We start from the raw sequence: 48,625 nt of genomic DNA, 5'->3' as shown, positions 1-48,625 counted from the left end.
GTGCATGACCGATAGCGAACAAGTACCGTGAGGGAAAGGTGAAAAGCACCCCGACGAGGGGAGTGAAATAGAACCTGAAACCGGATGCCTACAAACAGTCGGAGCCCGCAAGGGTGACGGCGTACCTTTTGTATAATGGGTCAACGACTTAGTGTAACTAGCAAGCTTAAGCCGGTAGGTGTAGGCGCAGCGAAAGCGAGTCTGAATAGGGCGATTGAGTTAGTTGCATTAGACCCGAAACCGAGTGATCTAGCCATGAGCAGGCTGAAGGTTGGGTAACACCAACTGGAGGGCCGAACCCGTATCTGTTGCAATAGATTGGGATGACTTGTGGCTAGGGGTGAAAGGCCAATCAAACTCGGAAATAGCTGGTTCTCCGCGAAATCTATTTAGGTAGAGCGTCGACCGAATACCCTCGGGGGTAGAGCACTGGATGGGCTATGGGGACTCACCGTCTTACTGATCCTAACCAAACTCCGAATACCGAGGAGTACTAGTCGGCAGACACACGGCGGGTGCTAACGTCCGTCGTGAAAAGGGCAACAACCCTGACCTCCAGCTAAGGTCCCCAAGTCATGGCTAAGTGGGAAAGGATGTGAGGATCCCAAAACAACCAGGATGTTGGCTTAGAAGCAGCCATCATTTAAAGAAAGCGTAACAGCTCACTGGTCTAAATAAGGGTCTTTGCGCCGAAAATGTAACGGGGCTAAAGCCATGCACCGAAGCTGAGGATATGCCGTAAGGCATGTGGTAGCGGAGCGTTCCGTAAGTCTGTGAAGGCGGACCCGTGAGGGCTGCTGGAGATATCGGAAGTGCGAATGTTGACATGAGTAACGATAAAGGGAGTGAGAGACTCCCTCGCCGAAAGACCAAGGGTTCCTGCTTAAAGTTAATCTGAGCAGGGTTAGCCGGCCCCTAAGACGAGGCGGACACGCGTAGTCGATGGGAACCACGTTAATATTCGTGGGCCTGGTGGTAGTGACGGATCTCGTGTGTTGTACATTCTTATTGGATTGAATGTGCGGCGAAGAGGTTCCAGGAAATAGCTCCACCGTATAGACCGTACCCGAAACCGACACAGGTGGTCAGGTAGAGTATACCAAGGCGCTTGAGAGAACTATGTTGAAGGAACTCGGCAAATTGCACGCGTAACTTCGGAAGAAGCGTGACCCCATTTTAGGCAACTATGATGGGGTGGCACAGACCAGGGGGTAGCGACTGTTTATCAAAAACACAGGGCTCTGCGAAGTAGCAATACGACGTATAGGGTCTGACGCCTGCCCGGTGCTGGAAGGTTAAAGGGAGGGGTGCAAGCTCTGAACTGAAGCCCCAGTAAACGGCGGCCGTAACTATAACGGTCCTAAGGTAGCGAAATTCCTTGTCGGGTAAGTTCCGACCTGCACGAATGGCGTAACGACTTCCCCGCTGTCTCCAACATAGACTCAGTGAAATTGAATTCCCCGTGAAGATGCGGGGTTCCTGCGGTCAGACGGAAAGACCCCGTGCACCTTTACTATAGCTTTACACTGGCATTCGCCAAGGCATGTGTAGGATAGGTGGTAGGCTTTGAAGCAGGGACGCCAGTTCTTGTGGAGCCATCCTTGAAATACCACCCTTATCTTCGTGGATGTCTAACCGCGGTCCGTTATCCGGATCCGGGACAGTGTATGGTGGGTAGTTTGACTGGGGCGGTCGCCTCCGAAAGAGTAACGGAGGCGCGCGATGGTGGGCTCAGACCGGTCGGAAATCGGTCGTCGAGTGCAATGGCATAAGCCCGCCTGACTGCGAGACTGACAAGTCGAGCAGAGACGAAAGTCGGTCATAGTGATCCGGTGGTCCCGTGTGGAAGGGCCATCGCTCAACGGATAAAAGGTACGCCGGGGATAACAGGCTGATGACCCCCAAGAGTCCATATCGACGGGGTTGTTTGGCACCTCGATGTCGACTCATCGCATCCTGGGGCTGGAGCAGGTCCCAAGGGTATGGCTGTTCGCCATTTAAAGCGGTACGTGAGTTGGGTTCAGAACGTCGTGAGACAGTTCGGTCCCTATCTGCCGTGGGTGTAGGAATATTGACAGGATCTGTCCCTAGTACGAGAGGACCGGGATGGACGTATCTCTGGTGGATCTGTTGTCCTGCCAAGGGCATAGCAGAGTAGCTATATACGGAATGGATAACCGCTGAAGGCATCTAAGCGGGAAACCAACCTGAAAACGAGTGTTCCCTATCAGAGCCGTGGAAGACGACCACGTTGATAGGACGGGTGTGGAAGCATGGCAACATGTGAAGCTTACCGTTACTAATAGCTCGATCGACTTCTTCGTTCCCATTGTTCATGTTCATCAAACAAAGTTCGATGACATCATTCTTCTGTCCTGACGCCCGAAGGGCTCCGGACGGGCCGCGCCAAAAGGCGCGACGGACTAGCGTCCTGTATGGCTGCCACGCTCGATCTCGAGCAAGGCAGGCAAACGGACCAGTCACGGAAAGACGTGTAATTAAGATAAAAAGTGGCAATGCCACCCAGCTTCTCGAAACAACACTCATGTGAAAACATGATCAATGTTGCGTTTTGCCGACCTGGTGGTTATCGCGGGGCGGCTGCACCCGTTCCCATTCCGAACACGGCCGTGAAACGCCCCAGCGCCAATGGTACTCCGTCTCAAGACGCGGGAGAGTAGGTCGCTGCCAGGTCTGCAAAACGCAACATCAAATCTTCTCAAATCAAACTTCGGCCCAGCCGATACAAGAGGGCCGCTAATAGCGGCCTTTTGTCGTTCCGGGACTTAAAACATAAGGCAAACGCCTCGTGCGTCCCTTACAGGAGACAAATCGCCTTCGGCAATTTGCTCCGGCAGTAGGCATCACAGCTTCCCTGTGATGCAGTCGCGATAAATCCCATAGGGATTTACACTGGTAACGCGGGGTGGAGCAGCCCGGTAGCTCGTCAGGCTCATAACCTGAAGGCCGCAGGTTCAAATCCTGCCCCCGCAACCAAAATCTTCAAGACTTATCAAACGAATAAGCCCTCCTCATCGGAGGGCTTTTGCGTTTGTGCAGAAATCATGCTGCCCTGTTCTTTTTATTCGAGCCTGCGGGATAGGAGATCATGCGCAGAAGGGTCGGATCTTTTCGGATGAAATGGTGCCATAGCGCCGCTGCCACATGAAGAAGTACAATTCCTGCTGCGAGATACGCCAGAGTAGCGTGAACATCAGTCCAAAAGGCTTCGGATTGGTCGGAGATTGCCATGGGTAACCCCGGCACGACGATGAGATCGAATACATAGCTGGGGATTTGCAGAGGAGATGTCGACGCGACCGCCCAGCCGGCGAGGGGAACAGCCAAGGTGAGGAACAGCAATGCAGCGTGAGCGGCCCGGGCGCCCAGCCGGGAAACTGGACCGTCGCTATCAGGTGGCCGTGGCTTTCTGCTGAAAACTGACCAAATGAAACGCGGCACGGCAAGGGCCAGCACCAGAAATCCAATCGACTTATGGTACTGAAAAAGGTCAAACTGAAGCACCGGGTCGATGTTGTCGCGGCTCATCAGATATCCCAGCGCAAGCTGCGCGAGGAATAGGATCGCGATCGTCCAATGGAAGGCGATCGCCACCAGCCCGAAGGACGTAGGCGAATTGCGCCACAGTGGTTTATCCGTCGGTGCGCTATCGCGATGATCCTCGAAATGTGTCATCGGCTAACTCAGCTGTTGATAGGTGTCTTTGGCAATGGCATCCATGCGGTCGGATGGCAGGTTGCCAACCAGGGCGCAGCGGATCGTCTCGTCGTCCCAGGATACGGTTTCCAGCGAGCCGACATTGGAGCGCCGCATGGCGGTGTCGCTCGAGTTGGCCGCAGCCACGATATAAAGAGTGACACGCTGTCCACTTTTGTCTTCGTACATAAGCTGGGCTGCGGCGCCTTCGGAACTCGGCAGCAACCGGCCGCCGACAAGGGACAGACCATGGCGCGTAAGGTCCGGGATATTCAGTTTGCGATCGAGCCGTTTCGACAGCCATTTTGGCAGATTGGCAGCGTCCTCGCCATCGGCGCGAACCTCCACGGGATGGAGAACGTCGCTCGCGAACAATTGATGTGCCTGCGCTGCATCCGCCACGATGGAACGGGCAGGCTCCGCGACCTGTGATACAAGCCCGCGCCCGAACCAGCCGCCTGTCAGTCCAACAGCCAGAACAAGGATGGATGCCGCCGCCATATTGCGCCAATCGGCGCGCTCTGAGCGCAATCGCCGCTCCATGCCATAAACATCAAGGCGTTCGGGTAGAACGCCTGTATCAAGAGGAGGATAGAGAGCCGCCAACGTGGCATTTTGCTGCTGCCATAGCTCAACCTTGCGTGCGTCAGCGGGATTGGCGGCGAGATGGGTACGAACGGCGTCACGCCGCTGGTCCTCAAGCTGCCCGTCGACATAAGAGATAAGATCGGCTTCTGTTATCTGCGGCTGGCTGCCAGTCATTTTATCACCTTGAGGTTTGGCTGGTCTTCCTGGGTCATTCGGGCCAAGGCTGTTCGGGCTCGCCCCAGACGGGACATCAGAGTGCCCAACGGAATTTCAAGAATCTTTGCCGCTTCCGCATAACTTAGACCTTCGACGACGACGAGGAGGAGCGCCTCCCGCTGTTCGCCGGAGAGTTTGTCAATAGCGCGGGCCATTTCGGTAAGTGCTATCCGGCTTGTCTGCGCCGCCGGCACGAACAGCTGTTCCGCAACGTCATCAATCGGGATTTGCGACGGTCGCCGATTTCGACCGCGCAGATTGTTGCGGTAGATGTTGATAAGCACCCGGTACAACCAGGGGCGCAACGGACCCTGCGGTCGCCACAATGCCTTTTTACGGATGGCCCTTTCCAGGCAGTCCTGAACCAGATCGTCAGCTGTGTCGCGGTCGTGCGTGAGCGCATTCGCGTAGCGTCGAAGCGCTGGTATGCAACCTGTAATCTCGTCCAGAAAATCCGGCATGGGTGCTATTCCTTGATAATGTGCCAGATATTGCCGACGCCATCATCTGTGACGTTGCCGGGCTTCTCGTTCATCTCCCAGCGATACGGCGGCTTTCCGCCATATAACCACTGCATCGTCCTATTCTTGCGGGCGATCGGTTTGTCGTCATCATCCGCCGCGTGGGTTTTAGAGGCGGCGCGTGGCAGCCATTTCTTCGCGCAATCATCATAGCCGGCCGACGATCCATCGACGAGATGATGTACATGCATAAGTCAGTCCTTTGAGAGGAACGGGTCGGACAACATGTCCGATATTAAACAGAACACCAGCCAGCTGCGCTTAATCCCACGCCACGTTTTTTTTGGCTTTTCGTTCTATCTGACGCCCTTCAAATCTATGTCGAACGTGACGGTATTCGAATAGAGCGGTACGCCGACACCCATGCCATAGGGCATCCGGGGGACATTTCCGGTGACGTGGAAGGTGACGGATCCCTTTTGCTGTTCAACGAATGTTGCATGAAACGTTTCGGGCCTGGATACACCTCTCGCCGTCAGGACGCCTTCGATCACCGCGCTACGCGGTCCGTCCTGGGTAATGCGGCTGGAGCGGAACATGATTTGCGGATAGGCGGCGATATTAAAAACCGCACTGGATCGCAGGAAATTTTCCACGCGTTCCTGCCCCGTCTGGACGCTGGAAGGGTTCAGTTTGATTTCCACGAAGGACCTGGAAGGCTGGTCCGGGTCGATGTCGAAGCGGCCGGATATGTCGGGAATGGTGCCCTTGATTCCCGGGCCGGCAACTTGCGCAATTGAAAACCCGATGTGAGACGCGGAATCAATTCGATAATGTCCGGCGGCGGAAGAGAACGGATTGGCAGACACGGGCGTGCAAGCCAATGTCACAAGCAAGAAGGTGGCGGAATAGGCGGATTTCACGGCGCAAGCTCCTTTGTACGCGCGTAGTCATACCCAAGAGAACACTGCAGGAAGCTGTTTAATCCACATCCGTTCCGTTGGAGCCATTGGGCCTTTTAAAGTTTCGGTCATGAAGTTGCTCAAGGCGGCTTACGTCTGACGTTTCGGGAGGCGGAAAAGAGCGGCAAATCATTGAGCTCGACCCGGTCTGAATGGTCGCGAAAGCCACCGGGATCGGCGGCTCGATGAGTGTGTCGCGCACCGTGCCTAGTGACTCGACGCCGATCCCTTGCTTATGGGCGTCTGCATCGGACATACTGGCACTCGAACCACAAGGGCCAAGGGCAAGACGAAGCCGGCAATGCATTGCTGGATCGCGGAGCCATGCGAGAAGATTTTACCTCATGAATACGCGATTTCTCGAAACCTTCCTCTGGGCTGCACGGTTGAACAGCTTTTCGGCAGCGGCGGAACGTCTGCACACCACTCAGGCGTCGGTGTCCAACCGGATTGCGGCTCTGGAAAGAGAGCTTGGCGTCGTGTTGTTCACCCGCGATGTGCGCTGCGTCAACCTGACGCCGGCCGGTCGTCTGGCGCTGCAGCATGCCGAAAAGATCGTCAACCTGACCGGGGAATTCCGACAGATCGTGAGCAGTCGCGAGGCGCTGAGAGGCACCGTGCGTATCGGCGCCGCGGATACCATTGTCTATGCCTGGTTGCCGCTTCTTATTCGTCGGATGAACGAACAATATCCCGGTGTCAGCCTGGATCTGACCATCGATACCAGCCTGAAATTATCCCAGCGCATTCAGAACGGTGAAGTGGATGTCGGTTTCATCATGGGACCGGTCATGGCTGCGAATATCTATAATTCGCCGCTCTGCACGTTCGAGTCCTGTTGGGTTGGCGCGGTTGATCTGCCATTGCCGGAAACAGGGGTCACGCTCGAAGATATCGCGCATTTTCCATTACTTACCTTCTCGACCGGCTCCCAGCCGCATCAGGCATTGCGTGCGCTGCTCGATGCCCACGGACTGTCTGACAGCCGTATTTATAATTCCAATTCCCTGTCGATCATGACCCGCCTCGTGGCAGCGGCCGTCGGTGTTGGCGCGTTGCCGCGCGTGCTGGTGGACGGCATCATCAAGTCCGGCGAAGCACGTATCCTCGATATCGTGCCTGCGGTACCGCCTCTGACATTCCACACTGTTTATCAGGAACGTGGCGACAACGCGCTCGCCCGGGCCATTGCCGACATGGCGACGGAAATCGTCAGTGAAACCACAACACAATGGATGACCGTTCCCGCCTAAATTTTGCGCTGCAACACGAAATGATTAATCTATAAGCTTACCTTATGGGTTCCGATAGAGTTTTTCCGTTTGTCATGAAAACCGTTCCCGTTCTTAATTCTCCTCGCAACATGAGAGGAGAGCAACGTGAAAGTCTCACTTGTTCAAATGAATACACAGAACGACAAGGCAGAAAATCTTAAGGTTGCTGCCGATCTTATCGAAAAGACAGTCAAGGCAGATAATCCTGACCTTGTTGTTCTTCCGGAATACTTTGCATTTCTTGGCGATAATCCTCAGGAGATGCATGAAAGCGGGGAAGAATTTCCCGATGGCGAAATCTATACGCTGCTTTCGGGCCTCGCCAAAAAGCACGCGATCACGCTGCATGCCGGTTCCATCGTCGAGAAGGAAGGCAACCGTTTCTACAATTCGACGCTCGTTTTTGGTCCTGACGGTAAGCAGATTGCCCGTTACCGCAAGATGCACCTGTTCGACGTCGATACGCCGAACGGTATCAGCTACCGTGAGTCCGACTCCGTCGCCCGCGGTGAAGACGTTGTGACCTATAAGGTTGGCGACAAGACGGTTGGTTGCGGCATCTGCTACGATATCCGCTTCCCGGAACTGTTCCGCGCCCTGCGGGACAGGGGGGCGGACGTGATCGTTCTGCCGGCCGCCTTCACCCTTATGACGGGCAAGGACCATTGGGAAGTGCTGGCCCGCGCCCGCGCCGTCGAAACCCAGACCTACTTTCTGGCTGTCGGCCAGATCGGCACCCATGCGGGTGGCAAAAAGGCCTGCTGGGGGCATTCCATGGTCATCGATCCCTGGGGCCACATCGTCGCGCAGTGCTCAGACACCGTCGGGACCGCCGGCGCTGCCCTCGATTTCGACTATTCGGCCAAGGTGCGCGCCAACGTGCCGGTGGCAAACCACCACGTGCTCTGATCGGAGAAAGACTTATGTTTATCGTCAATCCCATGCCGGAGCAGATCGACGCCGATATCGTCGAGCTTCTTGAAAAGGTCGAGGTCGCAACGATCGGCCATGTGCTTCATTCCGGTTTCGTCGATCCGGAAATCCGCGCGGTCCTTCCGGGCAAGCGGGTGGCCGGCACCGCCGTCACGCTGCGCATCCCGAACGCCGATTCGACCATGCTTCACTACCTGACGCAGATTGTGCGCCCGGGCGATATCGTGCTCATCGATCGCTGCGGTGACACTCGCCACGCCTGCTGGGGCGGCGTCATCACCAACACGATGAAAATGGCCGGCGTCAAGGCTGGTGTGGTCGATGGCCCGGCGACCGACTTTTCGGAGTTCGTCAAGGTCGACATGCCCATGTGGTGCCGCGGCCCTTCGCCGATCACCACCAAGATCCTTGGCCTTGAAGGCGCGATCAATGTTCCGATCAGCGTCGGTGGCCAGATGATCAATCCGGGCGATGCGATCCTTTGCGATGAAAGCGGCGTTGTCGCCCTTCATCCCAGCCAGGCCCGTGCCATGGCCGAGCGCGCCATCGGCATGCAGGAAGCTGAACTCGTGCTTCTGGAGCGTCTGCGCAACGGCGAGAAGTTGCCGGATATTTCCGGTGCCAACAAGCTCGTTCAGGCCAAGCTGAGCGCCTGACACCGCCTTACGGGTGGCGGACCAGTCCGCCACTCCCAATAATAATAGAGGAGAACAGGACAATGAAGAAATCTATACTTCTGAGCGGGATTCTCATGCTTGGCGCGGCTGCTCTGTCGGCGCACGCCCAGCAGACCGTAACGTTCCTCGGCTATAGCGGCCTTTTCCAGGAGCGTTATACCAAGGCCGTCATCGAGCCTTTCATGGCCGCCAACCCTGACATCAAGGTTGAATATTTCCCGCAGCAGGGTTCCGCCGCCATGCTTGGTTCGCTGCGCGCCCAGAAGGCTGCGCCGCAGGCCGACGTCGCGCTGATGGACGTCTCCGTTGCCAAAACCGGGACGGATGAAGGTCTGTTCGACAAGATCGATGAAAGCGTGACCAAGAACGCCGCCGACCTCTTTCCTAACGCCCGTTTCGAAGGTGTGGCCGGCGTTGGGGTGACGTTCGACAATCTTGTGCTCATCTATAATACCGATGCGATCAAGACTGCTCCGGACAGCTGGAACGCTCTGAAGGACAGTGCCCTCAAGGGGAAAGTCGCCATGTTGAGCGCGCCCGATATTGTCGGTATCGGCACGACCATCATCATGGACCACATGAATGGCGGCACTGACTTCATCAAGAATATCGACGCCGGCATCAATGCGATGGCTGAAGTTGCGCCAAACATTCAGACCTGGGAGCCGAAGCCGGAAGTCTATCCGAATGTCGTCAACGGCCAGGTTTCACTGGGCGTGGGCTGGAATGCCCGCAGCCAGGTGAATGCCGATGGCTCCAAGGGCAAGATGAAGGTTGCGCTTCCCAAGGAAGGCACGATCCTCCAGATCAATACGCTCAATCTCGTCAAGGGCGGCCCATCGTCCGAGGGGGCGCGTAAATTCGTCGATTATGCGCTGAGCCCTGAAGCCCAGGCTGCCTTCACCGCCGCCATGTATTATGCACCGACCAACACCAAGGCCACTGTTGCCGACGATGTCAGCGAGCGCACGGTCATCAAGGCGATGGACAAGGTCATTCCGGTCGATTGGATCGGCCTTTCAAAGGTCCGCGACCAGATCACGCAGGACTGGCGTCGCAAGGTCATCCCGCTCAGCCGCTAAGGCTCATGCAGAATGGCAGATCTTTCGCATCACCCATGCGGCTGCGGAAGGACAAAAACATTGCATCCCTCTGTCGACGCTCTGGTCGGCGGAGGGGGTGGGTAAGACGGACATGCATTTCCTTTGGCCTCTGACATGTCTGCGATACGGGAAACGCCGTGAAACAGCGCAGCGAAGTTCTGCTGCGACTGTATAGATCAAGGGACAGGCCTAACCGGCCGGACATGTCCTGGAGAAAGGCAAAAAGCCAGAATGGGAACTTCAGACACCATGCAGCCAGGATTCCTCTCGATTCGTTCACTGACCAAGCGCTACGAGACCATGGTCGCCGTAGATGATCTCAACCTCGAGATTCCCAAGGGCGAACTGGTTGCCTTCTTGGGTCCTTCCGGCTGCGGCAAGTCGACATCGCTGCGCATGATTGCGGGTCTCTCTCCCGTCTCCTCAGGTTCGATCTTGATTGGCGGCAAGGACGTGACGCAGCTTGCGCCTTACAAGCGCGACATCGGCCTCGTTTTCCAGAGCTACGCGCTTTTCCCTCACATGACGGTTCTCAAGAACGTCATGTTCGGTCTTGAGATGCGCAAGGTGCCGGCTGCCGAGGCCGAACGCCGCGCGCGTGAAGCCATTGCCATGGTGCATCTGGAAGGGCGCGAGGACCGCCGTCCCGCCCAGCTTTCCGGCGGCCAGCAGCAGCGGGTCGCACTGGCGCGCGCACTCGTCATCCAGCCCTCAATCCTTCTGTTTGACGAACCGCTCTCCAATCTCGACGCCAAGCTGCGCGATGAGATGCGGGCCGAAATCCGCCGTATCCAGAAACAGCTCGGCATCACCTCCATCTTCGTCACGCATGATCAGGTCGAAGCGCTCAGCATGTGCGACAAGGTCGCCGTGCTCAATGGCGGGCGCCTCGAACAGCTCGGCACACCGCATGATCTCTATGAGCGCCCGGCGACGGCTTTCGTCGCTTCCTTCGTCGGCCGCACCAACAGGCTGGTCGGCAACGCGGCCGGCGATCGCATCACGGTCGGCGATGCGGTTTTGCGTGCGCCCGGCTCACATGCCGGCAAGATCGACCTGATGGTGCGGCCGCATCGCATGGCCATGACAGTTGCCGGTGACGCTTTGCCTGATTTCGATGGCGCGCCGGTCAACCGCATCGCCGGCGAGGTGCGCGATGTCTATTATGCGGGTGACATCCTGCACTACGAGATCGCCGCGGGCGGGCAGACATTGTCCGTGGAGCGCGCGACGTCCGGCGGCGAAACGCCGGTGGCGGCGGGCAGCGCAGTCAGCCTCGTCTGGCGCGTCGAAGATACGCTGGTTTTCGGAGCGAATCCATGACAGCGTCAGTCATGATCACGGCTCCCGGCAGCCGCACCTCGTCCATCGTATTTCTTGCAACCCTCCTGCTTGGACCGATCATCGCAGTCAACGGTCTGGCTTTCGTGATGCCCGTCTTCAACCTGTTGCTGCTTTCCTTCCGTGAAAGCCTTGGTGGCGGCGGTCTCGGGGAGGCCCACACACTTGAAAACTGGTCATCCACGCTTACCGACGGTTTTTATATCGAGCTGATCGGCCAGAGCATCCTGACCAGCCTTATGATCACTGTTCTGACGCTCATCGCCTCCTATCCGATCGCGCTTTACCTCCACCGGGCGCAGGGCCGCTGGAAGACGCTGCTACTGGTGCTGGTCATTTCGCCGCTGCTCACCTCGGCCGTGGTGCGCACCTATGGCTGGATCGCGATCCTTGCGGATGACGGGCTCATCAACAACATCCTCTTTGCACTGGGTGCTGAAAGCGGCGTGCGCCTGTTGTTTAACAAGATCGGCGTGGTCATCGGCCTCACCGAAATCCTGATGCCCTACATGATCCTGGCATTGCTTGCCGGTTTCGGCAGGCTTGATCCACGGGTCGAGGAGGCTGCCGAAACGCTCGGCGCATCGCCCTGGAAAGTCTTCTGGCGGATTATCGTGCCGCTCACCATGCCCGGCGTGGCGCTCGGTTGCCTGCTCTCCTTCGTTCTCGCCGTCAGCTCGTTCATCACCCCCAAGCTGCTCGGCGGCGGGCGCGTCTTCCTGCTGGCGACGGAAATCTACGATCAGGCCATTGTGACGCTCAACTGGCCTCTCGCCGCGACGCTTTCGATGATCATCCTTGTGATTTTCGGTGCCGCCCTCGTGCTCTATTCCCGGCTTCTGCGGGCTGTTCTTTAAAGGAGATCGACGATGGAAGAACGTCCCGTTCCGCTGGCGCTGAAAATTGTCGCCTTTGTCATGTTCCTCTTTCTGCTTGCGCCCGTGGTGCTCGTCGTGCCGATCTCTTTTTCAGCCGACAGCTACATGACCTTTCCGCCTTCCGGCTGGAGCCTGCGCTGGTATATTGACCTCATGCACAATTCCAAGATGATTGGCGCGCTGGGCACCAGTACGCTCCTCGCCGTCATCGTCACGGTGCTGTCGATGCTGATTGCGCTGCCCGCCTCCTACGCCATCGTCCGCATGCGGGTGATCGGTGCTGACGCATTGCTTGCCTTCTTCACTGCGCCCCTGCTTCTGCCGACCATCGTTCTCGGTCTTGCGATCCTGATCGTTTTCGCCGGTGCAGGTCTGCTCGGCACGTTCACCGGCCTGGTGATCGCGCATCTCATCATCGTGCTGCCCTATGCCCTGCGTGTGCTCACCACGTCGCTCGCCGGCCTGCCGCTGATCTTCGAAGAGGCCGCCTCGACGCTCGGGGCATCGCCGTTCACCGTCTTTAGCCGCATCACCATGCCGATGATCGCGCCGGGCGTTGTCGCAACGGCGGCGCTTTCCTTTCTCGTCTCGTTCGATGAGGCCGTGATTTCGCTGTTTCTCACCGGTCCGCGTATCACAACGCTCCCGGTCGCCATGTACCAGCATGTCGAGACCCAGGCCGATCCGCTCGTTGCGGCCATTTCCGTTCTTCTGATCGTGCTGACGCTTACCGTCGTCCTGATCGTCGACCGAACGGCGGGCCTGACGAAGACTTTCGTAAAATAAGGGCGGCAGAAATATCGAGAAATATTCCTCGTAAGGCCGATTAAATTCGAAGGGTCGGCGTCAGCTCTGTCTGACTCGAACCAGCATTAATTTCATTCCCGTTGATGAACGCCTGCTGCATCGGCGCGACGCGTCACGTCTGTTGATTTCGTTTTTGAACCACGAAGGTAAGGGAAGCCGATGGTCCAGAGCCTCTCCACGGAATTCGACGTTGCCGTCATCGGTGCCGGAGTTGTCGGCTGTGCGGTCGCCCGTCGTTTCGCTCTGGCTGGTGCGAAGGTGGTCGTCATCGAGAAGGGCGCTGATATTCTCTCCGGGGCTTCGAAGGCCAACAGCGCCATTCTCCATACCGGCTTCGATGCGCCGGAAGGCAGTCTGGAGCTGGAGCTGGTAAAGGCGGGTCGGGCGGAATATCTCTCCATCCACGGGCGGATGGGCCTCAGCCTTGTCAAGACCGGTGCACTTGTCTGTGCCTGGAATCCGGATGAGGCGGAGAGACTGGAGGCGATTGCCGAGCAGGGGCGGCGCAACGGTATTGCCGAACTCGGCCTGCTCACGGCCCGGCAGGCCCGCGAAACCATGCCCGGCCTGTCCGGCCATCTCACCGCCGCGCTCGAAGTTTCGGGTGAACACATCATCGATCCGTGGTCCGCGCCGCTTGGCTATCTCACGCAGGCGGTGGGTTTGGGGGCGCAACTGGTGCGCAATGCCGAAGTCCTCTCCGGTTCGTTCGATGGCGCGTGGCGGATCGAGACAACGGCGGGTCCGATTCTTGCCGCAAGCATTGTCAATGCCGCAGGCTTGTTTGGCGATATCGTCGATGCGCGGCTGGGTCTTGCCCCCGAATTCACCATCATGCCGCGCAAGGGACAATTCGTCGTTCTCGATAAGGCCGCCCGCCGGCATGTGCCGCGCATCGTCCTGCCCGTTCCCACCGAGATAACCAAGGGCATCGTGGTCTGTCCCACCGCCTTCGGCAATGTTCTTGTCGGCCCGACGGCGGAAGAGCAGGATGATCGCGAGCGTGCGACCGTGGAGACGGCGACGCTGGAAACGCTGCTGAAGCGCGGCGCGGAGATCGTTCCGGCGCTGGCCTCCATTTCCGTGACCGCCGTCTATGCCGGCCTGCGCCCGGCGTCTGAAAAGAAACATTACCGGATTTCCGTGCGGCCGGACCGCCTGGCGATCACGCTCGGCGGTGTGCGTTCCACGGGCCTCAGCGCTGCGCTCGGGCTGGCGCAGCATGCGTTGACGCTCCACGCAGGTTTCGGCACCCGCTTTGACCTGCCTCTCTCGGTGCCTGACGTGACGATGCCCAACCTGACCGAAACCTGCGAGCGGGACTGGCAGCGTGCTGATCATGGCGAAATTATCTGCCATTGCGAACTCGTCACCCGGCGTGAGATCGATGCGACATTTTCCAGTCCGGTGCCTCCGGGCGATTTCGGCGGGCTGCGGCGGCGCACCCGCGCCGGCATGGGGCGCTGCCAGGGGTTTTATTGCAACGCCCGGCTTGCCGCGATGACGGGCGACCGTCTGGCCGTACCGCTCGCGGTCGGCGCGGGAGACGAGCGATGAGTACAGCGCAGCTTTTTCAGCAAGAGCGCGAAGACGCTTCATATGCCGATGTCATCGTGGTTGGCGGCGGCCCTGCAGGCGTGGCGGCAGCTCTGGAGCTGAAAGCCCGTGGCATCGCGCGTGTGATGATCCTCGAGCGCGAGCAGACCCTTGGCGGGGCGCCCCGGCATTGCTCGCACTCGCCTTTCGGCATGCGCGAATTCGGGCGCGTCTATTTCGGCCCGGCCTATGCGCAACGCCTTGAGAGGGAAGCGCAGGATGCCGGTGTCGATATCCGCATCGGTCATTCCGTGGTCGAACTCGGACAGGATGGCGCATTGCTGGTCACCTCGGCACGCGGTGTCGAGAGCTTGAAGGCCCGGCGCATCGTGCTGGCCACCGGCGCACGGGAAAAACCACGCTCGGCGCTGCTTCTGCCGGGCGACCGGCCGGTGGGTGTGATCACCACCGGCGCGCTGCAATCCTATGTTGCCTTTCATGGCATCATGCCTTTTCGTCGGCCGCTTATCATTGGTTCTGAACTGGTTTCGTTCTCTGCGCTTCTGACCTGTCTGACGCATCGCGCGCGGCCGGTGGCGATGATCGAACCAGAGCCGGAACCGCTGGCGCGGTCGCCTTTCCAATGGTTTCCGCGGCTGGTCGGGGTGCCGTTTCATTGTGGTGCCGTGCTTATGGACATTCGCGGGCGCGGCCGTGTCGAGGAGGCTGACATCCGACTGGCGGATGGCCGTCTCCTGACTGTCAAGTGCGATGGTGTTCTTCTGACCGGGCGGTTCACGCCGGAGGCGGCGCTTTTGAATGCATCCGCGGTCGATGTGGCGGCAGGCAGCGCCGGGCCGATGATCGATCAGGACGGCCGGATGGCCAACCCCATCTTTTTCGCCAGCGGAAACCTGTTGCGGGCCGTGGAAACGGGTGGCTGGTCGTTTCGCGAAGGCCGCCGCGTGGGTGCCGCCGTTGCCGACGATCTCGCCCGCGAACCCTGCAACGACCGGGTGGTACCCGTCACTTTCGCCGACCCGCTGAAACTCGTGGTACCGACCATGGTGCGTCCGCGAGGGCTTGACCGACCAGCTTTTCGCGACTTTCAGCTGCGCTTTACCAAACGTGTTCAAGGCCGGCTTTCGCTTTATCTCGATGGAACGGAAGTGTGGAGCAAGATCGGCCTGTGGCTGCCGGAGCGCCGTGTGCTCGTGCCCATTCCCCGCGCTGCGTTTGAAGCAAGCCAGATTGCCTTTCACGTTGGAGAGACAAATTGATGCGCATTGCAGCGATCGATCAGGGAACGACATCGACCCGATGCCTTGTGGTCGGCGATGGCATGGCGCAGGTCGTCTCCAGCCTGCGCCATGCGCAGTTCTATCCGGCGCCCGGTCATGTGGAGCATGACCCCGAAGAACTGTTGCGCAATATCCGCGCGGTGCTTGCCGCCGCCGGGCCGGTGGATGCCATAGCCATCGCCAATCAGGGCGAGAGTTGCCTGGCGTGGGACGCCGAGAGCGGTGAGGCGCTGTCGCCGGTTATCGTCTGGCAGGATGCCCGCACCGCCGATGCTCTTGCCGCTCTGCCGCCATCGGCGGCGGATCGTTCGAAAGAGATTTGCGGGTTGCCGCCCGATCCCTATTTTTCGGCAAGCAAGCTGTCCTGGCTGGTCGAGCATAATCCAGCGGTGGCGCAGGCAAGGGCGGCCGGGCGGTTGCGGCTGGGCACCACCGATGCGTTTTTTCTGGATCGGCTGGCCGGCTGTTTCCGCACCGATCTTGCAACGGCGTCGCGCACCGGGCTGCTTGATCTGGCAAAGGGAGGCTGGAGCCCGGAACTCTGCATGCTTCACGGTGTGCCGCTGGATTGCCTGCCCGCCATCGGCCCTGTCGATGGCGGTTTCGGTGCAATCGAGGCAACGCCCGTCCGCGTTTCCATCGTTGATCAACAGGCGGCGCTTTATGGGCATGGTTGCCGCAAACCCGGTGATTGCAAGATAACCTTTGGCACGGGAGCTTTCCTGTTGGCTGTCGCTGGTAACGAGCGCCCGCTGACGGGGGAGCTTTTGCCGGCCATTGGCTGGCACAGGCAAGGCGCACCGGCCGTTTTCGCCATCGAGGGAGGGGTCTACGATGCGGGTGCGGCGCTGGAATGGGCGCGAAAGATCGGCTTATATACCGATAATGACGAACTCGACGGTTTCGAGGGATCATCGGCCATTCGGCGCGGCCTTGTATGCGTGCCCGCATTTTCGGGCCTTGCTGCACCCTATTGGGACAGACAGGCCGTGCCGCTGTTCATCGGTATGGAACATGCCACTGAGCGGCGCGACATGGTGCGCGCGCTGCTGGAAGGTATTGCCATGCTGACGGTTCGATTGATCGATGCGATGCCGGCTGCAACTGCCATCGGTAACACGATCTCCATCGACGGCGGCCTGTCGAATAGTCGCTATTTCGCTCGTTTTCTGGCCGCCGCCAGCGGCCGGACCATCTGCGTGCCGGCCATGCGGGAGTTGACGGCGCTCGGTCTGGCGGAGCTGTGCGGTATCGATGTCGCCGCCATTCGAAACGATACCGAGATATTCATGCCCGATGGGTCGGTTGATGCCGCAGATCATGATCGTTTCGCACGTGCGGTGGACAATGCGCGGACTTGGCGAAACGCCTAAGCTTCCGCGGGGTTTTCGTGGTGCGGGAATCGTAAAGATTTCAGCGGGATCGATCTGAAACCTGATTTCCATCTTGCCGTCCGCCGATGTCAGGACGATCTTGTCCATCGGCGTGCCTGTCGTGAATTTCCTCTGGCAGACCGAACTGTCGTGTCTTTGAAATGTAAAACTGGCATCATCCTTGCAACCTGGGGAGGATCAGATGCGTCTTGCTGTCTACAACGTTGAGAATCTCTTTGATCGTGCCAAAGCGATGAACCTTGGCAGCTGGGAAGAGGGAAAGCCCGTTCTGGAGCGTTTCGCGGCACTGAACCAATTGCTTGGTCAGGTCGAATATAGTGATGCAGACAAGGTCGCGATCGGCCGGCTCGTCATCGAGCTGGGTATGGAGCAGTCCGATACGGGCCCTTTCGTCATCCTTCGCCGAAACCGTGGCGGTCTGCTCAAGCGGCCGACGACGGGCGGTGTGGTGGTCGTTGCCGATGGCCGGGCTGACTGGGTCGGGTCGCTGGAACTGCGTGACGAGCCGGTCAATGAGCACGCCATGCGCAATACCGCGCGGGCGATGGTCGATCTTGAGGCCGACGTGCTCGGTATCGTTGAAGTCGAGAGCCGCCCGGTGCTTTCCGCCTTCAACCGGGAGATACTGCCGGCGATCGGCGGCACACCGTTTCGGCACGTGATGGTGATTGACGGCAATGACGAGCGGGGGATCGATGTCGGCATGATGACCCGCAAGGGTTATCCCATCGGTGCCATGCACAGCCATGTCGATGATTGCACACCGAACGGTGAGGCGATTTTTTCGCGCGATTGCCCGGAATATGAAATTACCACGCCCGCCGGCGCACGGCTTATCGTCATGGTCAATCACCTCAAGAGCAAGGGTTATGGCGGGAAAGCCAAGTCGGATGCCAAGCGGAAGGCCCAGGCAAAACGTATTGCCGAAATCTACGAGAAACTGATCGAACGGGGCGTTGAATATGTCGCTGTTATCGGTGACTTCAACGATACCCCCGAAAGTGACCCGCTGGAGCCACTTCTTGGCGGCACTTCGTTAAAAGACATCTTCAAGCATGACGCTTTTGATGATGGCGGTTACCCCGGCACCTATGGCGGGTGCACGGCCTCCAACAAGATCGATTATATCCTGCTGTCTCCCGCCCTTTTTGCAAAGGTCAAGGACGGTGGCGTGTTCCGCAAGGGCATGTGGCCGGGTGTTCGGCCGAAGAAGTGGGAAAGCTATGATGAGGTGAAGCGCCAGGAGGACGCCGCGTCCGATCATGCTGCGCTCTGGGTCGATCTCGACATTTGAATGTTGCCGGGACGGCACCGAGTGATCTGGAATACCCAATCCGCTGATTGCGGCACCAACCTTGGAATCAGCAAAAAGGCCTGCTGTCGCCAGTTCGGCGGCGCAAAGCTGCTTGGCCTGACCCGCTGGTGAACTGCATCGAACACATGGAAGAAATGGCCGCCCCAAGGGGTGGTCATTTTATCCGGCCGGCGATCCGCGGTGCGGCTGATCTGGACGAATTGCCATGCCGGTGATGCCCTTAAGACTGGCTTAAGGTGCGGGCCGGCTATGTGTCGCCGAATAGGAGACACAGCCCAGAATGCACGACATCCCGATATTTACCACCCGCAGAAACCTCCTTGCCCTTGGGTTTGCGGGGCTGCTGGCGGGTTGCGCCACGTCCGGTCAGCCGCCAAAGCCGGCGACGCTGTCGAGGAACGACGAACCCTTGCCCGAGACGCCTGCGCCGGTCACGCCGGCGATGTATGCGGCGCTTCCCGATGAGACATTTCCGATCCCGGCGGTAAACATCAAGCAGGTGGATCCCCGCTACTGGCGGCAGGTCGTCGATTATCCGTCCGACGAAAAGCCGGGTACGCTGATCGTCGATACGCCGAACAAGTTTCTCTATCACATTCTGCCGGGCGGCAAGGCGACCCGTTACGGGATTGGCGTCGGCCGTGATGGCTTCTCCTGGGCCGGCCGGGCGACGGTTGCCTACAAGCGGGCATGGCCAAAATGGACGCCGCCGGATGAGATGGTGGCGCGGCAGCCCAGTCTTCAGCCCTACAGTATCGCCAATGGCGGAATGCCGCCCGGCCTCAAGAACCCGCTTGGCGCGCGGGCGCTCTACATTCATCAGGGCGGCAGGGACACGCTCTATCGCCTGCACGGAACACCGGAGGCCTTTTCTATCGGCAAGGCGGTTTCCTCCGGCTGCATACGGCTGCTGAACCAGGATGTCATCGACCTCTACAACAATGTGAGGGATGGCAGCACCATCGTGGTTATTCCCGACCCCTCGAAACGCCAGCAACTTGGCGTCTGACGATCGACACGGAAAAGAAAGAAGGCCCATCACCATGGCACATGACGTTCGAAACCGCGCGGATGTTTCAGCCCTTGCCGGGCTCGGACGCCGTGCCTTTCTCCTCGGCTCGATTTCGGTGGTCTCGGCCGCCGCATCACCGGCGGCGGCTTCGCCCAACGGTCTGAAGCTCGAGATGATCCTGCGCGATCCGGCGGCACCCGTCTCCGGCAATCCTGCCGGCAAGCTCACCATGGTCGCCTTTCTCGACTATAATTGCCCCTGGTGCAAAAAGACGGCTGTTCCCATGAGCAATGCGGTCTCGGCAGACGGGGATGTCAGGATGGTCTACAAGGACTGGCCGATCATAACGCCTGACTCCGTCGAGGGAGCGCGACTGGCGCTGGCGGCAAAATATCAGGACGGCTACCATATCGTCCATGATGCGCTGATGGCGATCAAGACGCCGAAAGTGAAGGCCGACGAGATGCGCGACACCGTGCGTGCGACGAGTATCGACTTTGCCCGTCTCGAGCGTGACATGAAATCGAAAGCGGCGGAGATCGATGATCTGCTTGCGCGCAATCATGAACAGGCCATGTCGCTGCAATTGACCGGAACACCTGCCTTCATCATCGGCAAGTTCCTCGTTCCCGGCGCGGTGCAGAGCGCGGAAGCCTTTACGGATCTTTTCAAAAGAGCGCGTGAACAGGCGTAGCGTTCCGATAATGATGGTTTCAGCCCCAGTCGGACTGAAACCATCGTTTCGACATTCTGGCCGGGCGTGGCAGTGCCGATGCCCTTTGCCGTCTCCGTCCTATCCCCGTGCCTTGGCGATTGCTTCCTTCAGGCCCTTGCGGTCGAGGACACCGGCAAAGCTCGTCGTTCCCACCACAAATGATGGCGTGCCGACGAATTTGAAGGCAGCGGCCTGTATCCAGTTTCGATCCAGCAGGCCGGAAATCCATGCCTGATGCTCGATAACGGCCTTGCCGACACCGTCGAAAGTCAGGCCCGCCTTCTTCAGGGCTTTTTCGACATCGGTCTGCTGCAGCTTGTTCGGCGTGTGAAACATGGCGTCGAGCGTTTTTTCATATTTGCCGAGTTTGGCGCTGGCGAGCACCGCCTGCGCCGCGATGACCGATGCGCCGCCGAAGACCGGCCAGTCCTTCAGCACAAGTCTGACCTTGCCATCCTGTTCGACCACGTCGCGCACCATGCCGTAGGACGATTTGCAATAGGGGCACTGGTAGTCGAAATATTCCACCACCGTCACGTCGCCTTTCGGATTGCCGAGGACCGGGGCTTCCGGATCGTGCAGCACCATCTCCTGGCTTGTCGGGTCTGTCCTGGCAAAAACAAGTGATGGGGGAGCTATGGCGGCAAGGCCGGCCATAGCGACAAGCTGTCGGCGGGTAAGGGTCATTGGCGGGCTCCTGCGGTATTGTCGATTGCCGGTTTTGCAAGCGCCTGCTGCGTTTGCGCTGCCGCATCGATGAGTGAACGGGCTGAAATCTCGCCCACCATGCGGATGGAGGGGAGTTCGGCGCCTTTTCTGTCAAAGAACAGCATGGTCGGCGGACCGATAACATTGCTGTCCTTCATCAATTGCTGTTTGTCTGGCGTCATGTCCGAAAGATCGACGGAGACGAGGTTTGTATCCTTGAGGCTTTCTGCGACCTGCGGATCGCTCAGAACGGATCGCTCAATGACGCGGCAGGAAACGCACCAGTCCGCGGTGAAGTAGACAAGGCTTGGCTTTCCTGCTTCAGCGACCGCGGCTTTCAGTTCCCCATTGGAACTCACCGTTGCAAAACTCGCCTTTGTCAGGCCGGGCAGGGAGCGGCTTGCGACCGAGCCGCCGGAGAATTGCAGCGGCTGCAGCATGCTGGTGCCGCCGCTTGCCGCGCCGAAAGCGAGAAACGCCCCATAAAGCATGGAAAGAAGGCTGGCCGATTTCATCAGCCGGCGGCCAATGCCGGCCTGTTGCGGAAGCGTGTCGAAAGCACCGAAGAAAACACCGATGGTAACGAGCAGCGCTGCGGCGAGCGCGAGCGTTACAGGCGGAGGAATGAGCCGGTCGATATACCAGATCGCGGTGGCAAGGAAGATGAAGCCGAACAACCAGCGTATCTGTGCCATCCATGCGCCGGCCCGCGGCAGCAATGCCGCGCCGGAGGTGCCGATGAGGATGAGAGGAATGCCCTTGCCGATGCCGAGCGCAAAGAGCGCCGCTGCGCCAAGCAGCAGGTTGCCGGTCTTGGCGATATAGAGAAGTGCACCTGCAAGCGGCGCCGTCACGCAGGGGCCAATCAGCAGCGCCGAGCTGAAACCGAGAATGGCGGTCGAGCCGAACGATCCACCGAGCGAACGCTGCGATCGCGCCAGCCGGTCGCGAAGGCCAGCTGGAAGCTGGACCTCGACCATGCCGAAACTGGCGATCGCCAGAATGATAAAGACGGCGGCGGTGATGAGAATGGCCGGTGGTGACTGGAGGGCAATCTGGAAGCTCTGGCCAAGCCATGCGGCCAGTATGCCGAACAGGCTGAAGGCGGCGGCAAGCGCGACGACATAGGTTGAGGAGAGGAGAAAGCTGCGACCGGGCGACAGTGAAGCGCCCTGCCGACCGAGCGTGGCCGCGAGGATGGGGTACATGGGAAACACGCAGGGTGTGAATGCGAGGAGTACGCCAAGGCCCATGAAGGAGGCGAGGAGCAGCACGGTGCCGCCCCGGGCAAGGAAACCCTCCACCATGCCCGGCTCGGCCAGAGGTGCTGGTAAGGGTACGGGTGCGGGTGCTGACTGCTCCACCTTTTCCGGTTCTGCGGACGGTGCGATCGGGGTGAAGGATTGAAATGCGGGTGGATCCTGCGGCCTTATGCCGAACGGCGCCTCCGCTTCGATCCGCAACCCGTCGATGGCGACTGTTCTGAACGGATAGCAGATGCCGCCATCCTGGCATCCCTGAAATGTCAGCTTCATTGTCTGCGGCGCGTCGGCAAGCGTGGCGGCGGCTTGCCCGAAATAGACTTCGGTGTTGCCGAAGCCGGGATCATCCTTCATCTCGCCAGCCGGCGTCCTGAGATCGAGCTTCGTTCCGTCGTCAGTGGTGGCCTGCAGGCTCTCCCGGTAGAGATAATATCCCTCGGCAACTTGCCAGCGGAAGGTGGCCGTCGCTCCCGTGCGGTCTATCGAAAGCTTGAACGCATCCGCCATGTCCATCGGCGGACCGAGCGCGAGCGCCGGTCCACAAATGGACAGCAGAACGAGGAGCACGAACGAAAAATTGAAACGCATTCTCTTTCCTTATGGGGTAGGCCTTGTGGGATAAGCCATGGATGGCGCAGGCTTCCGGCTGGAAGCTTAAGCCAGCCTTAAGGTTCGTTTCTCAGGTTCCCGCGCATCAAAATGCCCGTGTGCCGGAATGATGGAGTGCTCAATGCGTCTGTTGGTGGTCGAGGACGATGATGTCCTGCTTGATGGTCTGCGTGTCGGGCTGCAGCTTGCCGGCTTCACCGTCGATGCTGTCATGACGCTTGGCGACGCAAAAATCGCCCTTGAGAATTGCCGTTTCGACGCCGTTGTCCTTGATGTGATGTTGCCTGACGGGTCAGGCCTCGATCTTCTGCGCCACACCCGCAATGAGCGCAACCGGGTGCCGATCCTCCTGCTCACCGCCAAGGATGCGACCACGGACAAGATTTGCGGCCTCGATGCCGGCGCAGATGATTATCTAGGTAAGCCTTTCGATCTCGATGAGGTGGCCGCCCGGCTGCGGGCGATCATCCGCCGCGGCGAGGGCCGTTCCGAGGGCACGCTGTCGGCGCTGGGCGTGACGCTCGATCCGGCGAAGATGGTGGCGAAGAAGGATGACAGTGTCATTGCTCTGTCGCGCCGTGAATTCGCGATCATCCATGCCCTCATGCAGAATCCCGGCATGATCTTTTCAAAGCCGGTTCTGGAAGAAAAGCTCTATGGCTGGCAGGAAGATGTGGAAAGCAACACCATTGAGGTCCACATCCACAAGCTTCGTTCCAAACTGGGCGCCGGTTTCATCGAGACGGTGCGCGGCGTTGGTTACCGCGTCGGGAGGGTTGCGTGATGTCGATCCGGGCAAGATTGTTTACCGTCCTCCTGCTGATGACGGGCCTCGTCTGGCTGTCGGCCTGCGTGTGGATCTATACCAGCACGAAGGCGCGGCTGGAGCATGTTCTCGATGCGCGGCTGGTGGAATCGGCAAGAATGGTCGGATCCCTCGTCGGCGACCGCCCGGTCGATATCCGCCTGATAGACGGCCATTCACCGACGCATGATGAGGACGCGGACGCTGATGCGGCGGCGATCCCCTCCTACGAACGCCAGCTCGCCTGCCAGATATGGTCCATCAGCGGCCGTCTGCTCAGCAAATCGGACAGCGCCCCGGATGCTTCCCTTTCGGATCATGCCTCGGGCTTCCAGAATACGGTCATCAACGGCATCGAATGGCGCGTCTATGCGGTCGTGAAGCCGGACCTCGGTGTCAGGGTTCTGGTGGGTGACAGTGTCGAGGTTCGCGACCGGCTGGTTGACGATGTCATCAAGGGGCTTCTTTATCCGGCGCTTTTCATCATGCCATTGATGGCTGGCCTTATCTGGCTGTGTGTTTCCCGGGGGCTTGCCCCCTTGCAAAAGCTCGCAAACGGCATGAAAGCGCGCGACGCGACTGAACTCCACGGCTTTGCCGACAAGGGAACGCCATCAGAGCTTCGGCCGATGATCCACGCGCTGAACAGCCTTCTGGCGCGTGTGCAGGCGACGCGGGAAAGGGAACGGGAGTTCACGACCTATGCCGCACATGAAATGAAGACGCCACTTGCCGGCCTGAAGACACAGGCGCAGGTGGCCATGCGTTCCACCGATCCCGAGGTGCAGCAACAGGCGCTGCGGCGCATCGAACAGAGCGTTGACCGGACAAGCCGGATGGCAAAACAGCTTATCGATCTGGCTACCGTCGACGCCACCGAAGCGCAGGCGGTGAAATCCGGCGTCGACATTCCCCGTTTGGTCCTCGATGTCATACAGGAGCTGGAGCCGCTCAGGCGAGCACGCGAGGTTGAAATTACCTGCCAGCTTTCGGAAGAGGCGGATAGGATCCTCATCGAGGCGGATCGGTCCCTGCTTCGTCTTGCGATCCGTAACGTGATGGAAAATGCCGTACAGCACTCGCCGAAGGGATCGACGGTGGAATGCCGGGCGGAACTGGCAAACGGCAAGGTCAATGTGGTGGTCATCGACGAAGGGGCGGGGATCGCGATGGAAGAACAGGAACGGGTGCTGCAGCGTTTCTACCGTTCGCCGCGATCGGAACCCGGTGGAAGCGGCCTTGGGCTTGCCATTGTCAAGATGGCCATCGACCGGCTGGGCGGGCGATTGCAGTTTTCGCAATTCGGTCAGCGGTTCGCAGTATCGCTTGAGTTATAAAGGAGGCCGCCACGGGGCGGCTCTCTTTCAGATGTCCTTTGCGAGGCGCAGCGCGTCGTAGATTGCTGCATGGGTGTTGCGCGCTGCAACCGCATCGCCGATTCGGAACAGCCGGTAGGCGCCGGCCGGATTACGCTCGACGGTCTGGGCCGCGCCCGCAATGAGCGCGTCGTAGGATATTTCGCCGAGGTTCTTCGAGCCGGGCTTGAGCTCGAAATAAAGTTCGTCCAGCGGGATTGTGCCGTGATTGACGACGATCTGGTCGACGATCCGCTGTTTCGAAACGCCGCCATAATCGCTGCCGACATGGGCGATGATCTGGTTGCCGCTTCTTTCCGCTGCCTCCAGCCGGTAGGTGACGCTGAATGTCGTGTCGTGTTTCTGCAGCGAACGCATATAGGGTACGAGATTCATGGCCATGACTTCCGGGGCGAAAGAGCGATCCGGCGTCATGATCTCGACCTTGCCACCCGCCTTGGCGATGAATTCGGCGGCCTGAAGCCCGGTGTGGTCGCCGGCATCATCATAGACGAGAACATTGGCGCCCGGCTTGACGTCGCCGGAAATGATATCCCATGCGGAGACGACCAGCTCGTTGCCCTTCGAAAGCACCTCGGTATGTGGCAGTCCGCCGGTAGCGATAATCACCACGTCGGGTTTTTCGGCGACAACCGTATCCGCCTCCGCCCAGCTGTTGAAATGGAAGATGACGCCGAGCTTCTCGCACTGGCTCATGCGCCAGTCGATGATGCCGATCATTTCGCGGCGGCGTTCGCTCTGTGCAGTCAGGCGGACCTGGCCGCCGGCGTCGCTGGCGGCCTCGAAGACCATGACCGTATGGCCACGTTCCGCACAGACCCGTGCGGCTTCGAGACCTGCCGGCCCCGCGCCGACGATCACCACCTTCAGGCTTTTCTCAGCCCTGGTGATTTCATGTGGCATGGTTTCCTCGCGGCCGGTTGCCGCATTGTGAATGCAGAAGGCGAGGCCGCCTTGATAAATGCGATCAAGACAATAATTGGCGCCGACGCAGGGGCGGATGTCCTCCTCCTGTTTTTCCATGATCTTGCGGACGATATGCGGATCGGTCATGTGGGCGCGGGTCATGCCGATCATGTCGACCTTGCCGGCGGCAATCGCATGCCGGGCGGTGGCGACATCCTGAATTTTGGCGGCATGGAAGACGGGGAAGCTGGTCGCCGCGCGGATTTCGCCTGCGAAATCAAGATGCGGCGCGCTCGCCATGCCCTGAATGGGGATGACGTCGGTCAGGCCGGGATCGGTGTCGATATGTCCCCTGATGACGTTGAGATAGTCGATCAGGCCGCTCTCCTTCAGCCGTCTGGAGATTTCGATGCCTTCCGCCTTGCCGGTGCCGTTCTCGAGACATTCATCGGCGGTATAACGAACCCCGAGGATAAAATCGTCGCCGACGCGTTGGCGCATCGCCTTGAAGACGTCGAGACAGAAGCGCATGCGGTTTTCAAGCGAGCCGCCATAGGGGCCGTCAAGCTCGTTGGTCAGCGGTGAGACGAACTGGTCGATGAGGTGGCCATAGGCTTCCAGTTCCACCCCATCCATGCCGCCCGCCTTCATTCGTTCGGCAGCATCGGCGAAATCCTTGATGATGCGCTCGATATCCCAGTCCTCGATCTTCTTCGGAAAGGCGCGGTGCGCCGCTTCCCGCTGGTGCGATGGCGCGAGGACCGGCAGCCAGTCGCCCTTGTCCCAACGGGTGCGGCGGCCAAGATGCGTCAGCTGGATCATGATCGCCGAACCGGCCTCATGCACGGCGTCGGTCATTTCCCGGATCCACGGGACGATTTCATCTTTGTAGGCCAAGAGATTGTTGAAAACGGGCGGGCTGTCTTTCGATACGGCGGCCGAGCCTGCCGTCATCGTCAGCGCCACGCCGCCCCTGGCCCGTTCGACGGTATAGGCGCGGTAGCGCCCTTTCGGCATGCCGTCTTCAGGGTAGGCGGGTTCGTGGGAGGTGACGATGATGCGGTTGCGCAGCGTCAGATGCTTGAGCTGATAGGGCTGAAGAAGGGGATCGTTCGACATGTGCCTGCTCCAAAACGGGTGTGAGACAAGGCTAAGAGAAAATGTACATATGTGTCAATTAAGAAAACACTGGTGTTTATGAGTTCGACAAGAGTGTACGCTTTGCCTTGTCGCGCAGGGACTGATTTGCTACGCAATTGTCATGGAAGCGACATTGAACGAAACCGGTTGGCGTGGATCGCAGGAAGGTTGGCTTGAGGCCGCCTACGAGGCACTGCTGGAATCCGGGGTGGATTCCGTCAAGATCCTGCCTCTGGCGAAAAAGCTCAATCTCTCACGCACCAGCTTCTACTGGTTCTTCAAGGACCGGGAGGAATTGCTGGCGGCGCTGTTATCCCGTTGGCGCGAGAAGAATACGGGAAGTATCCTCAGGCAATCGGAGGCCTATGCGGAAACCCTGGCCGAGGCGATGCTGAATGTTTTCGATTGCTGGCTGGATTCCTCGCTTTTCGACAGCAAATTCGAATTCGCGGTGCGAAGCTGGGCATTGCAGTCTGCTGATATTCTTGCCGAGGTTCGCAAGGCCGACCAGATGAGAATGGAAGCGCTTTCGCGCATGTTCATGCGTTTCGGCCACCCTGAGAACATGGCGGATGTGCGCGCCCGCACCACTTATCTCGTGCAGATCGGTTACATTTCCATGCAGGTCGAGGAAGATGTGGCAGTGCGGATGAGAAGGATTGCGGACTATATCGCGATCTACACCGGTGAGGTGCCGCAGCAGCGTGAGCTTGACCGCTTTTATGCCAGGCATGGATACAGGCCAAACCCCGAGGCCTGACGCCCGTTTCCTGATCACGACATGCCCGGACGACCCACGGTACGGCAATAAGTGGTGTCGCCAAAACACCTGCGATGCCAGTCGGATTATGTCGGTTGGGGTGGTACAAGAAGAAGGGCCGGCCGCCTGCAATCTACCTGCAACATTCACCGAACAGTGGTGGGGATGGCAAGAGCTCATCTTTGGGGGAAAGTCATTGCGAATCCTGCTTCTTGAGGATGAACCCGAAATGGCGCGTGCGCTGCTCGAAGCCCTGCGCCGGCGTGATGTGCTTGCCGATCATGTCAGCACCATCAGCGATGCCGATGCCCTTGCGCGTGATGGCTCCTACGATGTGCTGGTTCTGGATCGCCGCCTGCCCGATGGCGAGGGGCTGAGCCTCGTATCGTCGCTTCGCCGCCGGAAACATTCCGTGCCGATTTTGGTTCTGACGGCGCTTGGAAGCGTCGATCACCGGGTCGATGGGCTGGATGCGGGGGCGGACGATTATCTCGCCAAGCCTTTCGCAATCGAGGAACTGCTTGCCCGCCTCAGAGCCCTTCACAGGCGCAGCCCTTCGATTTCCGACAAATATACGAGCTTCGGAAATCTCAGTATCGATCCGAAAAGCAATGAGGTCAGCGTTGCCGGTTCCATCCTCGAGTTGCGGCGCCGGGAATATCTGGCGCTCGAAGCCCTGATGCGGCGTCCGAACCGCATCGTGACACGGTCCAGCCTGATCGAGTCTGTTTATAAGCTCGACGATGAGATCGAGTCCAATGCGCTTGATGCGCATATTTCGCGCATTCGCAAGAAGCTGGCCCAGGCCGAAGCGGCGGTGGAAATAAGAGCCGTGCGCAACATCGGTTATCTCATTCGGGCAAAGACATGAGGCCGGAGCGCAACCGATCCCTGCGATGGGGGCTGATGAAACGCCTTTTCGCGCTGCAGGCTTTTTTTCTCGTTCTCTTCGTCGTCCTTCTCATCGGCTGGATCTGGATCATCGATCCGCGACTGGAGGGTGCCAATGAAGAGGCTGTTCGCATCATTGCGGAAAGCGTGACAAAGGATGGGCAGGGCCGGGCACAGGTGTCGGCTACGCCCGATCTGGAAGCGCTGAAACAGCGCTATCCTGATTTCTGGTTTGTGGTGCGGGACGCCGACGAAATCGTCCTGCAATATGGGGATATCCCGGCGCCTGCCCTGGCGGCGGTGTTTCCCCGGAGCATCGAGAGGGCGCGTCTGGAGGCGGGGGAAACAGTCCGCGCCACCATGGAAAACCGCGATACACCGGCCGGGCGGCTGCAGTTCACTGCCGGGACGGAAAAAGGCTTCCCGAATGACGGCATCAGTCTCTGGATCAATGTACAGCTGGATCTGGAAAAGGATGCCAATGGCGCCATTCGCTGGCTGACAGTACTGCCCGGTGTCGGTTTCATCATCCTTGTCGCCGTCGTGCCCATGCTGCTGCTGACGGGTATTGCGACATTGCTGGTGACGCCCCGTGCGGTTGGCCGTTCGCTGAGCGGCCTCATGGAAACGGTCGCCCAGGCACAATCGATCAATTTCGAGAACCGGTCCGCCCGGATCGATCGTTCGAAGGTGCCCAATGAAATCATTCCGCTGGTGGATGCCTTCAACGTTGCGCTCTCGAAACTGGACGAGGGCTATAATCGCCGCAACCGCTTTTTGGCCGATGCCGCCCATGAACTGAGGACGCCGATCGCGATTGCGCGCATTCGCGCCGATCTTTTGCCCGATGACGCGCTGAGCCGGCAGCTGCGAGCGGATATCGACCGCCTCACCCGCGTCGCGCATCAGCTTCTCGAAATGCAGGCGGTGGGCGCGGTGGAGCTGCCTGCCGAAGAGCAGGATCTGAACGTTCTCGTCGAACGTATCGCGACCGATCTTGCGCCGATTGCGATGGATGCCGGTTATGAGTTCGATTTCGAACCGAGCGAAGGAAAGGCTCTCTTCACGGTTCAGACCTCGATCATCGAGATGGCGGTCGTCAACCTCATTCGCAATGCCATCGATCATGGCGGCGGCGACGGTGCAATCGTCATCCGGATTGGCGCAGCGGGAACCATAGATGTCTGCGACGAGGGGCCGGGCATACCCGTTGCGGAACGGGAGCAGGTATTTGAACCGTTCCATCGCATCAATACGAACTCTTCCGGTGCCGGTCTGGGTCTCAACCTGGTCCAGAGAGCGGCGGAGCTTCATGGCGGCCGGGTTCAGTTCCTCGACCTTGACCCCGGCTTTGGCGTTCGGCTGGAAATTCGATCGATAATTTTGCGAGATAAGGCTGTTACCGCTGTCTAAAAAATATCAGGCATCAGGCTGCGCCGGCATGGGGAAATTCCTTACAATTCAGTTAAGGAATTTCATTTAACTATATTAAATTACTGAATTATTTTTCAACAAATTCGTTTCATGCAATCCAGACGTAATTCTCGTGGGGAAAATGTCCGTATCTGCTGAGCCCATCCGCACAGGAGATCAACGGGAGCCGGTTTCCGGTTCTTCAACGCGAACGGAAACCCTGCAGCCGTCAAAGCATGGCGCATCGGTTTCACCTGGAGTCATTCATGTCGTTCATCGCAAAATCGCTTGTCACCGTAACGGCTGCCGTCATGGTGGCAACCAGTGCCTATTCGGCTGATCTTACCAACTATAACGCGCAGCAATACGACTATGCCAATCCGCCGGCCTTTTCCTGGGGCGGGGCTTATGTCGGTGCTCATGGCGGCATCGCCTCCCCAAAATTCAATCCGCTGGCGAGCGGCCGGGGTCTGACGGGTGGTGTACAGGCCGGCTATAATTTCCAGTTCGGCTCCGGTGTTGTCGGTGCGGAACTGGAAGGTTCCTATCTTGGAAATGAAGCACGCGTGCCGAACGGCCGGTTGAGAGAGCGCTTCCGGGGTGCAGCCAAGCTGAAGGCCGGTGTCGCGCTCGACCGCACCCTCGTTTACGGCACAGCCGGCCTGACCACGACGAAATTCAAGGATACGAATGGCGTTAACGGTCCCGATGGCTGGAAACAGGGTTATCTGCTGGGAGCAGGTCTGGAACAGAGCTTTGGCGGCGGTCTGTCGGCCAAGTTTGAGTATAATTATGTGAGCACCGGAAATGTCAGCACGACGACTTCCAGCGGGCGGTCAAAAACCGATGTGACCGATCATGTCATCAAAGCCGGCCTGAACTATCGTTTCTGAGACCGATCCGATGACTGATTCCAGGGAGATTTCAAAAGAATACCGCCGCTTTCAGCTTGGGAGCGGCGGTAAAACAATGCATGGCGCGAAACGGGCAGGGCCGGGGGATATGAAATCCCGAAACCATCATTCGCATTCGAGCGAAGGCTGCCGGAAGCTCGTCACATACCATTCGCTCCCGGAACTGCGGGTGTAGAATGTATAGAAACAATTGATGCGTTCGACATAACCCGGCGTCTCCGATACTTCGTAACGCTCGCCATGCCGGGTCGACCGCACTTCACCGCTGGATGATCCGGCAACGACCTGTGTCTTGTTCTTCCGCCACTGGTAAGCCTGCTGGCCAGGACCCATGCTGTAAATATTGTCCGGCGGTCCGTAGTCCAGCATAACGCTGGTGATAGGCGCGCCAATATAGCCTTTCATGACCGTCGAGGCGCAGGCGGTGAGCACGGCCGATACGGCGGCGATGAGGATGATCGCTGCCGGGACTGCAAATGACGATCTGTCGGACATGGGAATTCCTTTCAGCTGCGGTGGATTTTCGCAGGGATAGGAACCGGTCATTGCAAGTACATTGCACGTAAAGATCGTAAGGCGAGCGGGGAGCGGGTGTCAGAGGCCGGCAATATTGCGGCCGATATGCCGCAGGATGCTTTTGAAAAGTTTTACCTCATTGGGATCGAGACCCTCGATCGCGGTTTTTTCGAACATGGCCGCGATGGGCATCAGTTCGTCAGCCAATTCCTTGCCTTTTGCCGTCAGCGTGATGCGCACGATGCGGGCATTGTCGGCCGGTCGCTCGCGGCTGACGAGGTTGCGCCGGACCATCAGCCCCACCAGCCGGGACAGCGTGGAAATCTCCACCGACACCATGTCCGAAAGCTCGGTCAGCGTCTTGCTCTCCTGCTGTCTCAGTGTCGCCAGTACGCGATACATCGGCAGAGTGATGTCATAGGAGGCCAGTCGCAGGGAAAAACGCTCGCCAAGCCGAACGCCCACCCAGTTGAGCAGGTAGGGTACCGAGTCGGTGAACTGATAAGACACGAAGCAAATCCCCGTTTGAGAACCATCTGCGCAGATGCTGATGTGTGCCTATCGGCTGTACCGGCACAATTCATCCGTTTCAATAGCTTCGCTCCAGAAGACCGGGGAATGCGAGGCTGTCTCGTTGCCTGAAATGACAAAAAACATTTGCATTGACAAATGTTGCAAACGCAAATAAATAGGAATGCAGGATTTGGGAGGATCTCATGACATCAGCACTGTTCGGCCTGAGCAACCTTGCACCGGAAGGCGTCGGCCAGACTTTTCGCACGACGATGCGCCGTTTTCCGGCAACCGTGACGGTTATTACTGCCTGTGCTTCCGGCGATCAGCGTGATCACGGCATGACCGTGACCGCTGTCACTTCGGTCTCGATGGAGCCGCCCTCTCTTCTGGTTTGCTTGAACAACCGCACCTTGCTGCATGAATTGCTGCTGTGCCGGCCGGATTTCATCGTCAACGTGCTGACACAGGATCAGACCGCGCTCTCGGATGCCTTCAGCGGCAAGGTGTCGCCGGAGGAGCGCTTCGGTAATGGTGACTGGCAGCGCCACGAAAACGGCGTCCTTTATTTGCCCACGGCCCATGCGGCCATCGCCTGCCGCCGGGTGGCGGCGATGCCCTATGGAACGCATACCGTGTTCATCGGGCAGGTGGTTTCGGCTGATGTCAGCGAGACAACACGGCCGCTGCTTTACGAAAATGCCCAATATTGCGCCGCAAGTCCGGCTGGCTTGCCGGCCTGATATTTCCGGCCAGATAATTCCCGGCCAACTCACTTCCGGAAGGAGACAATCATGAACGATATGAGCCATGCGCCACAGCCGGCGCAGACGACCCCGCGTGTCCGCCTGACGGGTCGCGTTGCCGAGATAGCCGATCTTTTCCGGGCGAGCGCCCGCCAGACGGAAGAGGCGCGACGCGTGCCCGCCAGCCATATCGAGGCGCTGCGTGGTATCGGTTATTTCGATATCGTCAAACCCAGCGCCTTCGGAGGAAAGGGCGGTGAATTCGCTGAACTGGTCGAGGCCAATATCGAGCTTTCGGCCGCCTGTGCGTCAACCGGCTGGGTTGCCGGTCTGCTTTCCGCGCATCAATGGCTGCTTGCGATGTTTCCGGAAGAGGCGCAGGCCGATGTCTGGGGTGAAAACCCTGACGCGCTGCTGTGTGGTTCCTACGCCCCGGTGAAAATGGCTGATGTGGCTGAAGGCGGTTATCGCCTCAGCGGCAAATGGGCCTTCGCCTCGGGTTGCGAAAATGCGCAATGGTCTCTCTGTGCCGCCATTCTGCCGCCGCAGGGTGAGGGCAGGCCGGTTCCCGCGTTCCTTCTCGTTCCCGCCAGCGACTATGTCATTGAAGACACCTGGCATGTGGTGGGGCTGGCCGGCACGGGCTCCAAGACACTGGTTCTCGATGATGTCTTCGTTCCCAAACATCGGGTTCTCACCTTTCCGGATGCCACCAGCGGCAAGACGCCCGGCGGGCAATATTATGCCGAGGAAGGCCTGTTCAACATGCCGCTTTTGACCGGCATTCCTTCCTGTCTTGCGGCGGCCGGCGTCGGCGCGGCCAAGGGCGCGCTTGCCGCTTATGTCGATCATGTCGGCGGCCGGGTGACACGGGGTGCGGTGGCCGGTGGCAATAACCGTATGGCGGAATTTCCGACCATTCAGCTGCGCGTTGCCGAAGCGGCGGCGAGCGTCGACGCCGCCTGCGAAATCCTGCTGCGCGATGTTGTCCGTTCACAGGTGCTGGCACAGGCCCGGATCGAAGGCCGGGCGGAATTCACGGTGGATGACCGCCTTTTGAGCCGTCGTGGGCAGGCCTTTGCGGTGTCTCTGGCACTACGCGCCGTGCAGGCGCTGAACGACTCCACCGGCGGCGTCGGGCTTGATCTTGCCAATCCCGTACAGCGGGCCTGGCGCGATGCCAATGCGGTTGGCCGCCACATCAGCATGAACTGGGATGCCGTGGGAACCATGATCGGCCAGAGCATGCTCGGGCTGGAACCCAAGGGCCAATATTGACCGCCGGTATGGAACGTCTGGCCGGCGGCACATGAACAGCGATTTCGGAGGAAACAACATGCAAGGCAAGGTCGCTCTCGAGGAGCATTTCGCAATTCCTGAAACACTTCAGGATTCGGCCGGTTTCGTACCCGGCGATTACTGGAAGGAGCTGCAACACCGCCTGCTCGACATTCAGGATACGCGCCTGAAGCTGATGGATGCGCATGGTATCGAAACCATGATCCTGTCGCTGAATGCGCCGGCTGTGCAGGCTATTCCCGATAAAAAGAAGGCGATCGAGATTGCGCGGCGCGCCAATGACGTGCTTGCCGAAGAATGCGCCAAGCGGCCGGATCGTTTCCTTGGCTTCGCCGCCCTGCCTTTGCAGGACCCGGATGCGGCGACCGAGGAACTTCGGCGCTGCGTCAACGACCTCGGTTTCGTCGGCGCGCTCGTCAATGGTTTCAGCCAGGAGGGTGACGGCCAGACGCCGCTTTATTACGACCTGCCGCAATATCGTCCGTTCTGGGGAGAGGTCGAGAAGCTGGGCGTGCCGTTCTACCTGCATCCGCGCAATCCGCTGCCGCAGGATTCGCGCATCTATGACGGCCATCCCTGGCTGCTTGGCCCCACATGGGCCTTTGCGCAGGAAACGGCGGTACACGCACTGCGCCTCATGGCGTCGGGCCTGTTTGACGAACATCCGCGCCTCAACATCATTCTCGGTCATATGGGCGAGGGGCTGCCCTACATGATGTGGCGTATCGACCACCGCAATGCCTGGGTGAAGCTGCCGCCGCGCTATCCGGCCAAGCGCCGTTTCGTGGATTATTTCAACGAGAATTTCCACATCACCACCTCGGGTAATTTCCGGACTCAGACCTTGATCGACGCAATTCTTGAGGTTGGGGCCGACCGCATCCTGTTTTCCACCGACTGGCCGTTTGAAAACATCGACCATGCGTCGGACTGGTTCAACGCCACGAGCATCGCGGAAGCCGACCGGGTGAAGATCGGCCGCACCAATGCGCGCCGCCTGTTCAAGCTCGACGGGGCCTGAGCCATGCAGCCCTTCGTCTACATGGCAGCGCCGGCCCGCATCGTTTTCGGCGTGGGCAGCTCAGTGGGGGTGGCGGAGGAGATCCGCCGCCTTGGCCTGTCGCGGGCGCTGGTGCTCTCCACACCACAGCAGAAGGGTGATGCGGAAGTGCTGGCCGCCCGGCTCGGTCGTCTTGCGGTCGGTGTCTTCTCGGAGGCCGCCATGCACACGCCGGTTGAGGTGACGAAAAGGGCGGTCGAAGACTACCGCGCCGCCAATGCGGATTGTGTCGTGGCGCTGGGCGGCGGCTCGACCACCGGTCTCGGCAAGGCCATTGCGTTGCGCACCGATGCGGCGCAGATCGTCATTCCGACCACCTATGCCGGTTCCGAGGCGACGCCCATACTTGGCCAGACGGAAAATGGGGTTAAGACCACCATGCGCGGCCCGGAAATCCTGCCCGAAGTGGTGATCTATGATGCGGAACTGACGCTCGGGCTGCCTGTGGCCATCAGCATGACGAGCGGGCTGAACGCCATGGCCCATGCGGCCGAGGCGCTTTATGCCCAGGACCGAAACCCTATCGCCAGCCTGATGGCAGTCGAGGGATTGCGGGCAATGGTCGAAGCGCTTGCCCGTGTGAAGGCCGAGCCAAAGAATATCGCGGCGCGCGAAACGGCACTTTATGGCGCATGGCTGTGCGGCACGGTGCTAGGCGCCGTCGGCATGTCGCTGCATCACAAGCTTTGCCACACGCTGGGTGGAAGTCTCGATCTGCCACATGCGGAAACCCACGCGGTGCTTTTGCCGCACACCGTCGCCTATGTGGAACAGGCGGTGCCGGATCTGCTCGCGCCGCTTGCCGCACTTGTCGGTGGCAAGGCCGGGGCCGGGCTTTTCGATTTTGCCGCCCGACTTGGCGCGCCATCGAGCCTCGCCGCTCTTGGGCTGCAGCTTGGCGATCTCGACCCCATGGCCGAGCTTGCGACGGCAAATCCCTATTGGTGCCCGCGGCCAATCGAAAAAACCGCGATCCGCGACCTGTTGCAGCGCGCCTTTGAGGGCGCGCGGCCGGAGTGATGGGAGGAAGACATGACGGATACGAAGATGACCAGCGATGACGGCTATTTCGTTGAGGAGCGTTCGGCTGAAACCGTGATTGCCCGTATGCGCGACTGTGACGATCCGCGTCTGAAGGAGATCATGGCGGTCGTGACGCGCAAGCTGCACGAGGCGGTGAAAGAGATCGAGCCGACCGAGGAAGAATGGATGAAGGCCATTCATTTTCTCACCGAGGTTGGCCAGATCTGCAATGAATGGCGACAGGAGTGGATCCTGTTTTCCGATATTCTCGGCGTTTCCATGCTGGTTGACGCGATCAATCACCGCAAGCCGAGCGGCGCGTCGGAATCCACCGTTCTCGGGCCTTTCCATGTGGCTGACGCACCGGAAATGCCGATGGGCGCCAATATCTGCCTCGATGGCAAGGGCGAGGACATGGTCGTGACCGGCCGTATTCTCGATACCGAAGGCGCACCGGTTGCCGGCGCGCGCATTGATGTCTGGCAGGCCAATGACGAAGGTTTTTACGACGTGCAGCAGAAGGGCATTCAGCCCGATTTCAATCTGCGGGGTGTTTTCGTCACCGGCGAGGACGGGCGCTACTGGTTCCGGGCGACGAAGCCGAAATATTATCCGATCCCGGATGACGGCCCGGTCGGGCGATTGCTGCGGGCCATGGGACGCCACCCCTACCGGCCGGCGCATCTGCATTATATCGTTTCGGCAGAAGGGTTTACCGCGCTCGTCACGCATATTTTCGATCCTGATGATCCCTATATCCGTTCGGATGCGGTGTTCGGCGTGAAGGAGAGCCTGCTGGCCGATTTCCAGCGGGTGGAGGATGCGGAAAAGGCTCGGAAACTGGGTTTCATCGGCGACTGGTTCTGGTCGGTGAACCACGACTTCGTGCTGGCCCGATGAGCGGCGGCAACCAGACAGGACTTTATGTGCGTTTTGCCGAAAGCGACCCCGCCGCCGTGGAACAGCGGACGATGCAGATGGACGCTCACAAGGCCTATTTGCGCAGCGAGGAGACCGCGCCCTTGGGGTTCAGGATTCTGGCATCCGGCCCCTTGCAGGCGGAAAACGGCGGGTCATCCGCCGCACTCGTCATTGCCGAAGCCCGTTGCGTTGAAGATATGATTGCCTTCAGCGATGCCGATCCATTTGTCATTCACGGTGTCTATAAGCGCGTTCATATTCTGCGCTGGACACCGACACTGTCGAGGTTTCCTGGACTGAAGCCTGGCTGACATTTCTGTCGGGTCGTGGGACCTGATAATGATCAATATTGCATTTGCAATTTTTGCAAATGCAATGCTTAATCGAAGACGGGTGATATCGGCGATATGTGTCTTGACAGGAGCGGGACACATATCAGGGTGGAGCAGGCCGGGCACTCGCGGAGCTATCGCCAAGAACGGGAGACGCAATCCATTCCGGATAGCGCGTTCAGGCGTGAAAGGGAGGAAGATGTCCACGAATTATATGAGCGCCGCCTCAGTGCGGACGAAAAACCCGGCTGGCGTCATCGCGACATGTGGTCTGATGATCATGTTTGACGGCTACGATCTGGTTGTTTACGGCGCGGTTGCGCCGGCGCTGCTGAAAGAGGGCGCATGGGCGCTCAATCCTGCCATGGTCGGTCGCGCTGCGGCGCTGACGCTGGTGGGAATGCTGCTTGGCGCGCTGTTTGCCGGCACCATGGCGGACCGTATCGGCCGCCGCAAGGTCGTGCTCATCAGCCTCGCCGGCTTTTCATCGATGATGATCGCTTCGGCCATGACGCCGAACTTTCTGGCTTTTGAAATCACGCGCTTCCTTGCCGGTCTCGGCCTGGGCGCGCTTTTGCCGACGGTGACCGCGCTTGTGCTGGAATTCTCGCCGCCGCACCGCAGGGCGCAGGCCAATTCCCTATCCTTCCTCGGCTATCTCCTCGGCGGCATCATTTCCGGCCTCATGGGTATTCTTCTGCTGGAGAGCTATGGCTGGCGGCCTCTGATGCTGATCGGCGGTCTGCCGCTTATTCTTCTGCCGCTGTTCATGCGGTTTCTGCCGGAATCGCCGGAATGGCTGGCAAGCAAAGGCCGGCAGGCGGAGGCTGACGGCATTTGCGACAGCTACGGTCTGCAACGCATCGTACCGCATGCGAAAATTCAAAAGGGTGGTGTCGGCGCGTTGTTTTCGGAAGGCCGGCTGCTTTCGACGCTGAATGCCTGGGGCATTCACTTCTGCTCGCTGCTTCTGACCTTCGGTATGGTCAACTGGCTGCCCACCATCATGAACAAGATGGGTTACGATATCAGTTCGGCGCTCAGCTTCTCGATCATGCTCAATGTCGGGGCCGCGATCGGCATCCTCATTGGCGGGCGGTTTGCCGATAAGGGCAGCGTCAAGGTGGTCGTCGCCGTGCTCTTTGCCATCGGCGCCGCCTCTATCTGGGCCCTGACGGTGAACAAGGGGCCGCTGCTCTATCTCTTCGTCGCGCTTGCGGGTGCCGGAACGATCGGCACCCAGATCCTTGCCAATGTTCTGGTTGGACGGCTTTATCCCGTCCATATTCGCGGCACCGGTCTCGGCTTTTCGCTGGCGGTCGGGCGGCTGGGCGGCATTGCCGGCCCCATGATCGGCGGCCTCGTCCTGCAACGGGGGCTGGCTCCAGAGTGGAATTTCTACATTTTCGGCTCGGTCGCGCTGGTAGGCTTGTTGCTGACGGTGTTGACGCTGCTTTACCGCACATCGGGCGACGAGCGGGTTTGACGGACGCGATGCTGGCCGTGGGGTAAAACCTGCGGCCAGCATACCCGAGGAGACAAACTCTAGCCTCTGCGACCACTGCGGAGTTGCGCCAGGGTCGCAAGCGTATTGCCGCTGATCCCTGTGTTGTTGCTGAACAGAGCCATGCGCGGGTCGGAGGTTGAATTGTTCGCTTCAAACATCACCAAAAAGCGGCTGACCAGCTTTTCGACTTCCTTGGGATCCTGCAGGTCCTTTATTTTAAGCCTCTTCTCGATCATCTTTGCCTGCACATCCACCTTGGAATTTGCGGTTTCGGCGGGAATTCCAAGAGCGGTACGGGTGAATTCAGCCAGCGCATTGTCGGCCAATATGTCGTAGGGATTGGAAATGCCGCCGGCCATCCGCTTGAAATAGAGGGCAAGGCGAACGCCGGAATTTTCTTCGCCGACCCGCTCCTCCAGGGTCTGGCGAACATATTTGTCGCGTGTTTCCATGAGGCTGCGGGCATTTTGAACGCTCTGGCCGGCTTTCGCGGCGATATTTCCCTTGGCGTCGAAATTAAACGAGCCGGCAAGCGCACGGAAGCGGGCATCTTTTTCCGTATTGGCAAAGCTTTTTGGGTCTTTGAGGTCGGACTTGAAAATCTTCTTCAGATAATCGGCGGTGACCGATTTGGGGTCGATGCGTTCCGCGACCAGCATGAAATCGAGCAGGCGGCGGTCTGCAAGCAATTGATCGACGGTTTCGAGCGTCTCCATTTTTTCGCGATAGTAGGAGACTTCCTTCTCTCCCTTCTCTCTGACTTTCTTGTCCTTGTCCCAACGGGTGACTTCCGTCAGATAATTTCGCGAAATGCGGGTGATCTCGTTTTCTGCCTGGGCAAGGCGCGGCGAGCCGATCATGCCTTCGGTATTGAAATTATAGGCTTTCGCCAGTCGCACGAACCTGTCGTCTTTCAAATTGCGAACATAGCTTTTCGGATCCGACAGATCGCTTGTAAGAACTTTTTTCAGTTTAAATGTGGAGGCCTCCTCGGGACTGATGCCGAACGCCTTCAGCGCGAAGTTGCGGATGGTGACTGCCGCCTGCGCATTCGACAAAAAATCCTCCAGATTTTTTGTCAGGCCGATATAGCGCCTGTAGTCCTTGATCGCCTTTTCATCGGCGACTTCATCCCTGTCGTCGTAACGGCTGAAATAGAAGTTCATCATCGTGCTCAGTTGAACATCGGTCTGGGCCGTCTTTCCCGCCGCAACCTTGCCGTCCTTGCCGAAATTGAAGGCTTTGGCGAGATTGAGAAGACCCTTGTCCCTTTCCTTGTGAAGCCCGCTTTGCGGATCATCAGGGTTTTCGCGCAGAGCCCACTGGATTTTCTTGTCGGTGTCGGCGTCGTCGCGCAGATTGAAGGCGACGATCAGCATCGTCCTCAGGCGGACATTGGTGATCATCTGCTCGGCATCGGTGATGCCCTTCATCTTCTGTTCGAAGAAGTCGCGGTTGAGAATGGCTCCGGTCTGCGTCAGGCGTGGATTTGAGAGAACGTAGGTTTCGTTGATCAACCGCTTCTGCGCTGCCGTCTGCGCCGGCATGCCGGTATCGACGACGCCATCGTCGCGGAAGTTGAACGCCGCCGCCATTTCGAACAGCTTGTAGGCATCGGTGATGCGTTTGTTGTATTGGCTGATCAGATAATCGCTCTTTTCGAGCGCTGTTTTGTCGGTGGAGGGGATTTTCGCACGCTCGATGCGCAGATCGGCCGTTTTTGCCTGCCAGTCAGCGATCATTGGCTTGTAGGTCTTGTTGACGTAGCTATCTGCACTGCTGATATCGCTGGTCAGAACATCCTTGAGATGCTTGTAGCTGAAGGTCCCGGCGTCGATGCCGAAAGACTTGAAAACATAATTCCTAAGCCGCGTGTTTTTGAAGATGTCGTCCACGTGGCCGACCTTGTCGATGACGATATTGTAGTAACGCGTTTCCTCTTTAAGCTCCTCATTTCTTTGCTTGACCGTATCGTGATAGGCCGCAACCAGCCGTTCCTGCTGGGATTTGGTTTGAACCGATTTTTCCGCTTTGATACTGCCGAAATCGAACGCTGCCGCGAAGTCGCGGTAACGTGTATCCTTCATCTTGTTGGCGAAACTGTTCGGGTCGTTGAGGTTGCTTTCCAGCACCTTCTTCATGAAGGCGGTGGCGTAGGTCATGTCTTCCAGCCCATAGGCTTTCATGGCGTAGGAATAGAGCTTGTAGTCCTTCAGAAACTCATCGAGGTTTTTAACCTTGCCGATATTGTCGGCATAATATTTGGCGTCTCGCGATACTGCGGAGTCGTTCGCGACACGTTTCAGCGAGAGGCCGAGGTCACGATTGTAGAGGGCATAAGTCGTGTATGCGGGCAGCACCATGTGCCTCCGGGAAAATTGTTGTCGAAATCCATGCGTGAACAAATACTATAAATGAATTATCGCAGTATTTTCTTGCGCGAGACTGTATTTAATAAAATTATATTCATAATAAGTATTATGTATTGTTAAATTAGAAAATTTATATTCAGATATAGAGGATTTTTCTTGATATTACCCCGTGGGTTCTCGCGCAGATAAAAACTGCACAAGGCAACAGGCGTCTGAAAGCGGCTGGCGGAAATCCCCGCCGGCCGCACTTCCTGTGCAGTTTTAAGGTGTGCCAGTTTTTTGGGGGGAGCGGCTGCGGCTGCCTTAGGGCTTTTTGCCTGAGACCGGCGCAACGCTCGCCATTTGCTGCAATGTCCGCTCATTCGTGCGCTTGGCGCGCGCCAGCGCGTCGTCGCGATCTTCGGGCAGCGTGTATGTCATGTAGGACAACGAGGTTTCGAGGTCGTTGTTATTGTGTCCCAAAATGGCGGCGAAATAACTGTTCTTGGTGACATGGGGCGGTGCGAAATTGTGATAGGCTACCTCGGCATAGAGGTGCCGCAGGCCATAGGGCTTGGGAAGTTCTTGCCTCGGCCAGAAATCCTCAAACAGGTTAAAGACCGTGTCCCGGAGCAGCAGGCGGGTTTCCGATGAAAAATCATCGATCGACATGCCGTGCCACAGTTTTCCCTGCCCGCTTGCGCGCAGGCGTTCATAGGCGGACAGAATGGTGGCGGAGCGGGCAAGCACCGGGATTTCGTAGGTAATCCCGAATTTCGTTCCTTCGCCCTGTTTCGTCTTGGCCTGGCCGTTGAACAGGATGCTCCATTTGGAAACGCCCTTGCCATAAGGGGCGGGGGAAAATTCGGCCTGGGTAAAGACCTCGTAGGGACGCCGTCCCGTCATGCCGATCAGGCCGATGCCGATCATCAGCGGATCGGCCGACTGCAGGCAATCGGCGCAAATCTTCAGAACCTGCCGGTAGTTTTCGAATGTAATCAGCGCGCCATGCTTGTTGGCGATCTTTTCCATCTTGACCCGGCGGGCGTCGTCATACATCGCGGCATCGCCGGTCGCGATCTTCAGCATCGGATGCTCGTCGCCGAAGGCTTCGCGGATCGCATTGCGGTATTTGGTGATGTAGGAGATGATCGTCGTCTGCGCCCTGTCCTTCATGATGCTGAGCTCAGCATTCCAGAGGGCCTGCATTTCCTCTTTTTTGGCCACGCCATTCATTGCTGCAATGAAATCCGCGATGCGCAGAAGAACCGTCGGCTTTCGTCCTGCGGTGTTGAATTCCGCCCGTTCGATTTTTTCGACGATGGATGTCGCCACGCCGGTTTTCGGATAGTCGGCCCGCTCGATATAGGTATTCAGCCGCTCGCGCAGTTTTTTCATGTTGCAGATGGCAAGCGGTGTGCTCTTTGGGCCGAACTCGGCCTTCAGGGCATACCGATATTTCATGATGTAGAGTTCGAGCGTCTTTTCGGTGCGGCCATTGTCGAAATGGTAGCGGACTTCGGCATCCCACAGATCGCGGATTTTCTTGTTCCGCACAGCGTCGCTGCTTTTCATCGCTTCTCTGACGCCAGCGACGAATTGGTCGATGCGTTCCACGAGGACGGGTGTTTTTGTCTTTCGCTTTAAGGCGGGCATGCGGCGGCTCCCTGAACCGGTCCGAAAATATAAAATCCATGGTTGGCAATCAACAGAAGCATGGTTGAGGAAACGCCATGAACATTCGCCGCCGGCCGGGTTCTTTTGAATAATAATTTAATCGATTCCGCAAGCGCGGGTGTCGATCGAAGACGGGTTTCGAACTGCCGCCGGTCATTCAGGGGAGTCGGAAGGCTGCGGGAGATGATGTTTCTGCGGAGGGAAGCTGTCAATTTACGTTCGGAGCTTCGGAAATTCTCCCGAAGCCCCCTAAGGTCAAAAATACGCTATTTAGGCAGCCGGGTCTTCAGCGATGTCACAATCCGCTTTGCGAGTGCCTCATAGTCTTCGTCGAAATGGTGACCGCCTTCAATAGCGATCGTTTCCACACCCTTCGCCTTCAGGCCGGGGCAGGGGTCTTCATCCTCTTCCTCCGTGCCGTATACGCACTGTACCAGCTTCGGATCGATCTTGGCGATGTCGTCCACCGTCTTGCCGCCCTTGCCTTCGCCCGCCACGCCAAGCCAGCCCTGAACGGAAATTTCGAAATCCACTTCCGTCGACAAGCCCAGCAGCGAGAGCTGCACGACGTGGGATTTCGCGCGTTCCGGCAGAAGATTGTAGGTTGCAGGAATGATGTCGGCACCGAAGGAATAGCCGATCAATACGACGTTGCGGACCTTCCATTGTTTGCGATAGGTGTCGATGATGCGGCCAAGGTCGCTTGCCACTTCCTGTGGCTGCTTTTCTTTCCAGAAATAACGCAGCGCATCCACGCCGATCACGGGAATGCCCTGTTTCTGCAGCGCACCGCCCACTTCCTCGTCAAGATCGCGCCAGCCGCCGTCGCCGGAATAGATCACCGCCATGGTGTCCATGACAGGGTTCGTTTCCAGAACCTTGATCGGCAGGCCGAGCGGGTTGTCGGTATCGCCGGCGGCGTCGATCTGGTCGGACAGGGTTTGTGTCAGGATTTCGTCCGCCTTGTCATCTACGTCAGTCACATCGATATCGGGATGCAGCTTGACGAGCGCGTTGACATGGTCGCGGCCCTTCTGATCCGCAGCGGGGGTGAACAGCACGCTGACGGGCGCTGGCAGCGGACCATCGGTCAGGCCATAGACCGTTTCGCCGTCCACCTTGTCCTTGGTGGCGGGCGTGCAGAGTATCTTCTCAAGCGGCAGGCCTGCCTTGGGGTCGACGGCAATGGCGTCGCGGATGGTGGAGACCGGGCTTTGCGCGATCATCGCCAGTGCCAGCGTTCCGCCCTTGCCGATGCCGGTGAGAATGGGCTGGCGATAGCTGCTGGTGCCGGCGGTGCGCTGGATCTGCTGCGACAGCGACTCGATGTCCGAGATCATATAGATGCACTCGTCGTCATCGGCTTCGAGCGCCTTCAGATATTCCTTGAAGTCGATGCCGACCACGGCGGCACCCTTTGCAACCAGCGCCTTGGCGCGCTCTTCGTCGGCATTGGTCCATCCGTCCGCGTCGGAAATCAGGAAGACGCTGGCGAGAATTTCGCTGTCGGGCACCATGATGTGCTCGGCCGGGATCATGCCGGTCTCATAGGCCGGCTTGTCCTGCGCAAAAACGGAGGTGGAGGCGAACAAGGCGGAAGCGGCAAGGGCCGCCTTCATCATGGTGGATTTTCTCATTTTCCGATCACTCCTCTGACGCCGCCGCTGATCAGAACCGTTGCGTCCATCAGCGCCAGTGCGGCGTCTGCGCCGTTCTGAACGGCAAGGTAACGCGGTTCCCATTTCGGGTGGAACTTCGTCTTGAACGCACGAAGTCCCTTGAAGTTGTAGAAACGTTCGCCGTGTTCGAACAGCGTACTGCCAATGCGATCCCAGACGGGTGCTGCATCGCGCTTCGACATGCCGGACATGGGCGCCATGCCGAGATTGAAGCTCTCATAGCCCGCCTCACGCAGATATTGCATGATACTGACGAAGAGGAAATCCATCGCGCCGCGCGGCGCATCCGCCGAAAATCGCATGAGATCGACGGTGGCTTCCTTTTTCGTTTCCGTCACCATCAGATTGGCAAAGGCGGTGATCTTTCCATCTTTCCGAAGAATGGCAACGGGCTGGGAGAGGATGTAGTCCGGTTCGAAGGCGCCGAGGGAGAAGCGTTTTTCCCGCGTGTTGTGGTGCGCAAGCCAGCCATCGGAGACCTGTTTCAACTCATTGAGAATATCCGGCACCTGGGCTTGTTCGACAACCTCGAAGGTCAGCCCGTCGCGTGCGCCGCGGCTCAGGGACTGGCGAAGGGTGGCGAGCTTGCCGCCCTTCAGTTCGAATGCGGTGAGATCAACGAGCGCCAGTTCGCCGAGCTTGAAAGCGCGCAGGCCGGCATCGGCGCAATGGGAAAGCAGGAAAGGTGAAATCTGGTAAAAGGCGGCGCGTGCGCCCGCCGAACGGGCGGCTTCCACGAATTGCCAGACGAGATCGGGGAAATCCTCTTCGTCGCCAACCGGATCGGCAAAGGCGATCCAGGAACGGCCCTGAATGCCGTACATGATGAAGGCGTTGCCGCTCTCGGAGAACATCACGTGTTTGTCGCCCATGCGCACGAGGTTGGCGTCGGCGGCGTCCTGTTTCATGACGATACCGGTTGCGTTTACCACGTCTTCGGCCTCGATCGCATCCGGCCTGTAGGCCACCGGCCGCATGAGGCTGAAGATGGCGATGGTGGATGAGGCGAGCACGAGACCGAGAAGGGCGCGCAAACCGCGCGGTGCTTCTTCGGAGAATTCGAACTGCCACCACAAGGTCTGACTGTAATCCGTATCGCGATAGACAAAGAGCAGAATGGTTGCCGCGCCGGCGACGATGACGGCCATGGCGGCGAGCCAGCTTGGCCCCAGCGCCTGTTTGACCAGGGAAGCATGGCGGTTGAAGCTGCGCATATTGGCGGCGAGTGCGATGATGAAGACGCCGAGGATCGCGGCTTCAAAGACGGCGATGGCCTTGAGGAGCGAAAGAACCAGCGCCAGCGAGGCGGCGACGAGGGCGATCCACCAGGCGCCGTCCAGCCGCTGCCCGAGGCCACGCGAGGCGACGACGAGCACGAGGCCGAGGATGCTGGTGAGAAAATGCGCCGCCTCGATGATCGGCAGCGGCACGAAATTGGAGAGGAAATCCAGGTTGCTGTCCGGCGTTGGCGTCACGCTCGAAAAGATCAGCATGGTGCCGAGGATCATGGCGAAGGTCGACAGCAGCGGCGGGGCAAGGCGCACGGCAAGCTGGCTGATATCGGACACAACAGGCTTTGCGGCGAACTGCTTCATCTCCGAGATGAGCATCACCAGAATGGCGACCACCAGCGGCAGGACGTGATAAATCACGCGGTATAGAACGAGGCTTCCGAGTAGCTGGTCGACGCTGATGGCGTTGCCAAGCCCCGCGACCATCACTGTTTCAAAGACGCCGAGACCGGCCGGCACATGGCTGAGGACGCCGAGGCCGACGGCGGTGGCATAGATCGCAAAGAATGTCGGCCAGCCGAGATGGGTGTCGGGCAACAGCACATAAAGCACGGAAGCGGAGGCGGCGATATCGAAAGCCGAGACGAGGAACTGGCGCGACGATGTGCGGCTGTCCGGGAGGCGCAGACGCCATGCGCCAAGCTTGATCGTGTGGCCGTTGCGTCCGACATAGGCCGCAACGACAAGCACCGCGATGACGGCGAGCGCCGCCCCTCTGAGGATCAGGGCGTCAACGCCGATGATGGCGGCGATGCGTGGTGCGACGATGAAGGTGGAGATGGCACTGACCGAAAGCAGCCCAAGCCCGAAGGACAGCGTGACAAAGGCGATGACGCGGGCGATTTCGCTGGGCGACAGGCCCATCCGGGAATAGGCGCGAAAGCGGATCGCGCCACCGCTCAAGGGGCCGAAACCGGCGGTATTGCCGATGGCATAGGCGGCAAAAGCAGTCGCCGCCATGGGCGGAAACGGCAGCTTGCGGCCGATATATTCGATCGCATTGGCGTCGTAGAATATCAGCGCCAGAAAGCTGAGCGCCGTGAAGAAAATGGCAAGCAGAACCGCAGAGGCGGAGGTCTGCGTCAGTGCGTCGATGACGTCGTCATAACGCACTTCGGAGGTCAGGTGATAGATGGCGAAGGTCATCATCACGAAGACGAGCGTGATGGCGATCGCGGTCAGATAGGGGCGGTTTCGGGCAAGAAAGCTTTCAACCGCGGATTCCGCGACATCGGTTTGTGTGATTTCGCTTTTGTCTGCCATTTGCTTTATCCAGCGCCCGTTCCCAAGCTTGGCGAACCACAGGAATGTGTCGCTAATTCGTTTCGGTTGAGGAAATGTGATTAGCAGAAAAGCATGAAGTGTCGATGTAGAGTTTGGCCCGCTCCTTGGTGAATTTCGCCAATTTCAAGGGCAAAAATGCAACTATGAAATGCATGATTTGCCGGATTGTTCCGAAAGACACAAAATTGACCGCTGCGGTTGCTTGGTGGTTGCGTTTGATGCCATTACACGCTCCTTTTGATTGAAGGAGATGCAGATGAACACGCCCACAAGAATAGCGCTTTCGCTCGTCGTCGCCCTCGCGGCAGGCGGCGGGTACATGGCAGTCGACAAGATGCGCGGTGCCGAATGGGTCGTTTCGCCGCAGCAGATTGCCGAGGCCAAGGCAAAAGGGCAGATGGGTTATGAATCCCGTCCGGGCACAGTGACTGTGTTGCCGATCCGCAGCGAGACGGCGGATGTATTGCCGATGAAATGGGCGATGATCGGTGTCGTTGCCGGGCTTCTGGCGTTCCGTGCGAGCGGCAAGAAAAAAGCGGCAAAGGCTTAAGGGCCTGCCGCTTCATATCTCCGGCGCTGTGCGCCGGAGGTGGATTTTATGCTGAGCCTTACGCACCCCAGGTCTTTTCCAGTACGCGGACCCAGTTGCCGTGGCAGATCTTGGCAAGCGCCTTGTCGTCATAACCGCCCTTGCGCAGGGCTTCGACCAACAATTGCAGATCGCCCGCATCCTTCATGGCGGCGGGAATGGTGGTGCCGTCGAAGTCTGAACCGAGCGCTACGTGATCGATGCCGATGCGGTTGACGATATAGTCAACGTGGCGGACAAGTTCGCCAAGATCGGTATTGGGGTTCTTCACGCCGTCCTGGCGCAGGAACAAAACGCCGAAATTGATGCCGGCAAGACCGCCCGTGTCGCGGATGGCGTCCAGCTGGCGGTCCGTCAGGTTGCGGCTGTGGTTGCAGATTGCATAGGCGTTGGAATGCGACGCCACCAGCGGCGCATCGGAAATCTTGGCGATGTCCCAGAAACCCTGCTCATTCATGTGCGACAGGTCGACCATGATCTTCAGCTCGTTGCAGGTCTTCACCAGCCGCCTGCCCGCATCGGTGAGGCCGGGGCCGATATCCGGCGTCGAGGGGAAACGGAAGGGAACGCCATAAGCGAAGATGTTCGGGCGGCTCCAGACCGGTCCGAGCGTGCGAAGGCCCGCCTCGCAGAGCACGTGCAGCGCATCTAGATCAGCGCCGATCGCTTCCGCGCCTTCGATATGGAAAACCGAGGCAAAAGCACCCTCTGCCATGGCGCTGCGGATATCGGCGGCAGTGCGGCAAACCTTGAGTGCGCCGGCGGACTGTTTCTCGGCGCGGAACAGCAGGCCGGCCATGGCGAGCGTCGCCTTCAGCGCGT

Annotated in this window: 42 protein-coding genes, 1 tRNA gene and 2 rRNA genes (2 of these 45 running past the window's edge); 30 read left to right on the top strand and 15 right to left on the bottom strand. The window is 58.9% G+C overall.

The window, feature by feature from the left end; translation table 11 throughout:
• From CFBP6623_RS12165 to CFBP6623_RS12155, 3 genes are all read left to right on the top strand, one after another.
• A 23S ribosomal RNA gene (locus CFBP6623_RS12165) occupies positions 1–2,324 on the top strand (it extends 562 nt beyond the left edge of the window).
• A 255-nt stretch (positions 2,325–2,579) separates the two neighbouring features.
• Positions 2,580–2,694: ribosomal RNA gene (gene rrf, locus CFBP6623_RS12160) — 5S ribosomal RNA — on the top strand.
• 226 nt (positions 2,695–2,920) lie between these two features.
• A tRNA-Met gene (locus CFBP6623_RS12155) sits at positions 2,921–2,997 on the top strand.
• A gap of 66 nt (positions 2,998–3,063) precedes the next feature.
• Here the strand turns inward: CFBP6623_RS12155 and CFBP6623_RS12150 are convergent.
• The 5 genes from CFBP6623_RS12150 to CFBP6623_RS12130 form a co-directional block, all read right to left on the bottom strand.
• Positions 3,064–3,696 carry a cytochrome b gene (locus CFBP6623_RS12150; RefSeq protein ID WP_046801602.1) on the bottom strand — a complete coding sequence of 211 codons (633 nt, stop codon included), beginning with the start codon at positions 3,694–3,696 and terminating at the stop codon, positions 3,064–3,066.
• 3 nt (positions 3,697–3,699) lie between these two features.
• Entirely contained in the window at positions 3,700–4,479 is a 780-nt protein-coding gene (locus CFBP6623_RS12145; protein ID WP_046801601.1) for an anti-sigma factor family protein, read from the bottom strand.
• A complete protein-coding gene (locus CFBP6623_RS12140; RefSeq protein WP_046801600.1) occupies positions 4,476–4,982 on the bottom strand; it encodes a sigma-70 family RNA polymerase sigma factor in 507 nt (168 codons plus the stop codon). The genes CFBP6623_RS12145 and CFBP6623_RS12140 overlap by 4 nt, the downstream gene beginning before the upstream one ends.
• Positions 4,983–4,987: 5 nt before the next feature.
• A complete protein-coding gene (locus CFBP6623_RS12135; RefSeq protein WP_052760263.1) occupies positions 4,988–5,233 on the bottom strand; it encodes a hypothetical protein in 246 nt (81 codons plus the stop codon).
• A gap of 105 nt (positions 5,234–5,338) precedes the next feature.
• Positions 5,339–5,905: a YceI family protein gene (locus CFBP6623_RS12130; protein WP_046801599.1), complete on the bottom strand. Its 567-nt coding sequence runs from the start codon at positions 5,903–5,905 to the stop codon at positions 5,339–5,341.
• Positions 5,906–6,288: 383 nt separating this feature from the next.
• On the opposite strand from CFBP6623_RS12130, the gene CFBP6623_RS12125 reads away from it, so the two are divergent.
• The 13 genes from CFBP6623_RS12125 to CFBP6623_RS12065 all read left to right on the top strand — a co-directional run bounded on the left by CFBP6623_RS12125 (position 6,289) and on the right by CFBP6623_RS12065 (position 20,209).
• Complete coding sequence (locus CFBP6623_RS12125; protein WP_046801598.1) at positions 6,289–7,197, top strand: LysR family transcriptional regulator; 909 nt, start codon at positions 6,289–6,291, stop codon at positions 7,195–7,197.
• 147 nt (positions 7,198–7,344) lie between these two features.
• A complete protein-coding gene (locus tag CFBP6623_RS12120) occupies positions 7,345–8,127 on the top strand; it encodes a carbon-nitrogen hydrolase family protein (protein WP_046801597.1) in 783 nt (260 codons plus the stop codon).
• A gap of 14 nt (positions 8,128–8,141) precedes the next feature.
• Complete coding sequence (locus CFBP6623_RS12115; protein ID WP_046801596.1) at positions 8,142–8,807, top strand: RraA family protein; 666 nt, start codon at positions 8,142–8,144, stop codon at positions 8,805–8,807.
• Positions 8,808–8,869: 62 nt separating this feature from the next.
• Positions 8,870–9,910: an ABC transporter substrate-binding protein gene (locus tag CFBP6623_RS12110; protein WP_080841848.1), complete on the top strand. Its 1,041-nt coding sequence runs from the start codon at positions 8,870–8,872 to the stop codon at positions 9,908–9,910.
• Positions 9,911–10,180: 270 nt separating this feature from the next.
• Complete coding sequence (locus CFBP6623_RS12105; RefSeq protein WP_046801594.1) at positions 10,181–11,254, top strand: ABC transporter ATP-binding protein; 1,074 nt, start codon at positions 10,181–10,183, stop codon at positions 11,252–11,254.
• Positions 11,251–12,129 (top strand): ABC transporter permease, encoded by an 879-nt coding sequence (locus CFBP6623_RS12100; protein WP_046801593.1) that lies wholly within the window; start codon positions 11,251–11,253, stop codon positions 12,127–12,129. The genes CFBP6623_RS12105 and CFBP6623_RS12100 overlap by 4 nt, the downstream gene beginning before the upstream one ends.
• Positions 12,130–12,141: 12 nt before the next feature.
• Positions 12,142–12,936, top strand: coding sequence for an ABC transporter permease (locus tag CFBP6623_RS12095; protein WP_046801592.1), 795 nt, complete (start codon positions 12,142–12,144; stop codon positions 12,934–12,936).
• A gap of 180 nt (positions 12,937–13,116) precedes the next feature.
• Positions 13,117–14,514: an NAD(P)/FAD-dependent oxidoreductase gene (locus CFBP6623_RS12090; RefSeq protein ID WP_046801591.1), complete on the top strand. Its 1,398-nt coding sequence runs from the start codon at positions 13,117–13,119 to the stop codon at positions 14,512–14,514.
• Positions 14,511–15,773: an FAD-dependent oxidoreductase gene (locus CFBP6623_RS12085; RefSeq protein WP_046801590.1), complete on the top strand. Its 1,263-nt coding sequence runs from the start codon at positions 14,511–14,513 to the stop codon at positions 15,771–15,773. The genes CFBP6623_RS12090 and CFBP6623_RS12085 overlap by 4 nt, the downstream gene beginning before the upstream one ends.
• Entirely contained in the window at positions 15,773–17,167 is a 1,395-nt protein-coding gene (locus CFBP6623_RS12080) for an FGGY family carbohydrate kinase (RefSeq protein WP_080841849.1), read from the top strand. The genes CFBP6623_RS12085 and CFBP6623_RS12080 overlap by 1 nt, the downstream gene beginning before the upstream one ends.
• Positions 17,168–17,369: 202 nt before the next feature.
• Positions 17,370–18,482, top strand: a complete 1,113-nt coding sequence (locus CFBP6623_RS12075; RefSeq protein ID WP_046801588.1) for an endonuclease/exonuclease/phosphatase family protein — start codon at positions 17,370–17,372, stop codon at positions 18,480–18,482.
• Positions 18,483–18,783: 301 nt separating this feature from the next.
• Complete coding sequence (locus tag CFBP6623_RS12070; protein WP_080841850.1) at positions 18,784–19,512, top strand: L,D-transpeptidase; 729 nt, start codon at positions 18,784–18,786, stop codon at positions 19,510–19,512.
• A 34-nt stretch (positions 19,513–19,546) separates the two neighbouring features.
• On the top strand, positions 19,547–20,209 hold the full coding sequence (locus CFBP6623_RS12065) for a DsbA family protein (protein ID WP_052760262.1): 663 nt from the start codon (positions 19,547–19,549) through the stop codon (positions 20,207–20,209).
• Between the two features lie 99 nt (positions 20,210–20,308).
• Here CFBP6623_RS12065 and CFBP6623_RS12060 read toward each other — a convergent pair whose 3' ends face one another.
• Positions 20,309–20,917 carry a DsbA family protein gene (locus CFBP6623_RS12060; protein WP_046801587.1) on the bottom strand — a complete coding sequence of 203 codons (609 nt, stop codon included), beginning with the start codon at positions 20,915–20,917 and terminating at the stop codon, positions 20,309–20,311.
• Positions 20,914–22,788: a protein-disulfide reductase DsbD gene (dsbD, locus tag CFBP6623_RS12055; RefSeq protein WP_046801586.1), complete on the bottom strand. Its 1,875-nt coding sequence runs from the start codon at positions 22,786–22,788 to the stop codon at positions 20,914–20,916. The genes CFBP6623_RS12060 and dsbD overlap by 4 nt, the downstream gene beginning before the upstream one ends.
• A 142-nt stretch (positions 22,789–22,930) precedes the next feature.
• Between dsbD and CFBP6623_RS12050 the strand changes: the two genes are divergently transcribed.
• Both CFBP6623_RS12050 and CFBP6623_RS12045 read left to right on the top strand, forming a co-directional pair.
• On the top strand, positions 22,931–23,593 hold the full coding sequence (locus CFBP6623_RS12050) for a response regulator transcription factor (protein WP_046801585.1): 663 nt from the start codon (positions 22,931–22,933) through the stop codon (positions 23,591–23,593).
• Positions 23,593–24,951, top strand: coding sequence for an ATP-binding protein (locus tag CFBP6623_RS12045; RefSeq protein ID WP_052760261.1), 1,359 nt, complete (start codon positions 23,593–23,595; stop codon positions 24,949–24,951). The genes CFBP6623_RS12050 and CFBP6623_RS12045 overlap by 1 nt, the downstream gene beginning before the upstream one ends.
• A 27-nt stretch (positions 24,952–24,978) precedes the next feature.
• Here the strand turns inward: CFBP6623_RS12045 and CFBP6623_RS12040 are convergent, their stop codons facing one another.
• Positions 24,979–27,015 carry an NADH:flavin oxidoreductase gene (locus CFBP6623_RS12040; protein ID WP_046801583.1) on the bottom strand — a complete coding sequence of 679 codons (2,037 nt, stop codon included), beginning with the start codon at positions 27,013–27,015 and terminating at the stop codon, positions 24,979–24,981.
• A gap of 142 nt (positions 27,016–27,157) precedes the next feature.
• Here CFBP6623_RS12040 and CFBP6623_RS12035 point away from each other — a divergent pair, with 142 nt between their 5' ends.
• The 4 genes from CFBP6623_RS12035 (at position 27,158) to CFBP6623_RS12020 (ending at position 30,993) form a co-directional block, all read left to right on the top strand.
• Positions 27,158–27,796 carry a TetR/AcrR family transcriptional regulator gene (locus CFBP6623_RS12035; RefSeq protein ID WP_046801582.1) on the top strand — a complete coding sequence of 213 codons (639 nt, stop codon included), beginning with the start codon at positions 27,158–27,160 and terminating at the stop codon, positions 27,794–27,796.
• Between the two features lie 196 nt (positions 27,797–27,992).
• Positions 27,993–28,667 (top strand): response regulator transcription factor, encoded by a 675-nt coding sequence (locus CFBP6623_RS12030; RefSeq protein ID WP_046801581.1) that lies wholly within the window; start codon positions 27,993–27,995, stop codon positions 28,665–28,667.
• 35 nt (positions 28,668–28,702) lie between these two features.
• Positions 28,703–30,100 (top strand): sensor histidine kinase, encoded by a 1,398-nt coding sequence (locus CFBP6623_RS12025; protein WP_175415496.1) that lies wholly within the window; start codon positions 28,703–28,705, stop codon positions 30,098–30,100.
• A gap of 266 nt (positions 30,101–30,366) precedes the next feature.
• Positions 30,367–30,993, top strand: a complete 627-nt coding sequence (locus CFBP6623_RS12020) for an outer membrane protein (RefSeq protein WP_046801615.1) — start codon at positions 30,367–30,369, stop codon at positions 30,991–30,993.
• Positions 30,994–31,119: 126 nt separating this feature from the next.
• Here CFBP6623_RS12020 and CFBP6623_RS12015 read toward each other — a convergent pair whose 3' ends face one another.
• Complete coding sequence (locus tag CFBP6623_RS12015; RefSeq protein ID WP_046801614.1) at positions 31,120–31,509, bottom strand: hypothetical protein; 390 nt, start codon at positions 31,507–31,509, stop codon at positions 31,120–31,122.
• Between the two features lie 99 nt (positions 31,510–31,608).
• Complete coding sequence (locus CFBP6623_RS12010; protein ID WP_046801579.1) at positions 31,609–32,040, bottom strand: MarR family winged helix-turn-helix transcriptional regulator; 432 nt, start codon at positions 32,038–32,040, stop codon at positions 31,609–31,611.
• Positions 32,041–32,246: 206 nt separating this feature from the next.
• Here CFBP6623_RS12010 and graD point away from each other — a divergent pair, with 206 nt between their 5' ends.
• The 7 genes from graD (at position 32,247) to CFBP6623_RS11975 (ending at position 38,910) form a co-directional block, all read left to right on the top strand.
• Positions 32,247–32,786 (top strand): FADH(2)-dependent resorcinol hydroxylase reductase component, encoded by a 540-nt coding sequence (graD, locus tag CFBP6623_RS12005; protein ID WP_046801578.1) that lies wholly within the window; start codon positions 32,247–32,249, stop codon positions 32,784–32,786.
• A 51-nt stretch (positions 32,787–32,837) separates the two neighbouring features.
• Positions 32,838–34,067: an FADH(2)-dependent resorcinol hydroxylase oxygenase component gene (gene graA / locus CFBP6623_RS12000; protein WP_046801577.1), complete on the top strand. Its 1,230-nt coding sequence runs from the start codon at positions 32,838–32,840 to the stop codon at positions 34,065–34,067.
• A gap of 58 nt (positions 34,068–34,125) precedes the next feature.
• A complete protein-coding gene (gene tsdA / locus CFBP6623_RS11995) occupies positions 34,126–35,109 on the top strand; it encodes a gamma-resorcylate decarboxylase (protein ID WP_046801613.1) in 984 nt (327 codons plus the stop codon).
• A 3-nt stretch (positions 35,110–35,112) separates the two neighbouring features.
• Entirely contained in the window at positions 35,113–36,168 is a 1,056-nt protein-coding gene (locus tag CFBP6623_RS11990) for a maleylacetate reductase (RefSeq protein ID WP_046801576.1), read from the top strand.
• Positions 36,169–36,180: 12 nt separating this feature from the next.
• A complete protein-coding gene (gene graB, locus CFBP6623_RS11985) occupies positions 36,181–37,071 on the top strand; it encodes a hydroxyquinol 1,2-dioxygenase (protein ID WP_046801575.1) in 891 nt (296 codons plus the stop codon).
• The gene (locus tag CFBP6623_RS11980; protein ID WP_046801574.1) at positions 37,068–37,403 is read left to right on the top strand and encodes a YciI family protein; all 336 of its coding nucleotides are present in this window, start codon (positions 37,068–37,070) and stop codon (positions 37,401–37,403) included. The genes graB and CFBP6623_RS11980 overlap by 4 nt, the downstream gene beginning before the upstream one ends.
• Before the next feature lie 220 nt (positions 37,404–37,623).
• On the top strand, positions 37,624–38,910 hold the full coding sequence (locus CFBP6623_RS11975; protein WP_046801573.1) for an MFS transporter: 1,287 nt from the start codon (positions 37,624–37,626) through the stop codon (positions 38,908–38,910).
• A gap of 59 nt (positions 38,911–38,969) precedes the next feature.
• Here the strand turns inward: CFBP6623_RS11975 and CFBP6623_RS11970 are convergent, their stop codons facing one another.
• The 4 genes from CFBP6623_RS11970 to mprF all read right to left on the bottom strand — a co-directional run bounded on the left by CFBP6623_RS11970 (position 38,970) and on the right by mprF (position 47,193).
• Positions 38,970–41,294, bottom strand: coding sequence for a DUF1217 domain-containing protein (locus CFBP6623_RS11970; protein ID WP_046801572.1), 2,325 nt, complete (start codon positions 41,292–41,294; stop codon positions 38,970–38,972).
• Between the two features lie 312 nt (positions 41,295–41,606).
• Positions 41,607–42,938 carry a telomere resolvase gene (locus tag CFBP6623_RS11965; RefSeq protein WP_046801571.1) on the bottom strand — a complete coding sequence of 444 codons (1,332 nt, stop codon included), beginning with the start codon at positions 42,936–42,938 and terminating at the stop codon, positions 41,607–41,609.
• A gap of 287 nt (positions 42,939–43,225) precedes the next feature.
• A complete protein-coding gene (locus CFBP6623_RS11960; protein WP_062654251.1) occupies positions 43,226–44,596 on the bottom strand; it encodes a virulence factor in 1,371 nt (456 codons plus the stop codon).
• Entirely contained in the window at positions 44,593–47,193 is a 2,601-nt protein-coding gene (mprF, locus tag CFBP6623_RS11955; protein ID WP_046801569.1) for a bifunctional lysylphosphatidylglycerol flippase/synthetase MprF, read from the bottom strand. Before mprF ends, CFBP6623_RS11960 begins: the two co-directional genes overlap by 4 nt.
• A gap of 277 nt (positions 47,194–47,470) precedes the next feature.
• Between mprF and CFBP6623_RS11950 the strand changes: the two genes are divergently transcribed.
• Positions 47,471–47,764, top strand: a complete 294-nt coding sequence (locus tag CFBP6623_RS11950; protein WP_046801568.1) for a hypothetical protein — start codon at positions 47,471–47,473, stop codon at positions 47,762–47,764.
• Positions 47,765–47,822: 58 nt separating this feature from the next.
• Here CFBP6623_RS11950 and CFBP6623_RS11945 read toward each other — a convergent pair whose 3' ends face one another.
• A protein-coding gene (locus CFBP6623_RS11945) for a dipeptidase (RefSeq protein ID WP_046801612.1) crosses the window boundary here: on the bottom strand, positions 47,823–48,625 show its 3' portion. 238 nt of this gene lie beyond the right edge of the window; only the last 803 of its 1,041 coding nucleotides appear in the window; its start codon lies beyond the right edge, outside the window; it ends in the stop codon at positions 47,823–47,825.

The sequence above is a fragment of the Agrobacterium tumefaciens genome (genome assembly GCF_005221385.1).
Lineage (GTDB): Bacteria > Pseudomonadota > Alphaproteobacteria > Rhizobiales > Rhizobiaceae > Agrobacterium > Agrobacterium tomkonis.
Note: the sequence above shows the minus strand (reverse complement) of the source record. Positions and strands in the feature narration are given on the sequence as shown.

Excerpts from the sequence above, each read along its gene's own strand:
- CFBP6623_RS11960 (WP_062654251.1), bottom strand. The coding sequence starts at position 44,596 with ATGAGAAAATCCACCATGATGAAGGCGGCCCTTGCCGCTTCCGCCTTG.
- graB (WP_046801575.1), top strand. The coding sequence starts at position 36,181 with ATGACGGATACGAAGATGACCAGCGATGACGGCTATTTCGTTGAGGAG.
- CFBP6623_RS12040 (WP_046801583.1), bottom strand. The coding sequence starts at position 27,015 with ATGTCGAACGATCCCCTTCTTCAGCCCTATCAGCTCAAGCATCTGACG.
- CFBP6623_RS12045 (WP_052760261.1), top strand. The coding sequence starts at position 23,593 with ATGTCGATCCGGGCAAGATTGTTTACCGTCCTCCTGCTGATGACGGGC.
- CFBP6623_RS12025 (WP_175415496.1), top strand. The coding sequence starts at position 28,703 with ATGAAACGCCTTTTCGCGCTGCAGGCTTTTTTTCTCGTTCTCTTCGTC.
- CFBP6623_RS12075 (WP_046801588.1), top strand. The coding sequence starts at position 17,370 with ATGCGTCTTGCTGTCTACAACGTTGAGAATCTCTTTGATCGTGCCAAA.
- CFBP6623_RS11990 (WP_046801576.1), top strand. The coding sequence starts at position 35,113 with ATGCAGCCCTTCGTCTACATGGCAGCGCCGGCCCGCATCGTTTTCGGC.
- CFBP6623_RS12085 (WP_046801590.1), top strand. The coding sequence starts at position 14,511 with ATGAGTACAGCGCAGCTTTTTCAGCAAGAGCGCGAAGACGCTTCATAT.
- CFBP6623_RS12150 (WP_046801602.1), bottom strand. The coding sequence starts at position 3,696 with ATGACACATTTCGAGGATCATCGCGATAGCGCACCGACGGATAAACCA.
- graD (WP_046801578.1), top strand. The coding sequence starts at position 32,247 with ATGACATCAGCACTGTTCGGCCTGAGCAACCTTGCACCGGAAGGCGTC.
- CFBP6623_RS11970 (WP_046801572.1), bottom strand. The coding sequence starts at position 41,294 with ATGGTGCTGCCCGCATACACGACTTATGCCCTCTACAATCGTGACCTC.
- CFBP6623_RS12070 (WP_080841850.1), top strand. The coding sequence starts at position 18,784 with ATGCACGACATCCCGATATTTACCACCCGCAGAAACCTCCTTGCCCTT.
- tsdA (WP_046801613.1), top strand. The coding sequence starts at position 34,126 with ATGCAAGGCAAGGTCGCTCTCGAGGAGCATTTCGCAATTCCTGAAACA.
- CFBP6623_RS12060 (WP_046801587.1), bottom strand. The coding sequence starts at position 20,917 with ATGACCCTTACCCGCCGACAGCTTGTCGCTATGGCCGGCCTTGCCGCC.
- dsbD (WP_046801586.1), bottom strand. The coding sequence starts at position 22,788 with ATGCGTTTCAATTTTTCGTTCGTGCTCCTCGTTCTGCTGTCCATTTGT.
- CFBP6623_RS12140 (WP_046801600.1), bottom strand. The coding sequence starts at position 4,982 with ATGCCGGATTTTCTGGACGAGATTACAGGTTGCATACCAGCGCTTCGA.
- CFBP6623_RS12100 (WP_046801593.1), top strand. The coding sequence starts at position 11,251 with ATGACAGCGTCAGTCATGATCACGGCTCCCGGCAGCCGCACCTCGTCC.
- CFBP6623_RS12095 (WP_046801592.1), top strand. The coding sequence starts at position 12,142 with ATGGAAGAACGTCCCGTTCCGCTGGCGCTGAAAATTGTCGCCTTTGTC.
- CFBP6623_RS12050 (WP_046801585.1), top strand. The coding sequence starts at position 22,931 with ATGCGTCTGTTGGTGGTCGAGGACGATGATGTCCTGCTTGATGGTCTG.
- CFBP6623_RS12020 (WP_046801615.1), top strand. The coding sequence starts at position 30,367 with ATGTCGTTCATCGCAAAATCGCTTGTCACCGTAACGGCTGCCGTCATG.
- CFBP6623_RS12135 (WP_052760263.1), bottom strand. The coding sequence starts at position 5,233 with ATGCATGTACATCATCTCGTCGATGGATCGTCGGCCGGCTATGATGAT.
- graA (WP_046801577.1), top strand. The coding sequence starts at position 32,838 with ATGAACGATATGAGCCATGCGCCACAGCCGGCGCAGACGACCCCGCGT.
- CFBP6623_RS11950 (WP_046801568.1), top strand. The coding sequence starts at position 47,471 with ATGAACACGCCCACAAGAATAGCGCTTTCGCTCGTCGTCGCCCTCGCG.
- CFBP6623_RS12080 (WP_080841849.1), top strand. The coding sequence starts at position 15,773 with ATGCGCATTGCAGCGATCGATCAGGGAACGACATCGACCCGATGCCTT.
- CFBP6623_RS11980 (WP_046801574.1), top strand. The coding sequence starts at position 37,068 with ATGAGCGGCGGCAACCAGACAGGACTTTATGTGCGTTTTGCCGAAAGC.
- CFBP6623_RS12110 (WP_080841848.1), top strand. The coding sequence starts at position 8,870 with ATGAAGAAATCTATACTTCTGAGCGGGATTCTCATGCTTGGCGCGGCT.
- CFBP6623_RS12145 (WP_046801601.1), bottom strand. The coding sequence starts at position 4,479 with ATGACTGGCAGCCAGCCGCAGATAACAGAAGCCGATCTTATCTCTTAT.
- CFBP6623_RS12015 (WP_046801614.1), bottom strand. The coding sequence starts at position 31,509 with ATGTCCGACAGATCGTCATTTGCAGTCCCGGCAGCGATCATCCTCATC.
- CFBP6623_RS11975 (WP_046801573.1), top strand. The coding sequence starts at position 37,624 with ATGTCCACGAATTATATGAGCGCCGCCTCAGTGCGGACGAAAAACCCG.
- CFBP6623_RS12125 (WP_046801598.1), top strand. The coding sequence starts at position 6,289 with ATGAATACGCGATTTCTCGAAACCTTCCTCTGGGCTGCACGGTTGAAC.
- CFBP6623_RS12035 (WP_046801582.1), top strand. The coding sequence starts at position 27,158 with ATGGAAGCGACATTGAACGAAACCGGTTGGCGTGGATCGCAGGAAGGT.
- CFBP6623_RS11965 (WP_046801571.1), bottom strand. The coding sequence starts at position 42,938 with ATGCCCGCCTTAAAGCGAAAGACAAAAACACCCGTCCTCGTGGAACGC.
- CFBP6623_RS12090 (WP_046801591.1), top strand. The coding sequence starts at position 13,117 with ATGGTCCAGAGCCTCTCCACGGAATTCGACGTTGCCGTCATCGGTGCC.
- CFBP6623_RS12120 (WP_046801597.1), top strand. The coding sequence starts at position 7,345 with ATGAATACACAGAACGACAAGGCAGAAAATCTTAAGGTTGCTGCCGAT.
- CFBP6623_RS12115 (WP_046801596.1), top strand. The coding sequence starts at position 8,142 with ATGTTTATCGTCAATCCCATGCCGGAGCAGATCGACGCCGATATCGTC.
- CFBP6623_RS12105 (WP_046801594.1), top strand. The coding sequence starts at position 10,181 with ATGCAGCCAGGATTCCTCTCGATTCGTTCACTGACCAAGCGCTACGAG.
- mprF (WP_046801569.1), bottom strand. The coding sequence starts at position 47,193 with ATGGCAGACAAAAGCGAAATCACACAAACCGATGTCGCGGAATCCGCG.
- CFBP6623_RS12065 (WP_052760262.1), top strand. The coding sequence starts at position 19,547 with ATGGCACATGACGTTCGAAACCGCGCGGATGTTTCAGCCCTTGCCGGG.